General features: G+C 69.9%; 55 protein-coding genes and 1 tRNA gene (2 of these 56 cut by a window edge). 25 read left to right on the top strand and 31 right to left on the bottom strand.

The annotated features are described in order from the left end of the window. The 7 genes from ACXVUM_RS13805 to ACXVUM_RS13775 all read left to right on the top strand — a co-directional run. Positions 1–38 carry the end of a TetR family transcriptional regulator gene (locus tag ACXVUM_RS13805; RefSeq protein WP_458522347.1) on the top strand. 553 nt of this gene lie to the left of the window's left edge, so only the last 38 of its 591 coding nucleotides appear in the window; its start codon lies beyond the left edge, outside the window; the stop codon is at positions 36–38. Positions 39–68: 30 nt separating this feature from the next. Further along, on the top strand, positions 69–1682 hold the full coding sequence (locus ACXVUM_RS13800) for a carboxylesterase/lipase family protein (protein ID WP_458522346.1): 1614 nt from the start codon (positions 69–71) through the stop codon (positions 1680–1682). A 194-nt stretch (positions 1683–1876) separates the two neighbouring features. Further along, on the top strand, positions 1877–2647 hold the full coding sequence (gene heR / locus ACXVUM_RS13795; protein ID WP_458522345.1) for a heliorhodopsin HeR: 771 nt from the start codon (positions 1877–1879) through the stop codon (positions 2645–2647). 91 nt (positions 2648–2738) lie between these two features. Next, positions 2739–4136 carry an ABC transporter permease gene (locus tag ACXVUM_RS13790; RefSeq protein WP_458522344.1) on the top strand — a complete coding sequence of 466 codons (1398 nt, stop codon included), beginning with the start codon at positions 2739–2741 and terminating at the stop codon, positions 4134–4136. Positions 4137–4177: 41 nt separating this feature from the next. Then, on the top strand, positions 4178–4690 hold the full coding sequence (locus ACXVUM_RS13785) for a DinB family protein (RefSeq protein ID WP_458522343.1): 513 nt from the start codon (positions 4178–4180) through the stop codon (positions 4688–4690). A 244-nt stretch (positions 4691–4934) separates the two neighbouring features. After that, entirely contained in the window at positions 4935–5462 is a 528-nt protein-coding gene (locus tag ACXVUM_RS13780; protein WP_458522342.1) for a WxL domain-containing protein, read from the top strand. Then, positions 5459–6481: a hypothetical protein gene (locus ACXVUM_RS13775; RefSeq protein WP_458522341.1), complete on the top strand. Its 1023-nt coding sequence runs from the start codon at positions 5459–5461 to the stop codon at positions 6479–6481. The genes ACXVUM_RS13780 and ACXVUM_RS13775 overlap by 4 nt, the downstream gene beginning before the upstream one ends. On the opposite strand, the gene ACXVUM_RS13770 is transcribed toward ACXVUM_RS13775, so the two are convergent. Further along, positions 6417–6986: a hypothetical protein gene (locus ACXVUM_RS13770; protein WP_458522340.1), complete on the bottom strand. Its 570-nt coding sequence runs from the start codon at positions 6984–6986 to the stop codon at positions 6417–6419. The genes ACXVUM_RS13775 and ACXVUM_RS13770 overlap by 65 nt on opposite strands. A 10-nt stretch (positions 6987–6996) precedes the next feature. Here ACXVUM_RS13770 and ACXVUM_RS13765 point away from each other — a divergent pair, with 10 nt between their 5' ends. Further along, the gene (locus ACXVUM_RS13765; protein WP_458522339.1) at positions 6997–7419 is read left to right on the top strand and encodes a hypothetical protein; all 423 of its coding nucleotides are present in this window, start codon (positions 6997–6999) and stop codon (positions 7417–7419) included. Between the two features lie 28 nt (positions 7420–7447). Further along, a complete protein-coding gene (locus tag ACXVUM_RS13760; RefSeq protein ID WP_458522338.1) occupies positions 7448–8053 on the top strand; it encodes a class I SAM-dependent methyltransferase in 606 nt (201 codons plus the stop codon). Positions 8054–8122: 69 nt separating this feature from the next. Here ACXVUM_RS13760 and ACXVUM_RS13755 read toward each other — a convergent pair whose 3' ends face one another. The 3 genes from ACXVUM_RS13755 to sucC form a co-directional block, all read right to left on the bottom strand. After that, entirely contained in the window at positions 8123–9133 is a 1011-nt protein-coding gene (locus ACXVUM_RS13755; RefSeq protein ID WP_458522337.1) for a zinc-binding alcohol dehydrogenase family protein, read from the bottom strand. A 96-nt stretch (positions 9134–9229) separates the two neighbouring features. Further along, a complete protein-coding gene (gene sucD / locus ACXVUM_RS13750; protein ID WP_458522336.1) occupies positions 9230–10132 on the bottom strand; it encodes a succinate--CoA ligase subunit alpha in 903 nt (300 codons plus the stop codon). Between the two features lie 13 nt (positions 10133–10145). Continuing rightward, complete coding sequence (sucC, locus tag ACXVUM_RS13745) at positions 10146–11309, bottom strand: ADP-forming succinate--CoA ligase subunit beta (protein ID WP_458522335.1); 1164 nt, start codon at positions 11307–11309, stop codon at positions 10146–10148. Between the two features lie 440 nt (positions 11310–11749). On the opposite strand from sucC, the gene ACXVUM_RS13740 reads away from it, so the two are divergent. Further along, on the top strand, positions 11750–12784 hold the full coding sequence (locus ACXVUM_RS13740; protein ID WP_458522334.1) for a M23 family metallopeptidase: 1035 nt from the start codon (positions 11750–11752) through the stop codon (positions 12782–12784). Between the two features lie 53 nt (positions 12785–12837). On the opposite strand, the gene ACXVUM_RS13735 is transcribed toward ACXVUM_RS13740, so the two are convergent. The 5 genes from ACXVUM_RS13735 to ACXVUM_RS13715 form a co-directional block, all read right to left on the bottom strand. Next, positions 12838–13470, bottom strand: a complete 633-nt coding sequence (locus tag ACXVUM_RS13735) for a TetR/AcrR family transcriptional regulator (protein ID WP_458522333.1) — start codon at positions 13468–13470, stop codon at positions 12838–12840. Between the two features lie 76 nt (positions 13471–13546). Beyond that, positions 13547–14431 carry an SMP-30/gluconolactonase/LRE family protein gene (locus ACXVUM_RS13730; protein WP_458522332.1) on the bottom strand — a complete coding sequence of 295 codons (885 nt, stop codon included), beginning with the start codon at positions 14429–14431 and terminating at the stop codon, positions 13547–13549. Positions 14432–14478: 47 nt separating this feature from the next. Next, entirely contained in the window at positions 14479–15468 is a 990-nt protein-coding gene (locus ACXVUM_RS13725) for an LLM class flavin-dependent oxidoreductase (RefSeq protein WP_458522331.1), read from the bottom strand. A 289-nt stretch (positions 15469–15757) separates the two neighbouring features. Continuing rightward, complete coding sequence (pcrA, locus tag ACXVUM_RS13720) at positions 15758–18241, bottom strand: DNA helicase PcrA (RefSeq protein ID WP_458522330.1); 2484 nt, start codon at positions 18239–18241, stop codon at positions 15758–15760. A 59-nt stretch (positions 18242–18300) separates the two neighbouring features. Beyond that, positions 18301–20133, bottom strand: a complete 1833-nt coding sequence (locus ACXVUM_RS13715; protein WP_458522329.1) for a hypothetical protein — start codon at positions 20131–20133, stop codon at positions 18301–18303. Positions 20134–20168: 35 nt separating this feature from the next. Here ACXVUM_RS13715 and ACXVUM_RS13710 point away from each other — a divergent pair, with 35 nt between their 5' ends. After that, on the top strand, positions 20169–20489 hold the full coding sequence (locus tag ACXVUM_RS13710; protein ID WP_458522328.1) for a chorismate mutase: 321 nt from the start codon (positions 20169–20171) through the stop codon (positions 20487–20489). A 46-nt stretch (positions 20490–20535) separates the two neighbouring features. On the opposite strand, the gene ACXVUM_RS13705 is transcribed toward ACXVUM_RS13710, so the two are convergent. Genes ACXVUM_RS13705 through ACXVUM_RS13695 form a run of 3 tightly spaced genes read right to left on the bottom strand, consistent with a single transcriptional unit; the run spans position 20536 to position 23930 of the window. Further along, complete coding sequence (locus ACXVUM_RS13705; RefSeq protein WP_458522327.1) at positions 20536–21531, bottom strand: LLM class flavin-dependent oxidoreductase; 996 nt, start codon at positions 21529–21531, stop codon at positions 20536–20538. A 25-nt stretch (positions 21532–21556) separates the two neighbouring features. Continuing rightward, complete coding sequence (locus ACXVUM_RS13700) at positions 21557–23089, bottom strand: acyl-CoA synthetase (protein WP_458522326.1); 1533 nt, start codon at positions 23087–23089, stop codon at positions 21557–21559. A 37-nt stretch (positions 23090–23126) separates the two neighbouring features. Further along, a complete protein-coding gene (locus ACXVUM_RS13695; RefSeq protein WP_458522325.1) occupies positions 23127–23930 on the bottom strand; it encodes an SDR family NAD(P)-dependent oxidoreductase in 804 nt (267 codons plus the stop codon). Positions 23931–24122: 192 nt separating this feature from the next. On the opposite strand from ACXVUM_RS13695, the gene ACXVUM_RS13690 reads away from it, so the two are divergent. Further along, a complete protein-coding gene (locus ACXVUM_RS13690) occupies positions 24123–24743 on the top strand; it encodes a TetR/AcrR family transcriptional regulator (protein WP_458522324.1) in 621 nt (206 codons plus the stop codon). A 4-nt stretch (positions 24744–24747) separates the two neighbouring features. Here the strand turns inward: ACXVUM_RS13690 and ACXVUM_RS13685 are convergent, their stop codons facing one another. Further along, complete coding sequence (locus ACXVUM_RS13685) at positions 24748–25611, bottom strand: Stf0 family sulfotransferase (RefSeq protein ID WP_458522323.1); 864 nt, start codon at positions 25609–25611, stop codon at positions 24748–24750. 125 nt (positions 25612–25736) lie between these two features. On the opposite strand from ACXVUM_RS13685, the gene pgi reads away from it, so the two are divergent. Genes pgi through ACXVUM_RS13665 form a run of 4 tightly spaced genes read left to right on the top strand, consistent with a single transcriptional unit; the run spans position 25737 to position 30539 of the window. After that, entirely contained in the window at positions 25737–27485 is a 1749-nt protein-coding gene (gene pgi / locus ACXVUM_RS13680) for a glucose-6-phosphate isomerase (protein ID WP_458522322.1), read from the top strand. 7 nt (positions 27486–27492) lie between these two features. Beyond that, entirely contained in the window at positions 27493–28797 is a 1305-nt protein-coding gene (locus ACXVUM_RS13675) for a hypothetical protein (RefSeq protein ID WP_458522321.1), read from the top strand. Between the two features lie 41 nt (positions 28798–28838). Then, entirely contained in the window at positions 28839–29753 is a 915-nt protein-coding gene (locus ACXVUM_RS13670; protein ID WP_458522320.1) for a mechanosensitive ion channel family protein, read from the top strand. Positions 29754–29813: 60 nt separating this feature from the next. Continuing rightward, positions 29814–30539 (top strand): hypothetical protein, encoded by a 726-nt coding sequence (locus ACXVUM_RS13665; protein ID WP_458522319.1) that lies wholly within the window; start codon positions 29814–29816, stop codon positions 30537–30539. Positions 30540–30543: 4 nt separating this feature from the next. On the opposite strand, the gene ACXVUM_RS13660 is transcribed toward ACXVUM_RS13665, so the two are convergent. The 3 genes from ACXVUM_RS13660 to ACXVUM_RS13650 form a co-directional block, all read right to left on the bottom strand. Then, a complete protein-coding gene (locus ACXVUM_RS13660) occupies positions 30544–31665 on the bottom strand; it encodes a diguanylate cyclase (protein ID WP_458522318.1) in 1122 nt (373 codons plus the stop codon). A gap of 115 nt (positions 31666–31780) precedes the next feature. Continuing rightward, positions 31781–32521, bottom strand: a complete 741-nt coding sequence (locus ACXVUM_RS13655) for an SDR family oxidoreductase (RefSeq protein ID WP_458522317.1) — start codon at positions 32519–32521, stop codon at positions 31781–31783. 10 nt (positions 32522–32531) lie between these two features. Beyond that, complete coding sequence (locus tag ACXVUM_RS13650; RefSeq protein WP_458522316.1) at positions 32532–33419, bottom strand: DNA-formamidopyrimidine glycosylase family protein; 888 nt, start codon at positions 33417–33419, stop codon at positions 32532–32534. An 18-nt stretch (positions 33420–33437) separates the two neighbouring features. Between ACXVUM_RS13650 and ACXVUM_RS13645 the strand changes: the two genes are divergently transcribed. Further along, positions 33438–34229, top strand: a complete 792-nt coding sequence (locus ACXVUM_RS13645; RefSeq protein ID WP_458522315.1) for an inositol monophosphatase family protein — start codon at positions 33438–33440, stop codon at positions 34227–34229. Positions 34230–34323: 94 nt separating this feature from the next. Here the strand turns inward: ACXVUM_RS13645 and cobF are convergent, their stop codons facing one another. Both cobF and ACXVUM_RS13635 read right to left on the bottom strand, forming a co-directional pair. Beyond that, entirely contained in the window at positions 34324–35082 is a 759-nt protein-coding gene (gene cobF / locus ACXVUM_RS13640; RefSeq protein WP_458522314.1) for a precorrin-6A synthase (deacetylating), read from the bottom strand. 7 nt (positions 35083–35089) lie between these two features. Then, positions 35090–35923, bottom strand: a complete 834-nt coding sequence (locus tag ACXVUM_RS13635; RefSeq protein ID WP_458522313.1) for an SDR family oxidoreductase — start codon at positions 35921–35923, stop codon at positions 35090–35092. 183 nt (positions 35924–36106) lie between these two features. On the opposite strand from ACXVUM_RS13635, the gene ACXVUM_RS13630 reads away from it, so the two are divergent. From ACXVUM_RS13630 to ACXVUM_RS13620, 3 genes are read left to right on the top strand one after another with little or no spacing between them, the layout of a single operon-like run. Further along, positions 36107–37054, top strand: coding sequence for a hypothetical protein (locus ACXVUM_RS13630; protein WP_458522312.1), 948 nt, complete (start codon positions 36107–36109; stop codon positions 37052–37054). A 1-nt stretch (position 37055) separates the two neighbouring features. Further along, complete coding sequence (locus ACXVUM_RS13625) at positions 37056–37532, top strand: glutathione peroxidase (RefSeq protein ID WP_458522311.1); 477 nt, start codon at positions 37056–37058, stop codon at positions 37530–37532. A 52-nt stretch (positions 37533–37584) separates the two neighbouring features. Further along, positions 37585–37893, top strand: a complete 309-nt coding sequence (locus ACXVUM_RS13620; RefSeq protein ID WP_458522310.1) for a hypothetical protein — start codon at positions 37585–37587, stop codon at positions 37891–37893. An 11-nt stretch (positions 37894–37904) separates the two neighbouring features. On the opposite strand, the gene ACXVUM_RS13615 is transcribed toward ACXVUM_RS13620, so the two are convergent. Then, on the bottom strand, positions 37905–39563 hold the full coding sequence (locus ACXVUM_RS13615; RefSeq protein WP_458522309.1) for a cellulase family glycosylhydrolase: 1659 nt from the start codon (positions 39561–39563) through the stop codon (positions 37905–37907). A 179-nt stretch (positions 39564–39742) separates the two neighbouring features. On the opposite strand from ACXVUM_RS13615, the gene ACXVUM_RS13610 reads away from it, so the two are divergent. Then, positions 39743–40189, top strand: coding sequence for a helix-turn-helix domain-containing protein (locus ACXVUM_RS13610; protein ID WP_458522308.1), 447 nt, complete (start codon positions 39743–39745; stop codon positions 40187–40189). A 21-nt stretch (positions 40190–40210) separates the two neighbouring features. Here ACXVUM_RS13610 and ACXVUM_RS13605 read toward each other — a convergent pair. Together ACXVUM_RS13605 and ACXVUM_RS13600 are read right to left on the bottom strand one after the other, a co-directional pair. Beyond that, positions 40211–40283: transfer RNA gene (locus ACXVUM_RS13605), tRNA-Arg, on the bottom strand. Further along, entirely contained in the window at positions 40239–41351 is a 1113-nt protein-coding gene (locus ACXVUM_RS13600) for a YbfB/YjiJ family MFS transporter (protein ID WP_458522878.1), read from the bottom strand. Before ACXVUM_RS13600 ends, ACXVUM_RS13605 begins: the two co-directional genes overlap by 45 nt. A 165-nt stretch (positions 41352–41516) precedes the next feature. Here ACXVUM_RS13600 and ACXVUM_RS13595 point away from each other — a divergent pair, with 165 nt between their 5' ends. Both ACXVUM_RS13595 and ACXVUM_RS13590 read left to right on the top strand, forming a co-directional pair. Beyond that, entirely contained in the window at positions 41517–42386 is an 870-nt protein-coding gene (locus ACXVUM_RS13595; RefSeq protein WP_458522307.1) for a LysR family transcriptional regulator, read from the top strand. 159 nt (positions 42387–42545) lie between these two features. Next, entirely contained in the window at positions 42546–44720 is a 2175-nt protein-coding gene (locus tag ACXVUM_RS13590) for a glutamine synthetase III family protein (protein WP_458522306.1), read from the top strand. A gap of 47 nt (positions 44721–44767) precedes the next feature. Here the strand turns inward: ACXVUM_RS13590 and ACXVUM_RS13585 are convergent, their stop codons facing one another. The 7 genes from ACXVUM_RS13585 to ACXVUM_RS13555 all read right to left on the bottom strand — a co-directional run bounded on the left by ACXVUM_RS13585 (position 44768) and on the right by ACXVUM_RS13555 (position 52114). Beyond that, positions 44768–46471 carry an AMP-binding protein gene (locus ACXVUM_RS13585; protein ID WP_458522305.1) on the bottom strand — a complete coding sequence of 568 codons (1704 nt, stop codon included), beginning with the start codon at positions 46469–46471 and terminating at the stop codon, positions 44768–44770. A gap of 140 nt (positions 46472–46611) precedes the next feature. Beyond that, positions 46612–48276, bottom strand: a complete 1665-nt coding sequence (locus ACXVUM_RS13580) for a substrate-binding and VWA domain-containing protein (RefSeq protein WP_458522304.1) — start codon at positions 48274–48276, stop codon at positions 46612–46614. Positions 48277–48341: 65 nt separating this feature from the next. Beyond that, complete coding sequence (locus ACXVUM_RS13575) at positions 48342–48782, bottom strand: type II toxin-antitoxin system Rv0910 family toxin (RefSeq protein ID WP_458522303.1); 441 nt, start codon at positions 48780–48782, stop codon at positions 48342–48344. 38 nt (positions 48783–48820) lie between these two features. Next, the gene (locus ACXVUM_RS13570; protein WP_458522302.1) at positions 48821–50077 is read right to left on the bottom strand and encodes a lipase family protein; all 1257 of its coding nucleotides are present in this window, start codon (positions 50075–50077) and stop codon (positions 48821–48823) included. Further along, complete coding sequence (locus ACXVUM_RS13565) at positions 50077–50241, bottom strand: antitoxin (protein WP_458522301.1); 165 nt, start codon at positions 50239–50241, stop codon at positions 50077–50079. The genes ACXVUM_RS13570 and ACXVUM_RS13565 overlap by 1 nt, the downstream gene beginning before the upstream one ends. Positions 50242–50321: 80 nt before the next feature. Further along, positions 50322–51461, bottom strand: a complete 1140-nt coding sequence (locus ACXVUM_RS13560) for an MBL fold metallo-hydrolase (RefSeq protein WP_458522300.1) — start codon at positions 51459–51461, stop codon at positions 50322–50324. Further along, complete coding sequence (locus tag ACXVUM_RS13555) at positions 51458–52114, bottom strand: SDR family oxidoreductase (protein ID WP_458522299.1); 657 nt, start codon at positions 52112–52114, stop codon at positions 51458–51460. The genes ACXVUM_RS13560 and ACXVUM_RS13555 overlap by 4 nt, the downstream gene beginning before the upstream one ends. A gap of 191 nt (positions 52115–52305) precedes the next feature. On the opposite strand from ACXVUM_RS13555, the gene ACXVUM_RS13550 reads away from it, so the two are divergent. Continuing rightward, entirely contained in the window at positions 52306–53562 is a 1257-nt protein-coding gene (locus ACXVUM_RS13550; protein ID WP_458522298.1) for a cytochrome P450, read from the top strand. Between the two features lie 149 nt (positions 53563–53711). Continuing rightward, positions 53712–54632: an SGNH/GDSL hydrolase family protein gene (locus ACXVUM_RS13545; RefSeq protein WP_458522297.1), complete on the top strand. Its 921-nt coding sequence runs from the start codon at positions 53712–53714 to the stop codon at positions 54630–54632. 226 nt (positions 54633–54858) lie between these two features. Here ACXVUM_RS13545 and ACXVUM_RS13540 read toward each other — a convergent pair whose 3' ends face one another. The 3 genes from ACXVUM_RS13540 to ACXVUM_RS13530 form a co-directional block, all read right to left on the bottom strand. Then, positions 54859–55215: a hypothetical protein gene (locus tag ACXVUM_RS13540; protein WP_458522296.1), complete on the bottom strand. Its 357-nt coding sequence runs from the start codon at positions 55213–55215 to the stop codon at positions 54859–54861. A 66-nt stretch (positions 55216–55281) separates the two neighbouring features. Further along, the gene (locus ACXVUM_RS13535; protein ID WP_458522295.1) at positions 55282–57543 is read right to left on the bottom strand and encodes an FUSC family protein; all 2262 of its coding nucleotides are present in this window, start codon (positions 57541–57543) and stop codon (positions 55282–55284) included. A 75-nt stretch (positions 57544–57618) separates the two neighbouring features. Beyond that, positions 57619–57671: the end of a twin-arginine translocation signal domain-containing protein gene (locus tag ACXVUM_RS13530; protein WP_458522877.1), read on the bottom strand. It continues 1669 nt past the right edge of the window; only the last 53 of its 1722 coding nucleotides appear in the window; its start codon lies beyond the right edge, outside the window — the gene reads right to left on this strand; its stop codon occupies positions 57619–57621.

The raw sequence follows: 57671 nt of genomic DNA, 5'->3' as shown, positions 1-57671 counted from the left end.
CGGCGATGCGCGCACTCCTGTGCGCCGACCCCGCCTGACCGACGACACGAACCCAACAGGGAGGCGCCATGTCCCACCCGTCGCGAGCCGCGACGGCCATCGTCGCGGCAGCACTCCTGTTGACCGCCGCGTGCGGTTCGACCGCACCGTCGACCCGGCCGTCATCACCGACGCCCGCCCCCACCGTGGTCACGACGAGCAGCGGGGTGCTCACCGGCGCCGGCATCGGGGACACCCGCCAGTTCCTCGGGGTGCGGTACGCACAACCGCCCACCGGCGAACGTCGCTGGACGTTGCCGCGGCCCGTCGACAACCGTGACGCGCGGGTGGACGCCACTCGCCCGGGTGCTCCGTGCGAGCAGTCCGCCCCCGTCCCAGGCCGACCCGCACCGAGCGAGGACTGCCTCTTCCTGAACGTCACCACCCCACGGACCGCGGTGCCCGGGACACGACTCCCGGTGATGGTGTGGTGGCACGGCGGCGGATACACGAGTGGATCGGGCGCCACCTACGACGCGCGACGTCTGGCCGACACGGGAGACGTCATGGTGGTGACGGTGAACTACCGGCTGGGCATCTTCGGGTACCTCGGCATGCAGGATCTGCAGGGCGGCGGCGACTTCGGCTTCGCCGATCAGCTCGAGTCCCTGCGGTGGGTGCAGCGCAACGCGGCCGCGTTCGGGGGTGACCCGGACAACGTCACCGTGTTCGGCGAGTCCGCGGGTGGCATGTCGACGTGCGCGGCGCTGACCTCGCCGTCGGCGCGCGGCCTGATCGACAAGGCGATCGTGTCGTCGGGCTCGTGCGCACTCGTGTTCCCCACGGGAGCGCTCTATCCCGGCGTCCCGCTGCAGCGGCCGTACGTGTCCGCCGCCGACGCGGTCGCGACCGGGACCGACGTCGCGGGCACACTCGGCTGTCGGGGTGCCGGCACGCTCGAGTGCCTGCGACGGCTACCCGCGTCGACGCTTCTCACACAGAACGAGAACTTCTCCGACGCTCTGGCGTTCGGCACCCCGCTGCTCCCCCGCGATCCGCGCGACGCCGTCGCGGACGGCGACACCCTGCGGGTACCGCTCATGTCCGGAGGCAACCGCGACGAGAACGACGCGTTCACCGCGGGAGCCCTCGCCGCGAACCCGACCGCCTACACGACGCCGTCCTATCCGTCCGATCTCCGCGCCGCGTACGGTGACCGGTCATCGCAGGTGGCGCAGCGATATCCGTTGTCGCGGTTCACATCCGCCCCGGCAGCGCTCGCACGGACCTTCACCGACTCGGGCTGGGCCTGTCCCACGGTCCGCGCGAATCGGCAGTACGCGCGGCATGCCCCTGTCTACAGCTACGAGTTCTCCGACGAGACGGGGCCGAACGTCAGCGGAGGTGCGTCGTCACAGATCCCGAAGGCCGCCTTCCACGCCAACGATCTGCCCTACATCTTCGACCTGGGCGGACGGGACCTCGTCCCCCGCGACCCGCAGGCGGCGTTGTCGCGCAGGATGATCGAGTACTGGTCCTCGTTCGCACGCACAGGCACCCCGACCGCCGCAGGCGCACCTGCGTGGCCGCGGACGACATCGGGATCTGCACCCGTCCTCGGCTTCACCTCATCCGGTGTCCGCATCGTCGATCACTCCGCCGATCACCAGTGCGGCTTCTGGTCGGGTGTCGCCCTGCACTGACTCCACCGTCGGAACAACCGTCCACAACCCACACCGATGAGCACCGGCGTGTACACAGTGCACGCGGTTCACCTCATCGGTGTGGGTTGTGGACGCGACCGTGCGTGACCGGTCCGCGACCCGAGGTCTCGATCGTGCGGTGATGCGAGCAAGGCCCCTGCCCCGGCGACACGGACCGGTCTAGCGTCCACCTCATGACTGCGATCGCGAGTGGGGTCACCGACGAGCGCCTGGCGGGCCTGTGGCGGTGGAACATCGGGCTGACGGTCCTGCACGCCGCGCAGGCGATCGCCGTGCTGCTGCTGTCGAACGGCTTCTCCATCACCGTCACGTCGACGTTCCCGACAGGCCCGCCCGGGACGGCACCGCCCGCTCCGGAGAAGTTGTTCGACGTGTCGATCGGTGTCGCGATCGCGGTCTTCCTCGCCCTCGCCGCGATCGACCACCTCGTGACTGCGACGGTGGGGCGGCGTCTCTACGAGGCCGACCTGCGACGCGGGATCAACCGCTTCCGCTGGATCGAGTACTCGGTCAGCGCGTCGATCATGATCGTGCTCATCGCCTTCTACTTCGGCGTGACGAACATCGACGCCGTGATCGCGGTGTTCGGCGCGAACGTGGCGATGATCTTCTTCGGCTGGCTGCAGGAGCGGGAGAACCCGCCGGGCCGTGAGCACACGACGATGCTGCCGTTCTGGTTCGGGACCGTCGCCGGCGTCGTGCCGTGGATCGTCATCGTCGTGAACTTCGTCGGCGCCGGGAGCGGTGTCCCCGGGTTCGTCGTCGGCATCTTCGTCTCGCTGCTGGTCTTCTTCTCGACCTTCGCGGTCAACCAGTGGCTGCAGTACCGCCAGATCGGTCCGTGGCGCAGCTACGCGTTCGGCGAGAAGACGTATCTCGTCCTCAGCCTGGTCGCGAAGTCGCTGCTGGCGTGGCAGATCTTCGGTGGGTCACTCGCGAGCTGAGGCCCCCGTCCGACTCGGGAATTAGTTGGGTACTACACATAGTTGTAGACACCATTCATACTTGACCCGACCTCGGCGAAAGGGACCCACGATGCTCTCCTCGGTGACCACACGGTGGCGCGCGCAGTACGGGAAACTGCCCCCGGCCCTGCAGATGATCGGCCTGCAGATGTGGCTGCCGGTCTTCTTCCTCATCATGTTCAGCTTCTGCTACCTGGCGGCGTTCCACTCGCCGAAGATCCACGACGCGCCGGTCGCCGTCGTGAACTCCCCCGCCGCGTCACAGTTCACCCAGCAGTTCAGCAAGGCCTCGCCGGGCATGTTCGACTTCCGCTTCTACCAGGACTCCACCGAGGCGACCGACGCCGTGCGCGACGGCAGCGCCGCAGCGGCGGTCTCGTTCCCCTCGACCCGAGGAGCCGCGCCGGAGGTGACCATCGCCAGCGCCCACCAGTTCCAGGCGGCGCAATTGATGAAGGCGACCTTCACGACCGCCTTCACCCGGGCAGGCACCGCGCCGACGATCACCGACATCGCCCCCCTGCCGTCCGGCGACTCCTACGGACTCGGGGCGATGTACCTCATGCTCTCGTGGTGCATCGGCGGGTACATGGTCGCGATGTTCATCGGCATGATGGGCAACCCGCTCAGCCACCGCACCCGCGTCGGCATCCTCGCCGGCGGCGCGCTGGTCGCCTCGGTGCTCACCAACGTCCTCGCCTCGACGGTGATCGGCGTCTACGACACGTCCCACATCTGGCAGATGATGGGCATCTCGTTCCTGTGGATCCTCGCGATCGGCCTCGCCGTGAACGGTCTGGCCTACTTCTTCGGGCGGTTCGTCACCGCCGTCGCCCTGTTGATGTTCGTCTTCCTGTCGATCCCGTCGTCGGGTGCCGCCTACCCGACGTGGATGGTGCCGCGGATCTTCGCCGACCTGAACCCGCTCGTCGTCGGACACGGCATCACCGAGATGATCAAGCGCATCCTCTACGGCGTCGGCGAGCCGTACTGGCAGCCGTTCCTGCTGATGGCCGGTTACGCGGTGCTCGGCATCGTGACGATGGCAGTCGGCAAGCGGTGGCGCGAGAGCAAGGAGTTCGACCGCATCCTCGCCGGCAAGTCGACGATGATGGCGGCCGCCCAGGGCGCGATGATGCAGAAGGGCATGGCCGACCGCGAACGCATCCTCGCCGCGCACGGGCTCGACAGCGACGCCCGACCGATCGAGCACGAGGACAGCGACGACACCCACCCCGGCGCGGACAGCGAGACCCGGGACCGTGACGAGACAGCTCGGACATCGCACTACACCGTCGCCGACATCGAGTCCGACTTCGGTGGCGACCCCATGTTGGGTGGGAACGGACTGGGCCGCAGCGGGACCGGCGGTGCACTCGCGACGGACGAGCTCGAACACCAGGTCCGCGAGATGATCAACCGCCCCCGGGTCGCCGACGCGTCGACGAACGGACACGCGCGGCACTAGGGACACTCGCCGAGCGCGGCCGGGTCGGTTCTACTGGTGGCATGGACGACCTGGCCGTGCGACCCGGCGACCCCGGACATCCCGTCCGCCGACGGATCGACGATCTCATCGACGAGCACCGTGATCTCCTCGCCCACCACCTCGACGACCTGACCGAGGAGGAGGCCCGACGGTCACTGGTGCCGTCGGCGACGACGCTGCTCGGCCTGCTGAAGCACGTGACCTTCGTCCACCGCGTCTGGTACGACCAGGACATCACCGGCCGGACCCGAGCCGACATGGGTCTCCCCGAGGCCGCCGAGGACTCCTGGATGCTCGACGACGGCGACACCATCGAGTCCGTGCTGTCGGGGTACCTGACCGCGTGCGCGGAGGCCCGGCTCGCGATCGCCTCGACGAGCCTGGACACCATCGTGACCGGCCGCCGACCGCACCCGCTCTGGGACTCTCACCTGCACGTGCTGCGCGAGCTCGCCCACCACTGCGGCCACGCCGACATCCTCCGTGAGCAGATCCTCGCCGCACGCGATCAGGACCGCCCGTCCGGCCGATGACCCGCGAAGTGTGATTGATTCATCCGAACAATCCAAGATTCTACGATCCGGCGACGACATCGACCGATCGTTCACATTGTCCAGAAAGCAAAGTCCGCCCTCACCTGCGATTTCGTGAGCGGAATTCACCATCGAGAAATGACAGGAAATGCGGCGTATTTCCGATGCGCGGCATTCGGAGGCGGGTTATCTTCACGACATTATCCACAGTGGCAAAGTCCACATTCACCGCCAGGAGCGCGTCATGCGCAGGTCACTCCGTCTCACCATCCCCGTCGCCGCGGCCACGGCAGCGCTCGTCGCGCCGGCCCTGTTCGCGCCGGCAGTCGCGTCCGCCGTCGACACCACCATCACGTTCGCTGTGACCGGTGGCGCGCTGAGCATCACCGCCCCGGCATCGACGACGTTCACCAGCGTCACCGCGAGCGCCGCCACCGGCAGCATCACCGACGTGACCGTCACCGACGCTCGTCTCGGCCTCGTCGGCTGGGTGGCGAGCGCGACGAGCACCTCGTTCGCGAACACCGCCACCACGCCCACGACGATCGCCAACAGCAATGTCAACTATCTGCCCGGCCTGGCGACCCCCACCGGTGTCGTCGTCATCGTCCCCGGACTCGGGGGCCCGATGGGCTCGTCGGTGACCGCACAGAGCGCCACCGGGGTGATCGGGGGCAACAGCGCGAAGTGGTCGCCCACGATCACGGTGAACCTGCCCAGCAACGCGACCGCCGGCACGTACACCGGCACGATCACCCACTCGGTGGCGTGAGCCCCGCGCTGTCCCGGCGCACCCTCCGCACCTGCCTGGCACTTCTCGTCGGCGGCCTCGTCGCCGTCACGGGTGCGCCCGGCGCGCCGGCCGTCGCCGAGCCGTCGTCCTCCCCGGGCGCCCCGGGCACGGGACTGGGGATCCGGCTGCTCGAGGCGCCGGTGTCGCTGGAGAAGGATCCGCGCGCACAGACCTACATCGTCGACAATCTCCCGCCGGGCACCACCATCGAGCGCACGTTCGAGGTCAGCAACGCCACCGGTTCCCCACAGCAGGTGTCCCTGTACCCCGGCGCCGCGACCATCCCGTCCGGCGAAGGGTTCACGGTCCAGGACGGACGGGCGACCAACGAGTTGACGTCGTGGATGTCGGTCACACCGGCGACGATCACCGTGCCCGACCGGGCCGCGCGGACGGCGACCGTCCGCATCGCGGTCCCCCGCGACGCGACGGAGACCGAACGTTATGCGGTCGTGTGGGCGGAGATCCGCGGTGCGGCCCCGTCGGGCGGTGGCATCGTCGGTGTCTCCCGCGTCGGCATCCGGGTCTACCTCTCGGTGGGACCGGGCAACGGTCCACCGGCGGACTTCCGGCTCGCCGCGGTCACCCCCGGACGCGCGGCCGACGGCTCACCCCAGGTGACGGTCGGGATCGAGAACGTCGGCCGGCGAGCGCTGGATCCGCGGGGCACGGTCACGCTGAGCGACGGGCCCGGCGGTGTCAGCGCAGCACCGGTCTCGGGTTCCGGTGGATCCATCGCGCCGGGCGACCGAGGGACGGTGACGTTCCCGTTCGATCGTGCACTCGCGGCCGGGCCGTGGAAGGCATCGGTGTCCGTGAGCAGCGGCGTCGTCACACGTGACACCTCGACCACCATCACCTTCCCCGGTGCCGCCGAATCGTCGGACAGCGACGGTGGCACCGCCTGGTGGGTGTGGGTCGTGGCGGGGGTCGTCATCGTTGCGGCCGTCGTCGTCGCCTCGGTGCTGCTGATCCGCCGCCGACGCAGCGGAACGTGACCGTGTCACCGAGCTCGGGACCGCCTCGCCGACTCGTCTGGGTCGGCGGGGTGGTGACAGCACTCCTGACGGTGGGGACCACGGTCGCCCACGCGGATCCCCCCGACGGGTGTGTGGTGACCACCGCGACCACCACCACCGTCGCCCCTGCCGACGTCACCGTCACCGCGACCCCCGTGCCCTGCACCCAGCCCTCCGCGCCGAGTGTCTCGGTGACCCCTCTCGAGACCACGCCGGGCAACGACGCGACGACGAGCGCCGCGCCGGACGTGGTGGTGGTGCCGTCCGCGGTACCGACCTCCGCCGCACCGTCAGTCGCGACGTCCTCGGACACCACGCCGACGACCTCGACGGTCCCCACCACCACAACTGCGACCGCCCCGTCCCCGCTGTCCACGGCCCCCACGTCGGCATCGCCACCGTCGACGTCCACATCGACGTCGGTTGCATCCTCGACACAGTCGTCGTCGACTCCGCCGCCGCGGGTGCGCTCGTCGTCGACCACACCCCCGGCAGTGGCAGCGGCGAGCGGATCGTTGTTGTCACTCGCCGTCGGCGGCGGTCTCGTCGCACCCACCACGACCGTTGAGCCCGGCACCACCTGGACCGGCAAGGGGTCCATCCTGGTGACCGACATCCGGTTGCTCCCGGCGCCCGGGTGGGTCGCGACGGTGTCGCTGTCACCGCTGGTGGGGCAGCGATCAGGCCAGGTGCTCCAGCCGTCGTCAGCGACCTACACCGCGTCGGAGAGTCGCTGCGCGGTGACCGGATCCGTCCAGCCGGCGACCACCGTCGCCCTGGCGAAGGCTGACGCGGCGGTGAAGCGCGCGTCGGGACTGTGCGCGTCGTCGTGGGCGATGTCGGTCGCCATCACCGTGCCCTCGACGGGAGTCGTCGCCGACAGCTACACCGGCACGCTCACACAGTCGATCTTCTGATCGAGTCGACGCCCTTAGCCTTGAGATCGTGGGCTTCTACGACGACCGCGTGCTTCCTCGCGTCATCGACCTGACACTGGGCCGCCATGTGGCCGACCTGCGAGCGCGGGCGTGTGCCGGACTACGCGGCGAGGTGCTCGAGCTCGGATTCGGATCCGGGCCGAACATCCCGTACTACCCGGCGGCGGTGACTCGGGTACTCGGCGTCGAACCATCGGTCGGCGCTCGCCGACTGGCCGCACCGAGGATCGCGGCGTCGCCGACGCCGGTGGACCTGATCGGCCTCGACGGTGCCCGCATCGACCTGCCCGACGCCTCCGTCGACTGCGTGCTGAGCACCTGGACGCTGTGCACGATCCCAGATGTCGATGCGGCGATCGCCGAGATGCACCGTGTGCTCCGCCCCGGTGGCGCAGTCCATTTCGTCGAACACGGGGTGTCGCCACGTCCGTCGATCGCACGATGGCAGAGACGGATCGAACCCGTGTGGGGGGCCGTCGCCGGCGGGTGCCATCTCACGCGAGACACGCCGGCCCTCCTGCGGGAACACGGCCTCGAACTCGACGACCTCGACGTCGTCCACAAGGGGCCGGATCTCGTCGCGCGGATGTCGATCGGGACGGCCCACCGCTGACCGTGTGCACGCTCTCGGTGGCAGAGTTTCGGCACGCTCGGCGTTGAGTTTCGGCACGCTCGGCGACGGTCAGCCGGCGGTGATGACGACCTTGCCGACCGTCTCCGAGGACTCGAGGAGTCGATGCGCCTCGCGCAGGGTGTCGACTCCCAGCGGTGACAGCGTCCGGTTCATCGTCGTCACGACCCGCCCCTCGTCCACGAGGTCGGCGACACGGTCGAGCAGCCGTGCCTGCGCATCGCTCTCGGGCTCGTGCAACGGACGCGCGAACATGAACTCCCACCGCCAGCTCTGGCTCTTCGATTTCAACGCCATGGTGTCGAGCCCGTCCGGGTCGTCGATCGCGACGACCGCTCCGCGTACCCGCAGCAGCTCGGCATAGGCCTCGACGTTGCCCTCCGAGAACGCCGAGAAGACGTGGTCGACGCCGTCCGGGGCGACCTCTCGCACCGCGGCGACGAGGTCGTCACGGCCGACGACATGGTTGGCGCCCATCCGCTGCGACCACTCCCGTGACTCGTCGCGTGATGCGGTCGCGACGACAGTGAGGTCGGTGAGCGCGCGGGCGAGCTGGGTGACCATCGACCCCGTGCCGCCCGCGCCGCCGGTCACGAGGATCGTTCCGTCGGCCCCCTCCGGGATCTCCAGGACGTCGAAGAGCGCCTCCCACGCGGTGATCGTGGTGAGGGGCAGCGCCGCGGCCTGCGCGAAGTCCAGCGACGAGGGCTTGCGGCCGACGACCCGCTCGTCGACGAGGTGCAGGTTCGTGTTGGTGCCCGGGCGGGCGATCGAGCCGGCGTAGTAGACCTCGTCCCCGACCGCCCGCGTGGTCACCTCCGGCCCGACGGCCACGATGACACCGGCCGCGTCGAAACCGAGGACCCTCGGAGCGGTGTCGGCGTCGAAGCTGCTGCGCACCTTCGCGTCGACCGGGTTCACCGACACCGCACGGACCTCGACGAGCAGGTCGTGTCCGGTGGGTGTGGGGGCGTCGGATTCCACGACGACGAACGACGACTCGGCGTCGACGGGTCCCGGCGCGGTGGCGGCGATCGATGTGGTGGTGGTCGGTGCGGTCATGTCCTCGACGGTAGGTGCGCGGCGGCCGGCACGCCACGACCCCACAGACGACGACGGCCCCGCCCGGTCGGGGCAGGGCCGTCGTGAGACGTGCTGTCAGAGAGCGTTGTACAGCTCTCGGGCGAGCTCGGCGGTCTCGGTCGGAGTCTTGCCGACCTTCACACCGGCGGCCTCGAGCGCGTCCTTCTTGGCCTGCGCGGTGCCGGAGCTGCCCGAGACGATGGCACCGGCGTGGCCCATCGTCTTGCCCTCGGGAGCGGTGAACCCGGCGACATAGCCGACGACGGGCTTGGACACGTTGGCCTTGATGTAGTCGGCCGCGCGCTCCTCGGCGTCGCCGCCGATCTCACCGATCATGACGATGACCTTGGTCTCCGGATCGGCCTCGAACGCCTCGATGGCGTCGATGTGCGTGGTGCCGATGACGGGGTCGCCGCCGATGCCGATCGCGGTGGACATACCGATGTCCCGCAGCTCGTACATCATCTGGTAGGTCAGCGTCCCCGACTTCGACACGAGGCCGATGCCACCCTTGCCGGCGATGTTCGCCGGGGTGATCCCGACGAGCGACTCACCGGGGGTGATGATGCCGGGGCAGTTCGGGCCGATGATGCGGGTCTTCTCGCCCTTGGACTTGTTGTAGGCCCAGGCGTAGGCGGAGTCCTGCACGGGGATGCCCTCGGTGATGACGACGAGAAGGGGGATCTCGGCGTCGATCGCCTCGATGATGGCGTCCTTGGCGAACTTCGGCGGCACGAAGGCGATCGAGACGTCGGCACCGGTGGACTCCATGGCCTCGGAGACCGACCCGAAGACGGGCAGTTCGACGTCGGAGCCGTCCTTGGCCTGGTGGGTGACCGTGGTGCCGGCCTTGCGGGCGTTGACGCCGCCGACGACCTGGGTGCCGGCCTTGAGCATCAGCTTGGTGTGCTTGGTGCCCTCGCCGCCGGTGATGCCCTGGACGATGACCTTGGAGTCCTTGGTGAGGAAAATCGACATGTCTTCTCGTCCTTTACTTGCTCGCCAGTTCGGCGGCCTTGTCGGCGCCGGCGTCCATGGTGTCGGCCAGGGTGACCAGCGGGTGGTTCGCCTCGTCGAGGATGCGGCGGCCCTCCTCGACGTTGTTGCCGTCGAGCCGGACCACGAGGGGCTTGTTCGCGTCGTCGCCGAGGATCTTCAGCGCGGAGACGATGCCGTTCGCGACCGCGTCACAGGCGGTGATGCCGCCGAAGACGTTGACGAAGACGCTCTTGACCTGTGAGTCGCCGAGGATGACGTCGAGGCCGGCGGCCATGATCTCCGCCGACGCGCCACCACCGATGTCGAGGAAGTTGGCGGGCTTCACACCGCCGTGCTTCTCTCCGGCGTAGGCGACGACGTCGAGCGTCGACATGACCAGACCCGCGCCGTTGCCGATGATGCCGACCTGTCCGTCGAGCTTGACGTAGTTGAGGTCGTTCTCCTTCGCCTTCTGCTCGAGGGGGTCGGTCGCGTCCTTGTCCTCGAACTCCGCGTGACCCTCCTGACGGAAGTCGGCGTTGGCGTCGAGGGTGACCTTGCCGTCGAGGGCGAGGATCTCGTCGTCGGGGGTGCGGACCAGCGGGTTGACCTCGACGAGGGTCGCGTCCTCGCCGACGAAGACCTCCCACAGCTTCTGGATGGTGACGGCCGCGGCGTCGAGCACCTCGGCGGGCAGGTGGCCCTGCTCGGCGATGCTGCGCGCGAACTCGACGTCGACACCCTTCACGGCGTCGACGGGGACCCGGGCGAGGCGGTCGGGCTTGGTGGCGGCGACCTCCTCGATCTCGACACCGCCCTCGACCGAGCACATCGCCAGGTAGGTGCGGTTGGTCCGGTCGAGCAGGAAGGAGATGTAGTACTCCTCCGCGATGTCCTTGGCCTCGGCGACCAGGAGCTTCTTGACGACGTGGCCCTTGATGTCGAGGCCGAGGATCGCCTCGGCGTTCGCCTGCGCCTCGTCGGCGTCGGCGGAGTACTTGACGCCGCCCGCCTTGCCGCGGCCGCCGACCTTGACCTGCGCCTTGATCATGACCGGCTTGCCGATTTCCTCGGCGATCTGCCGTGCACCCTCGACCGTGTCGGTGACGCGGCCGGCGGATGTCGGAACCTCGTGCTTGGCGAAGAGTTCCTTCGCCTGGTATTCGAAGAGATCCATTCAGCTCACCATCTCCAGATTCGCCCGCGCTTCGTCTGTGGCCGCGAGCACCACGAGGAAGGTTATCGCCGGGTCGAAACACGCCCGGACCGGCATCCGATCCATGTGCGCCAGGTCACTCCCGGACCGGCGTCGAGCTCCGTCCGAGCGCTCGTTCGGGCCGATTTCGGCCCGATTCGGGCGCTGTGGGCAGAAATTCCGCCCGATCGGACCGGTCGACAATTTGTGAGGCAGCTCACATCGCTGAAGAACCGTTCGCCCACGGTTGCACTCACTGCAATCATTTCGTTACCGTCGCCTCGGCACCGCGACGAGACCGCGATCACGACGGACTCCGACCGAGGTGTCGAACCGTGGCGGACCAGCCGAGAGGCACAACACACGCGATGCGACATGCATCACGCGCAGGCACACGTGTGTCGGATTCGGAAGGTGCAGTCTTGGCAGTACGTGGGAACACGGGCGTCGACCGGAGCAGTGCGACCCTGACGGACGATGTCCGACCCGAGGAGATCACCTCGATCATCCCGATCGACTGGGATTCCGCCGACGCCCCCGCATGGGATTCGCCCCGCCCGCGTACGCCTCACCGGCCGCTGCCCGCCGACGTCACCCAGGACATCCTCATCGCCGAGTGCGAGTTCGAGGACACCGCCGACGCCCACCCCTTCGCCCTCGACGAGACCGGTTACCGCGCCCCGGTCCGCCGCCCCGCACCCCAGGCCCGCCCGACACGCTCGGGTGGTCGTCACCGCCTCGCCGCGCCGCCGTCGGCCCTCAAGGGTCGCGCCGCGCTGATCGCCGTCGCGGCCGGCGCAGCCGTCGTCGCCGCGACCGGCCACTTCGACGGCGCGACGCAGACCGACACCGAGAACGCCGACGCCTCCAACGCCGCCGTGAACCCGGCCGCCGCGGTCGCCCCCGTCGACCCGACGGTCGACGGCGACTCGGGCGTCACGCCGGGCACCGCACCGGCGGACATGAAGAACTTCACCGACCAGCTCACCGAGGGCGACAAGTTCGCGAAGGACGCTGCAGCGGCCGACGCCGCGTCCCGTCGTCCGCTGTTCGCGTCACCGGTTGCGTTCGGCGCGTACCAGTTCACCTCCGGCTTCGCCTACCGCTGGGGCGCGTTCCACGGTGGTGTGGACTTCGCCGCCCCGCTCGGCACGCCCATCCACGCCGCGACCGACGGCATCGTCCGCGAGGCCGGTCCCGCGGAGGGCTTCGGCAACTGGATCCAGATCGAGGCACCGGACGGCACCATCACGATGTACGGCCACATGTACGACTCCGGCGTGAAGGTCCGCAAGGGCGAGCACGTGATGGCCGGCGACATCATCGGCGCGGTCGGGAGCAACGGGTTCTCCACCGGACCGCACTGCCACTTCGAGGTGTGGCAGCACGGCATGAAGATCGACCCGACACCCTGGCTCGCCGAGCACGGCATCCGCCAGCCCGCCTACACCGGCTGAGCCTCCGCATCACACGGCCGCGCCGTCACCGCATCCGGCGACGGCGAGTCCGCTCAGGGTCGCCGAGTCCTGACCCCACCCGCGACGATCGCCGCGATCCGTGCAGCGAGATCGCGGAGTTCCTCCTCGGTCTGACCGTCGCGGTGACGGAACCAGTTGTCGATCGCGTTGATGCTGCTCAGGACCGTCCGGGTGAGCAGACCGGGGTCCTCGGCGACGATCGACCCGTCGAGTGTCCCCTCGACGATCACCCGGCGGTAGACCGACTCGAACTCCTCGCGGGAGCCGTTGTGGCGCGTGAGCGCCTGTCGCTGTCCCGGTTTCAGCGCCGAGCTCTGCTGGTAGCGCACACCCTGATGGATCGTGTTGTGGTATCCGATGCTCCGGGTCAGATGGAAGATGTGGCTCTCGGCCATCGCTGTGAGTCGGTCGGCGCCGCTGCCCGGGGCGGTCGCCAGCGGCTCGACCTCGGCACGGATGATCGCCATGCCGCGCTCGTACACGCTGAGGAAGATGTCGAACTTCGAGCGGAAGTGGTAATAGATCAACCCCTTCGTGGCTCCGACCCGCTCCGCGATGTCGTCGATCGTCGTGGCGGCGAACCCCTGCTCGTGGAACGCCGACGCGGCCGCGTCGAGGATGCGGATCCTCGTCTCCTCGGTGCCCCCCGCGAGCTCGGCTGTCACTGATGCCTCCGTCGTGCATGGATGTCCCCGCACCCGAGGACGAACCGATCGTAAGCGCGCGCGACGTTCGAGATGATCAGCGAGCGGTGCCCCCGAGACGAACGGCGACGATCGCAGCCTCTCGGACCGGTCGGCGGTTCGCCTCCAGGAAGTCCGGTGCCGTCGACAGGAACAGGGTCCGCGAGTCCGCACCACCGACGGCGCAGGCGAAGACGCCGGTCCCCGGGGCGATCTCGTCGACGATCGATCCGCCCTCGGCGACCTTCACCGCCCGCCCGCCGATCGCGTCCGCGATCCAGAGGCCCCCGTCACCGTCGAGGGCGCACCCGTCCGGCGCGACCACCAGGCGGCCCATCGCTGCTTCCAGGGCGTCCTCCACCGGCTCGGTTCCGAACGACGCCCATGTCGACCTGTTCGTCAGCGCACCGTCGTCGGCGATGTCGAATGCGGTGACCCTGTTGCCGAACGTCTCCCCGACGAGGAGCCGACCGTCGGGGGTGATCGCCATGCCGTTCGGGAACCACAGCTCGTCGGCGACCTGTGTGACCGTGCCGTCGACGTCGACGCGGTGGAGGGTCGTCGGTGTGACAGCGTCTCCCCCCATCAGGTCGAACCCGAAGTTGCCCACGTACGCACGGCCACCGGCGTCGACGCTCATGTCGTTGAGGTGCGCGCTCACGTGGCCGCTGAGGTCGGCATGCGGGGCCAGCGTGCCGTCGGCCTCACGCCGCAGGACCATCCGGTCGTGCTGCGAGGCCACCAGGAGCCGACCGTCCGGCAACCACCCGAGGCCGGAGGGCTGACCGGCCACCTCCGCTTCCACGCGCAGGTCGTCGCCGTTCTCCCGGACCGACAGGACCTCATGGGTGTAGAAGTCGGAGAACCAGAGTCGTCCGTCACGCCATCGCGGCGCCTCGGTGAACGAGCGGTCGGCGACGACGGTGGTGAACTGCGATGTCACTGCGGTGTCCTTGCTCTCGGGGGAAGACGATCGGTGGTGGGAGTCGGTCAGGCCGACGCGGCATCGACGAATCGCTCGAGCTCTCGCCGGATGTCGGAGCCGCACGGTTGGAGGACGATCTCGGTCACACCCTGTGCCTCGAGATCGGTGAGGCGAGCACGGATCTCGTCGGCGGTGCCCGTGAGCGTCGTGGGGGCGACGAGGGCATGACCCCCTGCCGCCCACGCGGCCTCGTCCGCGGCGTTGAGGGCGACGGCGTGGCCCCGGTGCACCACGAGATGACGGTTGTCCTCGGGCTCCTTGTCGAGCGTGGCCAACCACTCTGCGCCACCGGGCAACCCGGCCACCGCATCGCGCCCCGCGAACTCGTAGGTCGCGTGGTAGTTCAGCGCCCACCCCGGACCGACCGCGTCCTTCACATGATCGGAGTCGGTCGTCTCCCCCTCGTCGAGAACGGTTCCCCAGGTGAGGAAGGCGACCTGATCGTGGTCGGCGGCGAACTGAGGCACGGCTTGGGTGACGAAGAGACCGTCTCCGAGCCTGCTCGCGACGGCGTTGCCCTTGGGCCCGATCGCCCCGACGTACACCTCGACGTCGATGGGGCGGTCCGGTGCGTGTCCGCGCGGATGCAGCATCTGCATCTGCACGTCCTCCCACGTCACCACCTCCCCACGCAGCAGCCCCCGATATGCCTCGATGTAGCGCTCCATGTAGGCCCACGTGATGGCGCTATACCCCATCGCGCGCCGCGCGGTGAACCCCGTGCCGAATGCGACCGCCACCCGACCCGGCGCGAGGGCCGCGAGATTCGCTGTCGCGGAGGCGTTCACCACCGGGTGTCGGAGGCTCGGCACCAGCACGCCCGGGCCCAGACCGATGCGGTCGGTCTTCGCCGCCGCGGCGGCGAGGGTCACCCAGACGTCGGCGCTCTGCTGCGGCGTGTCGTACAGCCATGCGCGGTGGTAGCCGAGGTCCTCGGCGATCGCGACATGCTCGGGTGAGTCCAGATCGGTGGTGAATGCGCACGAGACGAGCACGGGCGGTCCTTTCGTGGCGGCGGGCGACGGGCACCCGCGTCGTGATACCGAGTAGCATGTGATGCAGACCACAGAACGTCAACCCCCGAGGGCCTGCGGTCGACGCCGACCCGTCTGTTGGGCGGCCGGAACCGTCTGTTGGGCGGCCGGAACCGTCGAGTGGGCGGCTACTGCAGTCGGACCGGATTCGCGACGCTCCGACTGCCCAACCAGTGGCTCCTACTGCCCAACAGACGGTTCCTGCTGCCCAACAGACGGGTGGTCGGGCAGCGGAGAACGTGGAACCGCGCTAGAGCTTCTCGACGGGGAGCCCGCCGAGCGACATGAGCGTGATGCGCCCGCCACTGCCGAAGTCGAAGGTGACGCGTTCGGTCGCCCCGGAGCCCTCCTTGGCGACGACCTTGCCCATCCCGTACTTCGCATGGGTGACCCGGTCACCGACCGAGACCGACACCTGCGCGTTGCGGCCGCGTGTCGGATCCGGCGAGTACGACGACCGGCCGCGCATCCCGCGCCCGGACTCCTCCCCCGCTCCCGACCGGTACGACCCCGCGCCGAAGAACCCGCCCGAGCTGCCGAACAACCTCTCCCGGCGCCGCGGTTCCGTCCGCTGCCAATCGATGAGGTGCTGCGGGATCTCCTGCAGGAACCGCGATTCCGGGTTGGACACGGGCTGACCCCAGGCCGACCGGACCATCGCGCGCGTCACGTAGAGACGCTTGCGGGCACGGGTGATGCCGACGTAGGCGAGCCGACGTTCCTCACTCAGCTCCGCGGGGTCACCGAGAGCGCGCATGTGCGGGAACTGTCCGTCCTCCCAGCCGGTCACGAAGACGACGGGGAACTCGAGACCCTTCGCCGTGTGCAGCGTCATGAGGGTGACGAGGCCGGACTCGCTGTCGGGCACCTGATCCGCGTCGGCGACGAGTGACACGCGCTCGAGGAAGGCGGCCAGCGACCCCGGTTCGGGCTCGCCGTCGGCGGGGTCCGGACGATCCTCCGGCGCCAGCGAGGCGGCGTCGATGCTGAACTCGCGAGCGACTGACACCAACTCCTCGAGGTTGTCCAGCCGCGCACCGTCCTGCGGATCCGACGACCCCTCCAACTCGTCGCGGTACCCCGACCGCGACACGATCGCCTCGACCAGGTCACCGATGTCGGCGTTGTCGCGCCCGGCGTCGATCGACACGGAGTCCGCGTCGTCGGACTCGCCGGAGGCGAAGACCGCCAGGAAGTCGTTGCGGAGGCTCTCGATGAGGTCGACGAAACCGGAGATCTGCTTGACCGCACGGGAGTTCAGCATCGCGACGTTGCCGGCGGCGGCGTCGATGAGTGCCTGGTAATAGCTGATGCCGGCGTTCTCGGAGTGCACGGCGACGCACGCCTGGGCGCGGTCGCCGATCGCCCGCTTGGGGACGTTGACGATCCGCCGGAGGCTCACGGTGTCCTCCGGGTTGGCCACGACACGCAGGTAGGCGACGATGTCGCGGACCTCGCGGCGCTCGTAGAAGCGCACACCGCCGACGACCTTGTAGGCGATGCCGAGGCGGATGAACACCTCCTCCAGCGCGCGCGACCCGCTGTTGGTGCGGTAGAACACCGCCACGTCGGAGTAGGCGAACTCTCCTGTGTCGGTGAGCCGGTCGATCTCGCCGGCGATGAACGACGCCTCGTCGCGCTCGGTGTCGGCGACGTATCCGACGATGAGTTCGCCCTCGCCGGAGTCGGTCCAGAGCTTCTTCTCACGCCGGTTGGGGTTGCGGGCGATGACGGCGTTCGCCGCCGACAGGATCGTCTGGGTGGAGCGGTAGTTCTGCTCCAGCAGGATGGTCTCGGTGTCGGGGAAGTCGCGCTCGAACTCCTCGATGTTGCGGATCGTCGCGCCGCGGAACGCGTAGATCGACTGGTCGGCGTCACCGACGACGCACAGCTCCGACGGGGTCACGGCCCCCGCGCCGGTCCCGACGAGCTCGCGCACCAGTACGTATTGCGCGTGGTTGGTGTCCTGGTACTCGTCGACGAGGACGTGCCGGAACCGACGACGGTAGTACTCGGCGACCTCGGGATGGGTCTGCAGCAGCGTGACCGTCTCACCGATGAGGTCGTCGAAGTCGAAGGCGTTCGCCGCCGCCAGGCGTCGTTGGTACTGCGTGTAGATGTCGGCGAGGGTGATCAGCGTGTCGTCGTCGGACTCCGACGCCTGCGCACTCGCGGTCGCGGGGTCGATCAGCTCGTTCTTGAGGTTCGAGATGTGGATCCCGGATCCGCGGGGCGAGAACTTCTTCGGGTCCAGGTCGAGGTCGCGGACGATCATCGCGAGCAGGCGCTTGGAGTCGTCGGCGTCGTAGATGGAGAAGTTCGAGTTCCGGCTGGCGATGAGCGCGGCCTGCGCGCGCAGGATGCGCACACACGTGGAGTGGAACGTCGAGACCCACATGCGGTTGGCGCGCGGACCGACGAGCGACACGACGCGCTCCCGCATCTCCGCGGCGGCCTTGTTGGTGAAGGTGATGGCGAGGACCTCGCCCGGCGAGACGTCCCGCTGCGCCAGCAGATACGCGATCCGACGGGTCAGCACAGCGGTCTTGCCGGACCCGGCGCCGGCCACGATCAGCAGCGGCGACCCCGCGTGCATGACCGCCGCCCGCTGCTGCGGGTTGAGCCCCTCGAGCAGTTCGCGGGCACGGTCGGAGAGGTCGTCGCCGGCGATCCCGGAGACGACGGGATCGCCCCTGGTGAGGCCGGGAAGCGACGGCTGTGGTGCGGATTTCATCAGGGATCGAGCGTACCCGCGACGTCGGACAGGCGACGCGCGCCATGCGCACAGGTGTTCTATCGGAGCAGTGCGGGGTCGTACACCTCGCCGACCTGGCCGGCCGAGAGGTGCAGACCCACGCCCGCGGTCAGCGGCCGGATGGAGACGGTGTCGCCGGAGCCCATGGCCTGCACGTACAGCGGGTGCAGACCCGACGAGACCGGGACGGTGACCGGCGCGCTGTCACCGATGCGGACCTCGACCCGACCGTCGCCGGTGGCGCAGTACCCGACGGCGACGGTCCACCGCCAGCGGATGATCGGACCGTCGAGCGGGATCGTCGTCGGGCCGGTCACCTCGGGGCGCGCGCAGGTGCCCGCACCCTCGCGGAAGGTCCGGGCTCGGGTGACGGCGCCGTCGGCGCGGCGGCCCTGCGGGTCGAGGACCTGCAGCCGGTCGGTCCAGTCGCCGAACCGCGGCCGGTCGCGCAGGCCTGCGAACACCCGGGAGATCTGGTTGTCGGGGTAGGCGACGGGCAGCAGCACCTCCAGCGGGAGCGCCTGGTCGAACATCGGGGTGTCGGCCATCTCGGCGAGTGAGGTCGTCGCGGTCCGCAGGTAGTCACCGGTCGGGTTGTCGGCCCAGCTGTCGGTGAACGCGACGGTCGAGATGATCGACGAGACGCACACGGCGGCGGTGGCGGCCACCCCCACGGTCCCGGCCCGGCGGGGCAGGAACTCCCGCCGTGCCGGGGACGAGAGGACGAGCACCGCGGCCACCGCGATCACCAGCGCGCTGTCCGGCAGGTACCGCAGTGTCTGCGCCAGTTCCAGAGCCGTGCCCGAGCTGCTGCGGTTCCACCCGACGAGCGCCTGCGCCACGACCACATATCCCGCCGCGGCCGCCAGCACGAGCCCGGCCCCCCGTCGCAGGGCAACCCCCAGTGCGACGACGACGGCGACCACGACGGCCGTCGCGAGCACCGCGCCGACACCGATCGCACCGAACGGCGGGCTCGGGTTCCACCGCGCCCACGACCACGGTCCGCCGAGCAGCGCGGGCAGCACACCCCGGGTCAGTCCCCGCCACGTGAGCGCCCACGTCTGGGACAGGGAGTGGTCCCCGGCCGCGGGATGGGCGAGGAAGGCGAAACAGACCGCCCAGACGACGGTGACGCCCCCGATCGCGATCCACACCGCCCGCGACCGGGCGAGCGCCGCGCGCACGGTGTCCTCACCACCGGCGAGCCGGTCACGTCGGACGCACAGCACGGCCACCATCAGCGCGATCGGACCGATCAGTGCGGCCTTCTCGAAGAACAGCATCCCGATCGCCGCGACGACGGCCGAGCGCACCGCGAGAGTTCGCACGGCAACCGGCGGCCGTGCCCGGCAGGCGAGCACGGCGTCGCCGGCGACCCAGGCGGCCGCGGCCAGGAACGGCAGACTGTTCAGTCCCGCCGCCCACCACACCGCCGCCGGCACCGTCATCGGGCTGAACAGGAACAGGACGAACACCGCGATCGTCGCAGGACGGATGCCCCCGACGATCACGAGCAGCCGGCCCACCACCACCGACACGATCGCCTGGCCGACGACGAGGGTCGCGGCGGCCACCGGCCAGCTCAGCGGGGCCAGCGCGGTGAGCAGGCCGGCCACCGCGAACGCCCCGGGCATCACGTGACCGTCGTGGTTGTCCAGGAGATACCCCAGACCGTCCGACGAGCCGGCACGGGCGACGAGGATCAGATCATCCCAGTAGAAGTCCCCGCGGGCGAGCGTCCAGCACCGCAGTCCGAGCTGGGCCACCACGGCCGCGGCCGCGACCAGCAGCAGGATGCGCGCCGGAGGACGCCGCAGGGTCGCGGGCACCCGGGCGGCGGATACCGCCGTCGGCGTCGAGAGGGCCACGGACCGTGTGTACCAGCCGTGGCAAGATCAGCGGGATGGACACCCCCGACACGTCAGGCGGCAGCGGGATCGACCTGTCCGCCTACGACCTCGGATCCGACGTCGAGGACATCGGCGACGACATCGACTCGCTGCGCCTGGAGATCGATCGACTCGACGCGATCATCCTTGCGGCGGTCACGCGTCGCAGCAACGTGTCGAAGAAGGTCGGTCGAACACGGATGGCCGCGGGCGGACCCCGCCTGGTCTACAGCCGTGAGGTGCAGGTGCTCGAGCGGTTCTCCTCCCTCGGCAGCGAGGGTCACACGCTGGCCATGCTGCTCCTGCGTCTCGGCCGGGGTCCGCTGGGCCGGTGAGCGCGGGCGCCGAGAACGTCCGGCGAGGCGACCGGCGCCGCTCGCCTCACATCGCCTCGATCTTCGGCAGGATGTCGTTCTTGAGGCGCTTCATGTCGTCCATCGTCTTGGCGGTGGGCACGTCGGCGAACGGCGGCCACAGCAACAGCTTCGTCAGGCCCGCGTCGCGATAGCGCTTGAGGATGTCGGTCACCTGACGCTCGGACCCGACCAGCAGGTTCGTCGCCTTGCCCGCGGGTGTCTGGTCCATGTCGTCGTCGGTGATCACGGTCCAGATCATGCTGGCGATGTCGAGGTCCTCGATCGTCCGTGAGGTGTCGAGTTCCTCGAGCTCGGCGGAGATCCTGGCGCGCCAGCTCGAGATCTCCTCCGGCGAGTCCTGGATGCCGATCCACCCGTCGAGCCCGTACCTCGCCACCCGCTTGGCGGCGCGCTTCGCATCCTTGAGGCCGCTGAAGTACATCGGCGGGCGCGGGGTCTGCAGGGGTTTCGCGCCGAAGCCGCTGGGCCCGAAATCGGCGAACTCACCGTGGTATTCGAACACGTCGTTCGCCCAGATCCCCTGCATGATCTCGATCGTCTCCCGCAGGTGCTGGTGCCGCCGTGGGAAGATGTGTCCGGCGCTGGCGGCGGCGAACTCCTCCGGCATCCACCCCGACCCGACGGCGACGTTGAGTCGACCGTTGCTGAGGTGGTCGATGGTCGCGAGCTCGGCCGCGAGGACACCCGGCGCGCGGTACGGGGTGTCGATGATGCTCATGCCGATCCGCACCCGGCTGGTCTTGGCCGCGAGCCACGGGATCAGCGGAAAACCTTGCAGGAACTCACCTCTCGACGACACCGGCAGCTGCTTGGGCAACTCGTGCATCATGCCGAAGGCGTATTCCATCTCGGCACGGTCCGACGCCTCCGGGACGATGATCCGGTCGAGGGTCCAGACGGACTCGAACTCGAGCTCCTCGGCGAGCGCGGTGAGGTCCTCGAGTTCGGCGACGGTGACCGTCTCGCGGAAGTTGGGCAGGTACAGGGCGAGTTCGAGCATGGGGTCCTCCTCGTGGAGCGGGTGGTCAGTGGGCGGTCAGTGTGGAGCGGATGTCGGTCTTGAGGATCTTGCCGACGGTCGACCGCGGTAGGTCGGTCCAGACCTCGATCTGCTTGGGGGCCTTCACCGAACCGATGCGGGCCTTGACGAACGCGGTCAGCTCCTGCGGGGTGGGCGGGTCTCCGTCGTTCAGCAGGACGACGGCGGTGACCCGTTCACCCCACTTCTCGTCGGGGAGGCCGACGACGGCGCAGTCGCGGACGGCGTCGTGGGCCATCAGTGCCTGCTCCACCTCGGCCGAGTACACGTTGAACCCACCGGTGATGATCATGTCCTTGGCCCGGTCGACGACGTGGAGCAGACCGTCGTCGTCGAGGAACCCGATGTCGCCGGTGTGATGCCAGCCGTGGGTCGACGCGGCTGCGGTCGCCTCCGGGTTGCGGTAGTAGCCCGCCATGACGAGCGGGCCGCGGACGCACACCTCGCCCCGGGTACCGGCGGGGAGCACACGGCCGTCCTCGTCGAGCACGGCCACGGTCACCAGTGGTGACGGGAACCCGGCCGAGGAGAGACGTTCGTGGTGGATGGTGCCGTCCGGCAGGCGGTGTTCGGCCGGCGACAGCGTGGAGATCATCATCGGCGCCTCCGACTGACCGAACAGCTGTGCCATCGGCCCGATCCGGTCGAGGGCCTCGGCGAGCCGGCTCGTCGAGATCGGTGCGGCGCCGTACCAGAAGCACTGCAGCGACGAGAGATCGGTCGCGTCGAGGGCGTCGTGGGCGAGCACCATGTAGATCACCGTCGGCGGCAGGAAGGTGTGCGTGATCCGGTGTCGCGCGACGAGTTCGAGGAACTCCCCCACGTCCGGGTGATCCATCACGACGATCTCGCCACCGAGGGCCATGATCGGGAAGCACAGCACCCCCGCCGCATGGGTGAGCGGCGCCAGCGCGAGGTAGCGCGGTCGGCCCTCGAAGGGGTATCGCATGAGCACGACCGACGTCATCGTCTGCAGGTTCCGGTCGGTGAGCATCACCCCTTTCGGCCGACCGGTCGTCCCGCCTGTCCCGACCAGGGCGACGACGTCGTCGACCGGGTGCTCGTCGACGGGGTCGTCGTCGGCGGCCTCCGCGAGCCAGTCCTCGAGACCCGGTGCCGCGCTGTCGGTCTCTCCCAGACGGACGAGGGTGACCAGCGAGGGCAGCTGCGGTGCGATCTCGGCGACCAGGTCGTCGAATGCGGGCTGGAACAGGAGCGTCGTGCAGTCGATTAGGTCGAGCAGGTCGGCGTTCTCGCGAGCTGCGTTGCGCGGGTTTATGGGACACCACACGGCACCGGCCCGGGCGATGCCGAAGACGCAGGCGAACGAGGTGGGGTGATTGGCGGACAGGATCCCGACCTTGTCCCCGGCGCCGACGCCGGACCGACGCAGAGCGCGGGCGACGGAGTGCGAGAGGGTGACCACCTCCCCGTAGGTCATCGACTCCGCGCCGAGAGTGAGGCACGGCGCGTCCGCACCGAGAGATGCGCCCTTGTCGAGGTAGAAGGCCAGCGTCACAACAGGTCCCGACCGTGCTCGGCGTCCGCCGTCGCCCTCACATCCCCATCCCACCGTCGACCGGCAGGCCGGCCCCGGTGATGAACTTGGCGGCGTCGGAGGACAGGAACACCACGGCGTCGGCCATGTCGTCGACCTGGCCGAGTCGCCCGAGCGGGGTGAGTTCGGCGACAGCACCCGCTGCGGCCTCCGGGGAGTCGAACAGTCCGAGACCGGCCGTCTCCACCGCGAGCTTGTTGCCCATGGCCGTCGGGGTCAGACCCGGGTAGATGCAGTTGATCCGCACCCCGTAGCCGAGCTTGCCGGACTCGGCCGCGGCGACGCGGGTGAGGCGGTCGATGGCCGACTTCGACGCGGAGTAGAGCGCGATCCCCGGGAAGGCGATGGTCGCGGCGACCGACGCGATGTTCACCACCGCGCCACCGGCACCGGCTGCACCGCCGGGTCGCATCGCCCGGAATCCGTGCTTGATCCCGAGCGCCGTGCCGAGGACGTTGACCGACAGGAGAGTCGAGGCGGCCTCGGCGTCGAAGTCGATCAGCAGGTCGGTGACCTCGACACCCGCGTTGTTCACGACGATGTCGATCCCGCCGAGGGCGGCGACCGCCGTCGACATCGCCGACTCCCACTCCGCGTCGTGGCGGACGTCGAGGTGCACGAACTCCGCTTTCGCCCCGGCCGAGCGCAGGCCGTCGACCGTCTCGTGTCCCAGCTCGTCGTTGATGTCGGCGACGGCGACGGCCGCCCCTGCCTGCGCCAACGCCGACGCCATCCCGGCGCCGAGCCCCTGCGCCGCGCCGGTGACCAGCGCCTTCCGGCCGGTGAGGTCGTAACTCGTCATGTGTGTGCCCTTCCCTGGACGGACTCGGCCCGGAGCGTCGGACGCCGGGCGCAACCGAGGATTGATGCGATCGAGATCACACTATGAAGAATTCTTGACACTCGTCAAGGTTTTCCTGGGCAGTCGTCAAGAAATCGGGGTCGGCCGGGTCGCGGTGCACGTCAGAGGCGTGTCGGGCCGTACACTCGGCCGATGACCACCGCCACGCGCGCCGACGCGCGGTCGGGGCTGCGAGGTCCCGACAAGTTCGCCGCCCGCCGCAGCGAGCTCGCGACCGCGACCCTGGTGACACTCGCCGAGTTGGGGTACGCGCGCACCAGCCTGCGAGAGATCGCGCAGAACTCGCCGTACTCGCACGGTGTCCTGCACTACTACTTCCGCGACAAACTCGACCTCCTCGCAGAGGCCGTCCGCATCTACGAGGACACCTGCGTCACGCGGTACGACGAGGCAGTCGCGGCCGCGACCACCGCCGACGAGCTGCGGAGCGGGTTCTCGACGATGTTCGTCGGCACCCTCGCGGCGGATTCGTCGCTGCACCGCCTCTGGTACGACCTGCGCAACCAGACCCGTTTCGAGTCGTCCCTGCGTGACGAGGTCGGAGAGATCGAGGCACGCCGCGCGGACATGATCTGGAACGTCGTGAGTCGCTACTGCGAGCTGCGAGGCGAACCCGCCCGCTTGTCGAAGCAGTTGGCGTACACCACCTTCGACGGGATCTTCCAACACGGGCTCGACGACCTGCTCAACGGCACCGACACCGAACTGACGCACGCCCGAACGCTTCTCGACGAGGCTTTCGACGCTCTCTGAGAACTCATGTCCCGGACGCCGGCCGGGATCCGCCCACCGGCTGCGCCGCGGCGACGGGATGACCGTGGGCCGCCGCGTCCTCTCGATACCGAGCCGTCCACTCCCGCGACCGCGCATCACGCCCTCGTGTCAGCGGTGGCGGTGGCGCCAGGCGCGGATCGAGCCCGAGAGCGTCGAGGACACGACCGGTGGTGGTGGTCGGGTCGGCGACGAGTTCGTCGAACTCGACTCGCAGCGGCTCGATCCCCTCCCGGGCGAACCAGCCCTCCCACGCCTGCTGCTGGGCGACGACGTACTCGGCGAGATGCGCGATGGCGGCGCGGTGATACTCCGCGTGCTCGTCGCGGTCGGATCCGGCGGCGATCGACCACGACTGCGTCTGCACGGCGCGCCACAGGGCGACCGCCTGGCCGGCGACGTCGGCACGGTGGACGTAGACCCACGTCGGGTCGACGTCGAGGACGGCGCGCACGGCCTCGCGCAACAGCGGCTCGCGCCCACCGAGCAGGTCCCGGGCGCGCCGGCACAACACCGAGGTCTGGTTCCACATCAGCTTGCCGCCCCACACCCCGTTCGCACCGACGCCCTGCGCTCGGACGTCGGCGCGCCACTGCTGCGCGTCACGGGTGTCGGGTCGGCCCGGACGGACCGGGGCGAGCAGGGCGTCGATCGTCGGGTCGTGCACGCCCACGAACCAGTCCGGCGACTGCGGCGGCAGCGAGGTGTCGGGGAGGTGCTCGAAGAACTCCGCGGGACGGCCGGCCACCCCGGTCACGCCGAGCGACTCCAGGAGCAGGGTGCTCCCACTGCGCTGACTGGCGCACACGACGTAGGCGCGGTCGATGTCTGGACGGGCGGGTCCACTCACCCGGCCCACACTAGAAGGCGTGTGGCCGGGCGCGCTCGTCGGAGAGACCCACCGCCCACGGTGATCACGACGTCGCGACACTAGGCTGGACGGCACGGGGGACCGCGAGTCGAAGGGTCGGACGGATGGCGAGCGAGCGCACGAGCAGGAACCAGGCCGAGTACCAGGGGCCCGGGGAGCACCAGGAGGGTCACGACCACGACGTGACCGGCAGCCACGCGTGGCAGGAACTGTCGGCGCATCAGCCGCACGTCTATGCGATGCATCTGCGTGAGGTGTTCGCCGTCGACCCCGACCGCGGGCGCGACCTCACCATCGACGTCGGCGACCTCCACATCGACTACTCGAAGCATCGCGTGCTCCGCGAGACCCTCGAGTTGCTCTTCTCGCTGGCCCGCGAGACACACCTCGAGGACAAACGCGACGCGATGTTCTGGGGCGAGCACATCAACACCTCCGAGGACCGCGCGGTCCTGCACACCGCCCTGCGCCTGCCGCGGGAGGCGACGTTGAAGGTGGACGGGCAGGACGTCGTCGCCGACGTCCACGAGGTGCTCGACCGCATGGGCGCGTTCACCGATCGGCTCCGCAACGGCGAGTGGACCGGGCACACCGGTGAGCGGATCCGCACCGTGGTCAACATCGGGATCGGCGGCTCCGACCTGGGCCCGGCGATGGTCTACCAGGCGCTTCGGCACTACGCCGACGCCGGGATCTCCTGCCGGTTCGTCTCCAACGTCGACCCGGCCGACCTCGTGTCCGCCCTCGCCGACCTCGATCCGGCCACCACTCTCTTCGTCATCGCCTCGAAGACGTTCTCCACTCTCGAGACCCTCACCAACGCCGCGGCCGCTCGCGCGTGGCTGTTGCGGGGGCTCGGACTCGACGAGACGGACACGCGGAACGCGGCCGTCGCCAAACACTTCGTCGCGGTGAGCACCGCGGCGGAGAAGGTCGCCGACTTCGGGATCGACACCGAGCAGATGTTCGGGTTCTGGGACTGGGTCGGTGGGCGGTACTCCGTCGACTCCGCGATCGGCCTGTCGGTGATGGCGGCGATCGGCAAGGAGGCGTTCGCGGACTTCCTGCACGGGTTCAACCTCGTCGACCGGCACTTCCGTTCGGCACCCCTGCATCAGAACGCTCCGGTCATCCTCGGTCTGATCGGATTGTGGTACAACAACTTCTGGGGCGCCCAGTCGCGTGTGGTGCTCCCCTACTCCAACGACATGGCACGCTTCGCCGCCTACCTGCAGCAGCTGACGATGGAGTCCAACGGCAAGTCCGTCGACTCCCACGGCCACCACGTCACCACCGACACCGGCGAGATCTTCTGGGGCGAGCCGGGCACCAACGGTCAGCACGCCTTCTACCAACTGCTGCACCAGGGGACCCGACTGGTCCCCGCCGACTTCATCGGATTCGCCACGCCCACCGACGATCTCCCCGTCGCATCGTCCGACGGCGGCGACCCCGGTTCGATGCACGACCTGCTGATGAGCAACTACTTCGCGCAGACCAAGGTCCTCGCCTTCGGCAAGACCGCCGACGAGATCGCCGCCGAGGGTGTCGACGCACAGGTGGTGGCGCACAAGGTGATGCCGGGCAACCGGCCGTCGACGTCGATCATCGCGCCGGAGCTGACACCGTCCGTCCTCGGCCAGCTGATCGCCCTCTACGAGCACCAGGTGTTCGTCGAGGGCGCCATCTGGGGGATCAACTCCTTCGACCAGTGGGGCGTCGAGCTCGGCAAGACGCAGGCGAAGGAACTGCTCACGGTCCTGGAGCAGCCCGACGCCCCTGAGCAGCAGGATGATTCGTCGACCGATGCCCTCATCCGGTGGTATCGCGAGCACCGCGGACGGACCGTCTGACGCGACGGTGACGGACCCGACGGTCGCCCGCTTCTCCGTGGTGGACGACATGTTCTACCGCGGTCACCACGGGCGCGGTCCGTCGTCGGTGATGCAGGGCGTGTGGCGGTTCCCCGACCGCATCACGCCCGACGACCTCGCCGCGATGCATGCAGCCCTGTGCGCCGGTGCGCTCACCCGCAGAGTCCACAGCCCCCGCGTCCCGTTCGCGCGGCGCGCACTCGTCGGCGGCGCGCGGGTGACACCGCTCGTCGTCGACGAGATCCCCATCCGACCCGGGGAGGTCGTCGACTGGGCCGACACCCGCGCCCGCACCCCACTCGACGTCGACCGGGGACCCGTCTGGGAACTGGCACTCGGCCACGTCGCGGATGCGGGGTCGGTGGTCACGCTGACCTGCTCACACCTGGTCACCGGAGGCGTCGGCATGGTGGCGATCGCGGAGGCGTCGCTGGCCACCGGCGACGCCGCCCCCGATCCTCCTCCCCCACCGGCACCGCCCCGCCTCCGTGACGACCTCCGGGACGCGCTCGTGCTGTGGATCCGTGTGATCGTCGGTGTCGCACGGTCGGTGGCACGCGCCTGCACCGACCCGATCGTGCGCAGCGAACTGCTGGGCGCCGCACGGGGTTCCGCCGCCGCGACCCCCGCTGACGCGGAGGCGACGCACCGCACCACCGTCGTCGACGTCGACGCCGACGGGTTCGCAGCGCTCGCCGATCGCGAGAACGCCTCCACCACCGCGGTGTTCGTCGCGATCGTCGCCGACTGTGCGCGGCGCGTCCACCGGCGTGACCCGGTGCGGGTCGCCGTCCCGGTCGCGATGCCCGACGGGTCGGTGGGCAGCTCGGTGGTCACCGTCTCCGCAGCCGACACCCTCGCCGAGCTGTCCGCGCGGATCACCCGGGTGGCGACGCGTGTCCGTGAGCGCACGGTCACGTCGACTGCCCACCCGGCCGACCCGTCGGCGTCGGTCATCGGCTCGCCCGGCGGGATGCCCGACGAGTTGATGCAGATCGTCGGCGACCGGCTGGCCGCCCGCGTCACCGGCGACCCCGGGTTGGACGACGGACTCGCCTCGAGCCTCGGCGTCCTGCCCGACGCGTTCCTCGGTGTCGGCGGTCACATCTCGGACGGTCTCGCCGTGCGCGCGGTCACCACCAACCGGTCGTCGACGAAAGTCGGTGTGGGCGCGTGGATGGCCCGGTCGTCGGCACGCGTCACCCTCGCGTTCGACCTCACCGGCATCAGGGGGGACGAGGTCGTCGGGACGACCCTCGACGACTGGGGTCTGCGTCACCGGTCGTGGTGACGGGTTTCGGACTGCGGGCGGGATACGTAGGCTCGCCGACGATGACCACGGACCTCCTCGCTTTCTCCTGGACCGACACGAACCGACTCTGGCTCATCGAGAACCCCATCCGGATCACCGTCTACGTGGTGGTCGCGCTGATCGCCCGCTGGGTGCTGCACCGGATGATCGATCGAGCCACCCGCTCCCGCGGCCGGACCCTGACACCCGCACTCGTGCGACATCTGCGCGACCGCGCCCCCGCAGGGCTGCGGGACGCCGCGGCGATCGAACGCCGCCAGCAGCGAGCCGAGACCATCGGTTCGGTACTGAAGTCGACGGTGTCGGTGATCCTCCTGGTGTGGGTGGTGCTGTCGCTGTTCACGGTGGTCGGGGTGAACATCGCGCCGTTCCTCGCCTCGGCCGGCATCATCGGTCTCGCCATCGGTTTCGGCGCCCAGAACCTGGTGAAGGACTTCGTCTCGGGTGTGTTCATGCTGCTCGAGGACCAGTACGGGGTGGGCGACATCATCGACGTCGGTGAGGCGTCGGGCACCGTGGAGACCGTGGGTCTCCGGGTGACCACCGTCCGCGACATCGACGGCACCCTCTGGTATGTCCGCAACGGCGAGATCGTCCGTGTCGGGAACATGAGTCAGGACCACGCCGTGGCGCGGATCGAGATCCCCGTCGCCCACGACGCCGACGTCGCCCGTGCGCAGACCGTGGCGCTGGCGGCGGCCACCGAGGCGGTCGCCGATCCCGCCCTCGGCCCCGACGTCCTCGGTCCGCCGCAGATGCTGGGTGTGCAGGACATCACCGCGGGGATGGTGACGCTCCGGATGACCGTGACGACCTCGCCGAACGCCCAGTGGGCGATCGCACGTCGCATCCGTGAGGCGGTGCTCCTCGCGTTCGACGGTGAGGGCATCCCCCGGCCGACGCTCGCCGCGGCGTTGACCTCGTCCGACGACTGACACGCGGCCTCGTCGGCGCGGAGTGAACGGCTGACCGGTACAGACCCTTACGATCTGTCCATGACCGCCTCGTCATCGGCCGCGACCCTCACCGCGCCCCCTCGTCCCGGCCGGAAGATCCCGACGCGGTGGCCCGCGACGGCGGTGACTGTGGCCGCGAGCGCCGCCCTGCTCGCCGGGTGCACGTCGGGCTCCACCGGCGACGAGGCCGCGACGCCCTCACGACCGAGCGTCTCGGTGCCCGTGTCGGCGGACGTCACCGCCCCGGCCGGACCGGTGGCACAGACCGCGCCGGGCGCGGCGTTGCAGTTCGGCCAGAGCGCCTACCTGCCCGCCGCCGCCTTCCGGCCCGCCGGTCAACTCGCGATGGTGACCGTGACCGGGATCGAACCCGGTGTAGCCGGTGACCTGCCGGAGTCGGTGACCGACGGTGGTGTCCCGTTCTACGTGCACGTCACCTTCACCACGCTGGTGGATCGCGTCCTCGACGTCCCGTCGGTGATCGGACTGGCCGGCAGCCCCGACGGGAAGACCGCCACCCGATCCGTGGACCCGCCGGACGGATTCCGTCAGTGTGTGAAGACCGACCCGCCGCGCGCACCGCAGCGCGGGACGTCGTGGGCGACGTGCTTCATCGCCGTCGCCGACCGCGGCGTCGACCTGAACCGGGTCATCTACTGGGCACAGACCTCGAACGACCCGGGCGACGACTACAAGTCGGCGCCGGTGGTGTGGTCCGCGCCGGGCGCGGGCGGCCCGGCGGCGTCGGTGGCCCCGACCTCGTGAGCACTCACCAGGCCTGACCGCCCTGGTGATGGTGGACGCGGGTCCGCACCGTGTTCCCACCCGAGCGCTTGGCCTCGTACATCGCCGCGTCGGCGAGCTCGGTGTACAGCGAGGTCGTCATCAGCCGGCCGGCGCCGGTGATGTCGCCCGTCATGTGTACGACGCCGACGCTGGCGGTGACCACGGGCTCGCTGACCGTCGCGATGGTGTGGAGAACGTGGTTGGCCAGTCGGTGCGGGTCCGTCCACCGCAGGCTGTCGGCGATGACGAACTCGTCGCCGCCGATGCGGGCGACGACACCGCTGGTGCCGACGGCCTCCCGCAGCCGCGTGGCGATCAGCGCCAGGACACCGTCGCCGTGGCGGTGGCCGTACCGGTCGTTGATCTCCTTGAAGTTGTCGAGGTCGGCCACGATGATCGCCACCCCACGGTCGTTCATCGCCGTCATCCGCTCCAGCGCACGGTCGAGGCCGCGACGGTTGAGGACCCCGGTGAGGGTGTCCACCTCCGACGCCGCCGCCTCCGACGACAGGGTCTCCAGGAGGAACTGTGTGGTCACCGGAACGATGATCGCGACCACCAGCACCTGGACGACGGCGATGGTCGCCAGGGCGATCCCCGACTGATCCGAGTCGACCATGCGGACGGCCAGCACCACCGTGACGACGACGGACAACAGCAGATGCGCGGCCAACAGGCGCGCTCCGTGGAAGATCGCGATGTAGCCGGCGATCAGGACGAACACGGCGCAGCCGTAGAGTCCGCCGAGGGAGGTCTGCTGGACGAGGACCCCCACGGCGGTGGCGACGTCGCAGGCGAGCACCCACCACCGGGAACGTGTCGCCGACGGCCACGGCAGGACCAGCCACATCGCGGCGGCACCGACGGCGACGACGGCGCTCAGGACGCCGAGCACCGTCCAGGCCCCGGAGGTGTCGCCGCTGCTGACGACGGCGATCGGGACGAGTGCGATGAAGCCCGAGCTGACGGCCATGATGAGGCGCGAGGGTTCGATGAGCTGGCGATCTGCGAGGTACGCGCTGAGGAATCCGAACTGATCGGCCCGGCGCCACCAGTGGCCGAGGACCCATCCCAGTTGCTCGAGCGCCACGGGCAGCCGGATCACGACGCCCCGTCCATCTGCGTGCCCCCCGACGACTGTCGCGCTGGATGTCGCACCCCACGCGAACATGTGACCTGGCACCACGTGTGCCGTGCGGTGATGCTAGCTCACAGTGCCGTCACACCATGCGTCGTGTGATGGCACCAGGGAGGTGACTCAACGCCGCGTCGACGACGGCCCACGGCCACCGGGGCACGGCCTCCCGCAGCGGCTCACGTTCGACGGCGGCGACCAGCGCCGCGACACCCTTGTCCCGCTCGACCATCATCGCGCTCTTGACACCCGCGTTGATGTCGGTGGAGATGTACCCCGGCAGCAGGATGCTCACCCGGATCGGCGACGAGCGCAGCTCGGCCTGCAGTCCCTCCCCGATGGCGGTGAGCCCGGCCTTCGACGCCGAGTACGCGGTCTGCGCCTTCGGCAGTCCGCGGACGGCGCTCATCGAGCTGATGAGAACGAGGTGGCCGTGGTTCTGGGCGCGGAAGATCGACATCGCCGCCTCCACCTGCGCCAGGGCCCCGACGAGGTTGGTCTGCACGGTCTCGATGTTCGCGTCGGGCCGGCCGGTGCCGATCGGTGCGCCCTTGCCGAGTCCCGCGTTGACGATGATCCGGTCGAGTCCACCGAGACGCTGCGCGAGGTCGTCGAACACGACGGGCACGCGCGCGGTGTCGGTGACGTCGAGCTCGGCGACCTCGACCGCTCGCGCCGACCCGGACAGCTCCTCGGCGAGGGCCTCGAGCCGGTCGAGTCGCCGGGCGGCCAGCGCGAGGGACCGTCCACGCTCGGCGAACGCCCGGGCCATGCCCTCGCCGAGTCCGGAACTCGCGCCGGTGATGAGGATCGACTGTCTGCTCACCCGGGCGACGCTACTTGAGCAGCCTCGACATCCGACGGTCGGCGAGCACCTTGCCACCGGTCTGACAGGTCGGGCAGTACTGGAACGACCGGTCGGCGAAGGACACCTCACGCACCGTGTCGCCGCAGACGGGACAGGGCATCCCGGTGCGGGCGTGCACCCGGAGACCGGATCGCTTCTCCGACTTCATCGTCGCGACCTCCTGACCCTCGAGCCGGACGGTCGCGTCGGACAGCACCGCGTGCATCGACACCCACAGCCGCTCCACCGCCTCCCCGTCGAGGGTTCGCGCCGACGCGAACGGCGACAGCTGCGCCGTGTGCAGGATCTCGTCGCTGTAGGCGTTGCCGATCCCGCTGAGCACCCGCTGGTCGGTGAGGACGGTCTTCAGCCGCGACCCGGTGCCCGCGAGCAGCCCGGCGAACTCCTCACGGGTGAGTGCGAGGGCGTCGGGTCCCAGCGTCGCGATGCGGTCGACGTCCTCGACGGCCCGCACGATCCACACCGCGAGACGTTTCTGGGTGCCGGCCTCGGTGACGTCGAATCCCTCACCGGGCAACCCGCAGTGCACCCGCAGCGCGATCGGCCCCTTGCCGCCCGGCCGCGGCGGCGTCTGCGACAACGAGTTCGACCACCGCAGCCACCCCGCCCGCGACAGGTGGACGACGAGGTGGATCACGTCGGGATCGGGGCCCGGTTCCGCGGGTTCGGTGCTGATGACGAGGTACTTGCCGATCCGTCCGACGCGCGCGATCACCCGTCCGACGAGGGCGGTGTAGGGCGGGTCGGCGGTCTTCAACACGGCGAGGGAGGCGACGTCGACGCGTCGGATGGGCAGTCCGGCCGCGCGACCGTCGACGTAGTCGGCGATGGCCTGTACCTCGGGCAACTCCGGCATGGCATCTAGTCTGCACTGATGAGCAGGACTCCGGGGGTGAACGTCGGGGGGACGGATCCCCGGGGTACCGATGGCGGGGAGGGTCTCGACGACGCGGCGCTGGCCGCGTCGATAGCGCAGGGTGCGGGTGAGCTGCTGGTCGCCGCCCGTCACGACTCGCTGCTCACGGGTCGCCTGCTCGGTGACATGGGTGACGCCCTCGCGCAGGCGTGGATCGCCGCGGTGCTGCGTCGGCACCGACCGGGCGATGCGGTGCTCTCGGAGGAGGCCCGGGACACCGGCGAGCGGTTGGGGGCGCGGCGTGTCTGGATCATCGACCCGCTCGACGGCACGCGCGAGTACGCCGCCGGCCGCGACGACTGGGCGGTGCATGTCGCCCTCACCGTCGACGGGACGCCGACCGACTGCGCGGTGTCGTTGCCGGCGGTCGGCGAACTGTTCTCCACCGCGGACGTGGCGTTCCCTGCGGAGGCGTCGGGTCGGATGGTGGTGTCGCGGCGGGGACTGACCTACGAGACCGGCTGGGTTGCCGACCGGCTCGCGTTGCGGCCGTATGCGCTCGGCTCCGCCGGGGCGAAGGCGATGGCGGTCGTCCGCGGTGACGCCGACGCCTATGTCCACGGGATGGGCCAGTACGAGTGGGACAACTGCGCACCGGTGGGCGTGGCGGCCGCGGCGGGGATGCACTGCAGCACGTTCGACGGGACGCCGCTGCGCTACAACCACTCCCGGCCCTACGTCCGCGACTTCGTGATCTGCCGGCCGGAGATCGCCGACCGGGTGCTCGCCGCCCTCGACGAGATCTTCTGACCCGACCGCTCCCCCGCCGACCGTGCCGACACCGCGCGCCGAGCGGGCAGAAACTACACGCCGACCGGGCAGAAACCCGGCGCCGAGCGGGCGGTCAGGGCGTGCGCAGCAGGTAGATGTCCATGATCCAGCCGTGGCGTTCGCGTGCCTGGGCGCGGGTCTCCCGGATGGTCTCGCCGACGTCACCGACGGTCCCCGACAGCACGATCTCGTCGGGGGTGCCGAGGTAGGCACCCCACCAGATCCGGTCGTCGGGATCGGCCGTCCGCAGGAAGGCGCAGTCGGCGTCGAGCATGACGATCTGGTTGGTGTCCGCCCCGGACGGCGTCGACGGGAGGCGACGTCCGGTCGTGATGTGGATCGGTTCGCCGATGCGGTTGGCCAGGATCCGGTGCGCGGCGGTCAGCGCGGACGCGCTGGTCACGCCCGCGATCACCTCGACGGCGAGGTCGACGCGGCCGCGCGCGAGGATCGCGTCGGTGACGCGCAGGGTGGAGTCGTACAGGCTGGGGTCGCCCCAGACGAGGATCGCTCCGACCCCGCCGTCGGGCAGTTCGGCCAGCAGTGCGTCCTCGATCGCCTCCGATCGCGCGTCGTGCCATCGCCGCACTTCGGCGTCGTAGTCGACGGGGTCCCGGTCGCGGGGCGGGTCGGCGATCTCGACGAACCGGTACCGGCCTGGACCGATGTGCTCGTCGCACATCCGACGACGGATGTCCCGGAGCGGCGACGACGCGGCGCCCTTGTCGAGGACGAAGAACGCGTCGACACCCTGCATGGCGTCGACGGCCTCGAGGGTGACCTGTCGGACCCCACCGGGTCCGATGCCGATCACCCGCAGCGTGCGGGTCACGCCGCGCTCACGGCCGGGCGCGACGCAGACCGTGGAAGCGCGCCATGACGTCGAGCATCGCCTGCGTCGGCAGGATCCGCTTGAGCGCGAACACCACCGAGGCGTTGTTGCCCAACGCGTACAACGGCTTCGGGTTCGACGCCAGAGCGGCCTCGACGATGAGCTTCGCCATCGGTTCGACGGCGAGACCCTTCTCCTCGTTACGACGGGTGGCGGCGGCGACGGTGTCGTAGTCGGCGCGGTAGGCCGAGTCGTCGGCGATGTCGTAGATGCGGCGGTCACCGATGCCGGTGGCGATGGTGCCGGGTTCGACGGTGGTGATGGCGATCCCGAACGGCGCGAGCTCCCGCCGGGTCGCGTCGGCGAACGCCTTGATGGCGCTCTTGGTGGCGCCGTAGACCGATCGGAACGGGAGCGGGAAGCTACCCAGCATGGAGCCGACCATGACGATGGTCCCCGAGCGCCGTGCCCTCATCCCGGGCAGGACCGCCTTGGTCAGAGCGATCGGCCCGAAGACGTTCGTCGCGAAGACGTTCTCCACGGATTTCATGGGGACGTCCTCGAGCGGACCCATGTGACTGACGCCCGCGTTGTTGATCAGCACGTCGATCTCGCCCGCCTCCGCGACGCACGCGGTGATACTCGCTGGTTCGGTCTGGTCGAGCAGGACGTAGCGCACGCCCGGGACGCGGGCGTCGGCACCGATCGCGTCGGGGCGACGACTGGTGCCGATCACCTCGTGTCCCTGCTCGACGAGAAGACGCGCGACCTCGGCGCCGATCCCGCTGGAGACGCCGGTGACGAGGACGCGGCGCGACGACCGCTGCGTTGGTGAGGACACGCCGACAACCTTAGAGCCCCACGTGGGCGCCGAAAACCGGTGGCGCGTTCCGGGATTATCAGGAGATTCTCAGGCGTTGACCCGGGTCGGAGCAGCTCGCCGTACGCCATCGACGTCGTAGGCCCGAGCGCACCGGGACCGCGTGTCCCGCATCACATTCGTCCTGGGGAGAGGGGTGCCGCCGTGCTGGTCGGGATCGGGTTGGCCGTGCTCGCGGCGATCGGCTACGGCCTGTCGTCGGTGATGCAGGCGCTCGGCGCCCGGCAGTCCGCCGCCTCCTCCGACGGCGTCGGCATGTCGACCGCGTCCGGCAGTCCGACGCTGCGGTCGACCCTGGCCGCGGCGATGACCGGCGTGTTCGTCCTCGGCGCGATCATGGACGTGCTGGGGTTCGCCGCCGGTGCAGGCGCCGCCCGGATGCTGCCGCTGTTCCTCTCGCAGACCATCGTCGCGGGCAACCTGATCATCACCGCCGTCCTGGGAGCCACGTTCCTCGGCATCCGTCTGCACGCGCGGGACTGGGCCGCGATGATCCTGGTGATCGTCGCCCTGTGCATGCTGGGCACCGCCTCGCATGCCCACGGCGCGACGCACGCCGACCTGCCCTTCAAGCTCGGCCTGTTGGTCGCGACCGTCGCGATCATCACCATCTCGCTGCTGGTGGTCCGCCGTCTGGGTCACACGGGGTCGGTCGTGGCCGGCATGTCCGCCGGCCTGCTGTTCGGGGCAATCGCCATCGCGGTCCGTGTGCTCGACGGTGTCTCACCGTTCTCGATCACGACGATCCTGAGCGACCCCGCGGCATGGACCATCGCCGTGGCCGGCGCATTCGGCTTCTACCTGCACACCGTCGCCCTGCAGCTCGGCGCCGTGAACGGTTCCACCGCCGCGATGGTGGTGGGCGAGACCGCCGTGCCCGGCATCGTCGGTGTCTGGCTTCTCGGCGACTCGACGGTGCCGGGCCTCGGCTGGCTCGGCGCCCTGGGCTTCCTGCTCGCCGTCGTCGGAGCCGTGCTCGTCGCACTGTTCGGGTCGTCGGAGGCCGAGAGGTCGACCGAGGCGAACGAGATGCACGTCCCGCTCCCCACGGGAGGCTCGCAATCCACCTGCTCGCCTGCTACGAACGGATGACATGACCACTGCCTACGACTTCGCCGCGACCACCATCGACGGCGAGGAGATCAGCCTCGAGCAGTACCGGGGCAAGCCGCTGCTCATCGTCAACACCGCCTCGCAGTGCGGGTTCACCCCGCAGTACGAGGGGCTGGAGAAACTGAACAAGGAGTACGGCGACCGCGGGCTGGTGGTGCTCGGCTTCCCGTGCAACCAGTTCGGACACCAGGAGCCGGGTGACGCGGACGAGATCAAGAACTTCTGCAACCTCCGCTATGACGTCACCTTCCCGATGATGGAGAAGATCGACGTCAACGGAAAGGGTGCGCACCCGCTCTACGACTGGCTCAAGTCGGAGAAGGGGTCAGTCCTCGGCAGCCGTATCAAGTGGAACTTCACCAAGTTCCTCGTCGGCAAGGACGGCCAGGTGGTCGACCGCTTCTCCCCCACCACCAAGCCGGAGAACATGCGCAGCGCGATCGAGAAGGTCCTCTGACGGCGACGCTCCCTGCGCGGGTCTGTCATACGGGCGACATAGCCTGACGCGCATGCGCGATCGCTTCCCCGACGACTGCCCGACGCTCGCCCGCGGTGGGCAGACCATCGGGTTCTGTCCGTCGCCCGACGGGATGGCGTTGTTCGCCTGGTGGCGCGACACCACCGACAGTCACACCGACAGCGAGATCATCGGCGCCTACGGCAGCTATCGCGACGCGGTGGAGGCGACGCTGCGCGCGTTCGCCGCATCCGACATCGAGACAGCAGGCCTCGACCCGGACCCCGACGAGGTCACGGTCGAGGCCACCGATCTGGAACGACGGTTCACCGCGATCGACTGGATGGGCCTCGGGTTCTGACACCCCGACCATCAGTCGGCGGCGCCGACCGTCGTCGTCTTCTCGGCGGTCGTCCCCGACGTCGCCGACGGGGCGGACGTCGACGCCGGGGTCGATGAGCTCGATGTCGACTCCGTGGTGGACGGTGTCGACGTCGTGGTTGTCGAGGTGGTCGTCGGGACTGTCGTCGCGGACGCGGTCGCCGGCTCCGAGTGCGTCGTCGCATGACCGGTCACCGGGGACGCCGAGGTGGTCCTGGGCGCGGTGCTCGTCGTGGGGGCGGCCGCGTCGGTGGTGACCGACTCCGGCTGCGAGCGCGTGGTCGTCGGCGGCGCCGCATCGGACACCTGCTGTCCCCGCGCCTGCTCGCGCACGGCATCCCCTGTGACCGAGGGTGTCTCGACGGAAGCGACCGCGGCGGCCCGTGTGGTCGGAGCCGCGACCTGCGGGACGAACACCGCGGTGATCGCTGCGACGATGGCCCGGACCGTGTTCTGCACCGCGGCGGTCACCGAGGCGGCGATCTGGCTGAAGAACCGCTGCACGGCCTGCGTGACGATCGTGACCAGGTTCGGCCCCGGCGTGTACTGCGGGTGGGCGGCGATGAAATCGGCGATCACCTGCGCGGCGGGCTTCGGGGTGCCGTCGGCGCGGTACAGCCCGAACGAGTCCTCCAACGAGCTCGTGTATTCCGGCTTGTCCTGCAGCGTGTAGATGAACATCGGCCCGGCGAACGACTGTGCGCTCCACGCGGCGACGAAGTCCTTGATGTAGGCCGCCTGGTGTTCCTCGGTGACCGCCTGGTCGGCGGGCTTGATCGGGGCGATGGTCGCCAAGCCGTATTCGGTCGCCCAGATCAGCTTGCCTCCATCACCTTTCGCGACCATGAGCGCACGCATCGCGTTGACCTCGTTGAGCGGCGACCCGGTGAGGTCGAGACCCTGCGAGTACGGCGTCGTGAACTGGTACGGGTGGAACGCGATGGCGTCGAAGTAGCCGTGCGCGCCGGCGTCGTACATCTGCTGGAGGAACGTGGGTGAGTCGATTGACTCGCCGGGGCGGGTCGGGACCGCCCCGAGGATGCCGCCGATGACCGTCGCCGACGGGTCGGCTTCCTTGATCTTCGCGTAGGCGTCCTTGAGCAGCACGGTGTAGCGCTCGGCGTCCGGGGTCGGGGTGAACGCGATCGCACCGTTGGGCTCGTTCCACACCTCGTAGGCCGAGATCCGTCCGGCGAACCGCTGCGCGACGAGACCGGCGAAGTCACCGAACACGGCCGGGTCGGCAGGTGGGCTGGTCACCGGGGTGTCCCCGGGCCGCACCGCCCAGTAGGGCGAATGGGTGATGGTCGCCAGCACGCCCATGTCGCGCGCTTCCGCCGCCGCCACCACGCGATCGATGTTGTCCCACTTGTAGACCCCCTCGTCGGGCTCGACGTCGTACCAGGGGATCAGGACGCGCACGTTGCGCACGCCGAGAGACTTCATCCGGTCGAGAGAGGCGTCGATCTCGGCCTGGGTCTTGAAGTAGAGGTCGCTGTCGGCGATGCCGAGGGTGTCGGCCTGCTCGATGATGTCGGCCACCGGGATGACGGTCATCGATGTGACGGGGCGGGCGGCGGGACGTCCGCCGGGGAGCAGCGCCTGTCCGGCGGCGGCGCCGAGCAGTACGAGCACGGCCAGAGCGACCACGCTGCGGGCAATCGGGTGAGATCCCTGGACAGGGCGAGACATCGAGCACTCCGGGAGGTCTGTCGCGGGCATCCAACGCCGCGGATCAGACAATTAGTACACCAGTCCTCGGACAGGTGTTCGCCTGAGCCCATGAAGTGGGTTTACATTTTGCTTGTCTCATGCGTAATCTTCTGATCGTGGCGACCAACCTGAAGCACGGCATCCCCGAACCCTGGGCTTCGGCCCTCACCGACGCCGGGTTCATCTCCCCGTGGAACACCCCGAGCATGAACCGTCTCTCCGAGGCCACCGGCGTACACGTGTCGACGATCTCCCGGATCATCAAGGGGCAGAACCCGAAAGGTCCCACCAAGGACGTCATCACGACGCTCGCCGCGGCACTGGGCCTCGAGACACGGGTCGTCGGGGGGTGGGTCGACGCCGCCTGGGCGAACCTCGAGCCCTACACGCCACCCACTGTCGCCGACTTCATGAACGCCGAACAGCGCTCATGTGTCGACCAGGTGATCCGCGCCTTCGCGGCCGCCAATCGCGCCGCCGAGAACGAACGACGACTCGCCGACGAGCTCGCTGCGAAGATGGACACAGCGAGGCCGGCGCGGAGGGCACAGTCGAAGAGGTGACACCGGACGCGACGGCGAATGTGCCCTCGGCAGGATTCGAACCTGCGACCTACCCTTTAGGAGAGGGTTGCTCTATCCCCTGAGCTACGAAGGCGGGCGCCGTGGAGTCTACGGCAGTCGGTGTCTCGTCGACCGGGGACGGCATGGTCCGCGCGACTCCGGCGGCGGCGATCGCGGCCGCCACCAGCACCCCGGCCGCCAGCAGGAACGCCGTCGAGTACGACGACCCGATGACCGGCGCCACCACCAGCGGACCCAGCATCTGACCCACCCCGTACACGGCGGTCAGGATCGCCGCCGTGCGTGCGACCGGCAGCGCCGACCCGACCGCCATCGTCACCGCGACGACGCCCAGGAACGTCATGCCGAACAGGATCGCCGCGGGCACAGCGACGATCGCCGTCGACGACATCGCGGGCAGCACCGCGCCCACCACCTGCACCAGGAGAGTCACCACCAGCACACGATGCGGCCCGAATCGGCGGGCCAGTCGGGTCCACAGGGCAACCGACGGTGCCGCGGCCACGCCGACCACCACCCACACCAGCGGTCCGACGGTCCCGCTCGACGAGCCGGCACTGACCGCCGCGACCAGGAAGGTCCCGATGACGATGTACCCGACACCCTCGAAGAAGTAGGACACCAGCAGCAGACGCCACGCGGTGCGGTGACCCAGGTCGGCCGGTCGGGCTCCCGGCGCCACGACGGACGACTCCGGTTCGACCGTCGTCACGAACATGGGGACCAGGAACACCGCCGTCACGACCGCCGACATGAGCCACAGCTGCTGCCAGTCCACCAGCGTCCCGACGGCCGCGATCAGGCCCCCGCTCACCGCGATCCCGATCCCGACGCCCGCGAACGTCACCGCCATGGACGCGCCATGGCGGCGTGCGGCGCCGACAGTGCTGATACATCCGACGAAGACGACCGCACTCGCCACCCCGGCGACGAACCGCAGCAGGGCGAACGCCCCGACACCCGGCAGCACCGCCATCGCGGCCTCGGACGCGATCAGCAGCAGAGCCCAGACACTCAGGTGCGCAGACGTGTTGACGTGCGGACGGACCGCGAGCGCGGCGGCGCCCACCAGGTATCCCGCGTAGTTCGCCGTCGCCACCAGAGCACCGCCGGACGACGTCAGCGCGTGGTCGGACTCCATCATCGGCAGCAGCGGCGTGAACGCGAAGCGACCGACACCCATCGCGGCCACCAGACCCGCCGAGCCCGCCCATGCAATCGCCGTCGAATTCCTCACCGAGATGACGGTAGCGATGCCCGAGTGGCGACGGAAATGCCTCCTGAACATGAGGTATAACCTGAGCGCATGGAGCCGGATGTGCGACATCTGCGGGCGATCGTCGCGCTCGCCGACGAGGGCACCTTCACCGCCGCCGCGGCATCGCTGGCCGTCAGCCAACCCGCGCTGACCCGCACGGTGCAGCACCTCGAGCGGGTCGTCGGGCGCGATTTGGTCGTCCGCACCTCCCGCTCGACGACCTTCACCGACGCCGGGACGGATTTCGTCGCGGCGGCGCGGCGCATCCTCGCCGACCTCGACACCCTGATCGCGCGGATGCGGGCCGGGTCGACCGTCCGCCTCGGGTTCGCCTGGTTGCTGCCGGACTGGTTCACCGACGCCGCCCGCCGGTTCGAGGCCGCGGGCGGCACCGTGGACGTCCGCCGCCTCGACGATCCGCTCGCCGCGGTACTCGACGCCGAGGTCGACGTCGCCGTCGGGCGCGTCGCCCCGGACCCGTCCTCGGGCCTCGCGTCCCGCCTGCTGGCGACCGAGCAGCGGGTGGCCGCACTGTGTGCGACGTCGGATCTCGTCGACCGACCCGGTCTGCACTGGGACGATCTCGCCGACGAGCCGGTCATCGTCAACACCGCGTCCGGCACCACCCGACCCGACTCATGGGAACGGCCCGATCCCGACCGGGTCGTCGTGGAGTGCAACAACTTCGACGAATGGATCGAGCTCACCGCCGCCGGACGCGGGGTCAGCGCCGTGCCCGAGCTCATCTGCACCCGGGTCTCGCACCCGGGCGTGGTGTTCCGACGGATCCCCGGCGTCCCGCCGTCGCCGGTGCTCGCCGCATGGCGTGCCACCGGTGGGGCGCGCAGCGCTGTCGAGGCGTTGGTCGACGTGCTGGTGGCCGTCGCAGCGGATGACACCGACCCGGGCCTGCCGTAGTCTCCGTAGCACTCCTAATGGATATGGCCGTCATCGGCCACGTTTCGTGGGCGTCACATCACGGAAACGCCGCGGCGACACATCGCCCCTACCGTCGCGTGAGGTTTCGACACCAGCATCGGCGCCCATCGGCGCGGATCGGACATCAGGGGTGAGCAGATGAGTGGCAGCATTTCCCGCCGCGAGGCGATCAAGGCGGTAACCGCCCACAGCACGCCGGAGTGCGCCACGGCGCAGGCGCCTCTCGCCGAACTCTTCGGGGTCAACGTCTTCGACAAGGCGGCGATGAAGGACCGACTCCCCAAGAGCGTCTTCAAGAAGGTCTCCGCCACGATCGACGAGGGCGTCCCGTTCGACCCGACGATCGCCGACGTCGTCGCCAACGCGATGAAGGACTGGGCGATCGAGAAGGGCGCATCGCACTACGCGCACGTCTTCTACCCGCTCACCGGTTTCACCGCCGAGAAGCACGACTCGTTCCTCGAGCCCGACTCCTCCGGCGCGTCGCTCGCCGAGTTCCAGGGCAAGACACTCCTGCAGGGTGAGCCCGACGCGTCGAGCTTCCCCAACGGCGGCCTGCGCGGGACGTTCGAGGCCCGTGGCTACACCGGCTGGGACGTCACCAGCCCCGCCTACATCCTCGAGAACCCCGCCGGGAACACCCTGTGCATCCCGACGGTGTTCATCTCGTGGACCGGCGAGGCCCTCGACAAGAAGACCCCCCTCCTGCGCAGCCAGCAGGCGATGAGCAAGCAGGCGATGCGGCTGCTGAAGCTGTTCGGGCACGGTGACGTCGACACCGTGGTCTCCTACGCCGGTGCCGAGCAGGAGTACTTCCTGATCGACGAGCACTTCTACTACGCGCGTCCCGACATCATGACCACGTCGCGAACACTGTTCGGGGCGAAGCCATCCAAGGGCCAGGAGTTCGACGACCACTACTTCGGCGCCATCCCGGATCGCGTGCTGGGCTTCATGATCGACCTCGACCGTGAGCTGTTCAAGCACGGCATCCCGTCGAAGACCCGCCACAACGAGGTCGCTCCCGGCCAGTTCGAGCTCGCGCCGGTCTTCGAGCGCTCCGTGCTCGCCCACGACCACCAGCAGCTGATGATGACGATCATGAAGAAGGTCGCCGAGCGCCACGGCATGACCTGTCTCCTGCACGAGAAGCCGTTCGCGGGCGTCAACGGGTCGGGCAAGCACGTCAACTTCTCCCTGGGCAACAGCAACCAGGGCAACCTGCTCAACCCCGGCGACACACCGCACGAGAACATGCAGTTCCTGACGTTCTGCGGCGCCATCATCCGCGGCGTCCACAAGTACGGCGGTCTGCTCCGGGCCGCAGTGGCGTCGGCGTCGAACGATCACCGCCTCGGTGCGAACGAGGCTCCGCCGGCGATCATCTCGATCTTCCTCGGCGAACAGCTCATGGATGTGTTCGACCAGATCGCCAAGGGTGGCGCCACCGGCTCGAAGCAGGCAGGCGTCATCGAGTTGGGTGTCGACACCCTCCCCCCGATGAAGGCCGATCCCGGCGATCGCAACCGCACCAGCCCGTTCGCGTTCACCGGCAACCGATTCGAGTACCGCGCGCCGGGCTCGAACCAGTCGATCTCCGACCCGATGGTCGCGATCAACACCATCCTCGCCGACTCCATCGACTACATCGCCACGGAGATGGAGAAGAGCTTCGCCGACGGTCTCGAGTTGGCCGACGCAGTGCAGAAGGTGTTGCAGCAGATCATCACCGACCACGGCGCGGTCATCTTCAACGGTGACGGCTACGCCGACGCCTGGCAGGAGGAGGCCGCGGCCCGCGGTCTCAAGAACCTCCGCACCACCGTCGAGGCCGTACCGTTCATGGCCGAGAAGGAGAACGAGGAGCTGTTCGAACGCTACGGCGTGCTGAGCGCCCGCGAGCTCGAGGCGCGCAAGGACGTCATCCTCGAGCAGTACTCGTTGACGATCCTCGTCGAGGCGAAGGAGAGCATCGAGATCGCGAAGACGATGATCCTCCCCGCTGCCCTGCGCTACCAGGGCGAGTTGGCCGCGGTCGCGGCGAACCTGACCACGGCCGGCCTCGACGCGACCAACCCGCTGCTCTCGGATCTCAGCGAGCAGATCGGTGCGCTGTCGGCGGCGCTGGCCACCCTGGACAAGGGTGTCGAGGGCTTCCACGGCGAGTCCGAGAGCGACGAGGCGAGCTACGCGCTGGAGACGCTGATCCCGGCGATGGCATCGGTGCGCGAAGCCGTCGACGCGCTGGAGGGCATCGTGGCCGACGACCTGTGGCCGCTGCCCACCTACAACGAGATGCTGACGATCCTCTAGTCAGCAGACCGAGGCACATCGCCCGGTCCGAGGCGCGAGCCCCCCGCTCAGCGGGTGGGGTTCCCGCTCCGGGCCGGGCGGTTCTCGTCGGCGACCACGCCACCCTTCTGCGTCCCGTCGGCATCGAACACACCCACGGCGGCCACGACGCGGCGCAGGACGTCGCCGTCGGCGACCACGCCACCCCGCGCGGAGATCGATCCCACACGAACCATCCGCTCGCCGGGACGAAAAGGGTTGGCGACGAAGTGATCCGCGGTCGTGGCGGTGTCGCGTGGGCGACCCAGCGCCACCTGCACACCGCCCACGTAGAGGTCGCCGGGTGCTCCCGGGGGGACGAGTCGGAGATGCTCGTCGAGGACGTACGCCTCGACGTTCCAGCCGGGGCGGTCGGCCTCGCCGACACGGAATGCGGCACCACCGGCCTCCACGACGGTGCCGGTCCCGGCCGTGGGGCGGTCGATCCCCTGGCCGACCGTCGTGTGCGCCGTCGCGCCGAGGATCACCGGCCACAGCACGTCGCACACGTCGCGGAGACGATGCGCGTCCGCAGGTACGAGCACCTGATGCCGGCCGGTGCCGCGATCGGACTCCCAGTCGGCAAGGGTCCACGCCAGCCGGTTCACCAGTGCCTCATGGCTGTACGCCAACGCCACCAGTTCGTCACCCGCGGAGTGCACACCGACCTCGGCGACCGCCTGCAGGTGGCCGCGGCCGACGCCGTCGTCGGCGCTGATCGGCTCGTCGGGGTGGTGATCCAGTTCGTCGTCGAGGGCGACGATCTCGACCCACGGGGGGACGACCGTCGAGACCGGGCAGTCGGTGACGACCCGCGTCGCACGCGCCTCCGCGATCCGCACGATGGTCTCGGGGGCACGGTGCCGGGTCGACAGCATGAGCACCGCTCCGCCGGCGCGCAGGACGGCCACCGTGGCGACGATCGCCGCGGCTGTCGCATCGCACAACACGCCGACGACGGCACCGGGGGTGACGCCGGAGGCGAGCAGGGCCCGCGCCAGTCGGTTGGCGGAGCGATCCACGTCGCCGTGCGTGAGGACGCCGTCGGGGGTGACCACGGCCGCGCGATCCGGGTCGCGGGCCATGCCCATCTCGACGAGGTCGACGAGGGTCGCCGGCGCGACGATCTCGGCGGTGTCGTTCCAGTCGTCGAGGATGAGCGATCGTTCCGCCCGGGACACGATCTGCAGGCTGCCGACCGGCGTCCGTCCGGCGGCGGCGAATCGCCCGAGGAACTCGGCGAACCGACGCAGATGGGTCTGCAGCGACGTCGGGGCGGATGTCGTCGCGGTGATCTGGAGGGTCAGCGCTGCGCCCTGGGCACGGCACCAGACGACGACGGGGACGCTCGACACTGCCGCTGTGGCGTCCGCAGGGGCGCCTTCGGCGACGACGACGTCGCGGGGTGTCAGGCACGGGTCGGGGTCGACGGGGCTGTCGACGCACGCCCCCACCCGGACGACGAGCCCGGAGGCGCTGTGCCGCGCACCGACCGGCAGATCCACCGGAGCGATGCGCGACCCACCGGACACGGCGACGCCGACGCGGGGGGCCGTGGACTCCGGGCCGGGGCCACGGTAGGCGACGAGGGCAGCGGCGACGACGGTGATCGGCTCGATGCGGTGGTCGACGGCGACGGCATGCACGGCGGCGGAGACGTCGGCGGACAGGCTCAGGATCGGCGAGCCGGCGGTGCGCTCGGCGGCGGGCGGAACATCGTCCGGGATCGGCACGTCGTGTCTCCTCGTCGGCTCTGCGAGTTGCCCCGTCAGTCGTGCGACGACCCCCTCCCGTTACACGCAACGGGCATCGCACCCTCGGTTCGCTGCCGAGCGCGGCGCGGATGGGTGGCTGGGGAGAAAAGCGACGCGAATCAGCGCCCGGCGGCGGTGACCCGCGCCGCCACGGCGTTGACCAGCACGTTCGAGATGTCGCCGGGCTCTTTCGCGACGTAGCTGGTGCCGCCGGGTGACAGTGCGGAGATCTGCCGGAGCGCTGCGGTGTCGACGTCGTCGGAGATCCCGATGGTGACGATCTCCACAGGACGGGCCGGATCGGCCAGGGCACGGATACGCCGGGTCAGCTCGGCGAGCGAGATGGTGTTCGGATCGTCGTTGCGGCCGTCGGTGAGGACGATGATGCTGTTCGAGTAGTTCGGGTCGTAGCTGTCGAGCACGGTCCGGTAGGCCGCGAGGATCGTGTCGTAGAGGCCGGTCCCGCCGCCGATGTACGCGGGGTAGCGCTCGGCCTGGGCGTTGAGGAACTCCCGCTGTGTACGCCCGTCGGGGCGGACCGTGTCCTCCCGCTCGATCGGGGAGATCTCCGTCCAGTCCTGGCCGGGTCCGCCCTTGTCGGTCGAGAAGAACCACAGCCCGATCTCGGTGTTGTTGGGGAACAGCTTGTTGCCCGCCAGCGCCGCCTGCACCAGCAGGTCGGCGCGCGTGGTGGACCCGACTCGCTGGTTCATCGAGCCGGACGCGTCGAGTGCGACGAGGGTGCGGATCGGCTCGGCGACGACCGCCCACTGACGCAGCGTCTTCTCCTGTGCGGCCGTGTCCCGCACGGTGACCGCCGCGACCTGTCCGACTCCCGCATCGGGCAACGGTTCCCGGGAGGCGGGCCGATAGCCGGCGTCGCGGAGCGCGGTGGCACCGTCGCCGGTCGCCATCGCGGCCAGGAACCGTCGCCCCGCCTCGCGCGCGACATCCCGCTTGCTCGCCCCCGCGGTGACGAGCATCGGGTAGTCGAGGAACGTCGTCCCGTCGGCGGGGACCGTCGCGGCGAGTGCCGAGGTGGGGTGTTCCCGCTTGTAGTCGACGAACTGCTGCTCACTGGTGACGGTCGGCGACCCGGACCCGTCCGCGAGGGCGAGACGACTCTCATCGCTGTCGTCGTCGGCGCGGATGTTGCCCTGCTGGATCGCCAGGACTGTCATCGCGTCGGTGAGCTGCTTGCTCGTCAGGGAGCCCTTCTCCACCGCCGCGACCGCACCGGCGATCGGCGCGTTGCCGGTGCTGGTGGTGATCGGGCTGCCGATGCGCAGTCCGGGCAGCGTCATCACGTCGACCCAGTTCTCGAGCGTGGGCAGCCGCGTCCCGACGACGACGGCGGGCGACGAGGCCACCGAGCCCACGGAGTCGACCGGGATGCGGACCTGCCCGACGACGTCGGCGGCACGGCGCGAGGAGTCGGCGACCCAGAGGTCGGGTGCGGTGGACGCCTGGCTCAGCTCGCCGGCGATTCCCGCCCCCGACACCGCCTCGACGGTGTAGTCGACGCACGAGTCGGCCGAGACCCCCGGCGCGACGGCCTTCAATGCCGGCGTCATGGCCGGTTCGGCGGCGACGGTGATGGGTGTCCGCGACGAGCAGTCGGGTCCATCCCCGCGAGTGGCAGCCCAGGCGACCCCGCCGGCGACGGCGACCGCGACGACGAGACCGAGGACGACCCACCGACCCCGGCGACCTCGACGCGGCGGGTCTCCGACGGCCCCCCGGCCGACCGGTTGTGGCGTCGCGCCGACAGCGTGGCGTCCCATGCCTCCCCCGTCCTCGAACGAACCCGTCGAATCGGACGGATGCTATCGGACGGGGCCGGGGTGGACTACTCCGTGAAGGTGGCCTTGAAGTTGCTGAGCGATTCCCGCAGGTCCGACTGGACGAGTTTCGCCGCCGCCTTGCCCGCGGGACCCATCATCGGCAGCCCACCGAGGTCGAGATCGATGACGACGGTGGAGCCGTCCCCGTCGGGCGCCACCGACAGGGCCAGCTTCACCTTCACCCCTCCCTTGCCGTTGCCCTTCAACCCGACCTTCTTCGGCGGGTCGAACGTGTCGACGGTCCACTCGAAGCGCACGCGCGTGCCCTTCACGGCGACCACGCTGGACACCTTTGTGCCCTTGCTCAACTGGTCGGGCGACGGGAGATCACTGCGCCATCCGTCGTGGATGGTGAGCCACTCGTCGAAGCGGGACAGGTCCTGCACGTGACCCCAGGCGACGTCGGGACTCAGTGGGACCGAGACGGTTTCCTTCACGGATGCCATGGCGATCAGGATAGGGGTCGCCCCTCATGCGCCGGGCGTCAACAGGACGACGGGGCCGATCGGCCCGCGAAACGGTCGCCGATCCATGTGACCGCGTCCGGTCCGGACTGCAGGTCGGTGTGACCGCGTCCCGCCTCCACGGTGACGTCGACGGTGTCCCCGGCCGCGCACGCCCGACGGATCGCGCCCGCCGTCCAGGCCGGGGTGACCAGCTGGTCGCGATCGCCGTAGGCGACGAACAGCGGACCCGCCGCACGCCGCTGCGGCAGCGACGACCGCGCGAGCATGTCGTGCAGCGACCGCAACGCCGCCGGGGACGAGACGGTCGCGTCGCCCGGGCGCACCTGGGTGAGCGCCGAGTACTTCCGGAACTCGCTGCCCTGTCCGCACGACGCCAACGCTGCAGCGCCTGCGGCCAGACCTCCCCGGATGTACTGCGACTCGTCGAGTCCGGGATCGACGGTGCGCAGCCCGTCGAGCACGAGCGGGATCAACCCGAGTTGCAGGGTGGTGAACGTCGGCGCACGGAACGGCGTCGCGTCGTACCCGTCGGCGATCGGAGCGACGTCGGCCGCCGGGGCGAGGGTCGCGGCCCCGACGAATCGCAGACCCTGCCCGTACGGCGTGCCCGCCCACTCCGCCGCGGCCCAGGCCGCCTGTCCCCCTTGCGAAGTACCCAGTGCCGCCCAGCGGTCGGAGGTGTCGGGGACGACCTGACGTGCCGCGCGGACCGCGTCGATCATGGAGTACGCAGCGCTCCGCGCGATGAGATACGGGTGCGGTGTGCCCGGTTCGCCGAGGCCGACGTAGTCCGTGGCCGTCACGACGTTCCCGGCGCGGACCAGCCGGGCGATCTGCGTCGCGTATCCCAGCAGATCCGGGTGCAGGGACGGCGCGCACTGCTCGTCGGTGCCGGTGGTGCCGTGTCCTAGTGCGACCACCGGCCATCCACCCGCAGGCGGGGTGCCCCGGGGTGTCACGACCACGCCGGACACGCGGACACCGAAGTCGCCGTCGGGATCATCCGGGGCGTACCCCGAGTTCGACCGGTACACGACGCGGGTGACGTCGTAGTCGGCCAGCGGTCCGTCCGCGTCGACCGTCATGGGCGACTGCGAGAGGACCCTGCCGCGGTCGGCCGCCGCGACGGGCGCCGGCAGCGACGACGACGACGCGGGGCTCGACGATCGCGGGCCGTCGGCGGTGTCGGGTGGTGTTCCCGGAGAGCACGCGGCCGCGACCACCATGAGGGTGATCGCGGCCGCGGCCACGCGGGAGGCCCGCGTCAGGTGCACTACTTCTGCTGACCGAACTTCTTGGCGGCGTCGCGGCCCTTGTCGACCTGCTCGGAGTACTTGCCCTTGGTGGCCTTGTTCACCGCGTCGGCACCTTTGTCGATGTACTGCGGGTTCTTCTCCACGATGGACTTGGCCTTGTCGGCGAGTTGCTTGAAGTTCACGATGGTGTCTCCTCGTCGGTCGGCTGATCGGGATGTCGTCGGTGCAACGGCGGGCGCTGCTCGGGAGTTCCCGAATCGCCTCAACCGGCCACCGAACGCCACCAGGAGGCGGAGTCGACACCGGGACCGGTGCGGTCGCTCACGTCGATCCGTGCCCCCGGCGCCGGCGTCGCGGTGACCACGCCGTGCTCGGCGGCCGCGGCGAGCATCCGCGCCACCGGTTCGGCCCACGGGTGCAGCGCGAGGTTGAAGGTCGCCCAGTGGATCGGGACCATCAGCGAATCCGCACGGGAGTCGCCCGCGAGCATCGTGTGCACCGCGACGGCCTCCTCGGGGTCGACGTGGGCATCGGGCCAGGACCTGTCGTAGGCGCCGATCGGGACCAGCGTCAGCTCGTACGGGCCGGTGTCCCGACCGACGTCGGCGTAGCTCTCGGTGAATCCGGTGTCGCCGGTGAAGAACGCCGATCGCGTCGGGCCGTGGATCCCCCAGCTGACCCACTGCGTCAGGTTGCGGACCACCCCACGACCCGAGAAGTGCCGTGCGGGAACGCAGTCGAACGACAGGTCACCGACCGTGATCCGCTCGCCCCAGTCACCCTCGTCGATCCGGTCCGCGGCGATGCCCCAGAACTCCAGGTGCGCACCGACACCCACCGGCGCGACGAACCGTGCGGCCGGCTGGGTCCGGGCGATCTCGACGACGGTGGCCATGTCGAGGTGGTCGTAGTGGTCGTGGCTGATGAGGACCACGTCCAGCGGGGGCAGGCCCGCGACGGTCACCGGCGCGTCGTGCATCCGGGCCGGGCCGACGAACTGCGACGGCGAACACCGCCGGGAGAACACCGGATCGGTGAGCACGCGTCGGCCGTCGATCTCCACCAGCGCGCTCGCGTGACCCAGCCAGGTGACGGCGAGTGAGGCGGCCTCGGCGGTCAGATCCGGGGTGACGACGCGAATCGGGCGCGGCGGCTCACCGCGCCGGCGTAGGCGGATCATCTCGACCGCCGTGCCCCGGTCGGGGGTCACGAGTGACGCCGGCTCACGGTTGGCGAAGAAGCCGTCGGTCTGGTGCGGCGACCGCGCGACGTGCGGCGCGATCTGCTCCGGTGAGGCACCGAACGCCCGCCCGGTGGCCGAACCCGCGGACGCCAGTCCGGAGGTGACCGCCTCGATGGTGCCGACGCCCGCCGTGGTGACCAGTCTGCGCAGCGGCGTCATCCGGCCGCCACGGCGTCGGTGATCGGGGTGTCCCCCGCGGTGAACTCGATCATGCGGCCGACGCTACCGGTGGTCTCGAGGACCGCCGTGATGACGGCCGCGACGTCTGCGCGCGGCACCGACGTACCGCGCTCGGCACCCTGTTCCTTCGTGGTGATGGCGCCGGTGGCGTCGTCGTCGGAGAGCGAGCTGGGCGCGACGATGGTCCAGTCGAGATCGCTGGCCCGCAGGTACTGGTCGGCCTCACCCTTGGCCTCCGCGTAGGCGTAGAACGAGTCGTCCGGGTCGACCCCGTGGTCGACGGAGGCGCCGAAGTACGACACCAGCACGAACCGCCGGATGGAGGCGGCCGAGGCCGCGTCGATCGACCGCATAGCGGCGTCGCGGTCGACCGCGTAGGTGCGGTCGGGGTTGCCGCCGCCCGCACCGGCGGAGAACACGATCGCGTCGTGGCCGTCGAGCGCCTCGACGATGTCCTGGGTCGACGCCTTCTCGATGTCGAGGACGATCGGCGTGGCACCCGTGGTGGTGATCTCCTCGGACTGGTCGGGATCGCGGATGACCGAGGAGACCTGGTGGCCGTCGCCGGTCAGCAGCGTCGCCGCCTGCATCGCGATCTTCCCGTGGCCTCCGATGATGGCGATACGTGACATGTGGTCCTCCTCGTGTCGCCACTCTCGGCGACGTCGTGTGATCGCAGACGCGATCGGTGTGGCCGGTTCCAGCCCGTCGGCTGTGCCAACGCCCCGTCGCTGTCATGCATTTCTCTTGCGTTCGCGATCACAGCGACCTACGTTTGTTTCGTGGTGCTAAGCAAGCTATTGCCCACCGAAAGGAAGCCGCTGTGACCGTCACCCGCGAGTCCGATCTCGAGCAGGTGCTCGAGTACCCCTTCAACCGCCCCGACTCGCTCGGGCTCGCCGAGGAGTACTCGGCGATCCGCGCCTCGACCGGCCTCGCGCGGGTGTCGCTGCCCTTCGGTGAGGTCGGCTGGCTCGCGACGCGCTACGACGACGTCCGGACGGTTCTCGCCGACCCGCGGTTCAGCCGGGCGGTCGCCGTCGACCACGACGAGCCGCGGATGCGCGCCGGTCGGCAGAACTCCGGCATCCTCTCGATGGACCCGCCCGACCACTCCCGACTGCGGACCCTGGTGTCGCGGGCGTTCACGCCGCGGCGGATCGAGGCCCTACGCCCGAAGGCCGCATCCATCTGCGCCGAACTCGTCGAGCGGATGCGCGCCGAGCGCGCCCGCACCGGGGCGCCGATCGACCTCGTCGACGGATTCGCCCTGCCCCTGCCCGTGCAGGTGATCTGCGAGCTGCTCGGTGTGCCGACGGCCGATCGGGACAAGTTCCGGGTGTGGAGCGACAACGCGATGTCCACCACCACGCTCACGGCAGAGGAGTTCGACGCCAGCCGGGAGGAGTTCCGTGACTACATGCGGGATCTGCTCGCGGAGAAGCGCGCCCGCCGGGCTGCCGGCGAGTCGCCCGACGACCTGATGTGCGCCCTCCTCGACGCCCGCGACGGTGACGACCGCCTGAGCGAGCTCGAGTTGATCGACCTGTGCAACGGCATCCTCGTCGCCGGCCACGAGACCACCGCGTCGCAGATCCCGAACTTCCTGCTGTTCCTGATGGGCCGCCCCGACGAGTTCGGGTCGCTGCCCGTCCCCGACGACGCCTGGCGGTCACTGCACGAGGACCCGTCGATGGTCCCCGGGGTCGTCGAGGAACTGATGCGCCTCGTCCCGCTCGGCGTGGGCGGCGGGCAGGCCCGCTACGCCACCGAGGACGTCGAACTGTCGGGCGTCGTCGTGCGAGCAGGGGAACCGGTGGTGGTGAGCATCGCCGCGGCCAACCGTGATCCGGAGTTCTTCGACCGGCCCGACGAGTTCGACCCGACCCGCGGCCGATCGGGACACATCGGCTTCGGACACGGCGCGCACCACTGCCTCGGCGCCGCGCTGGCGCGGGTGGAGTTGCAGGAGGCGCTGACCGCGCTCAGCGGGGCCTTCCCCGACCTCACCGTCACCGATGTCGACTGGAAGTCGAAGATGGTCGTCCGCGGACCGCGTCACCTCGGCGTCTCCTGGTGAGGTGACCCCCGCGTCCGGTCTGAGACCGCGACGATCGTGACCGGTCACAACCCGGACGCCGCTTCGGCGGTCGTCCTGTACTGAACCGCCGCGATGGTGCATGATCCCCCAGTCGGCGTAGGGGACGCCGACAATCCTGGGGGGAACCAGTGTTGTCACGATTGTCGTGGTCGACGCGTGCCGCGATCGCGGCGGTGGTCGGGGTCATCGTCGTACCGCTCATGGCTGTCGCAGCTCCGGCCGGTGCGGAGCCGGTCGGTGCGGAGCCGGTCGGGTCGGGTCTGCTCGCGTCGGGTCCGATCCGCTACGTCGCGCTCGGCGATTCCCGTGCGGCGGCACCGACGTTGACGTCGGTGTTCGAGCCGAGTGGATGTGGGCGATCGCACCAGGGCTACCCGTACCGGGTGCGGAGCGTGCTGCGGCCCGTGTCGTTCACCGACGCGACCTGCGTCGCGGCGACCACCCGCGACATCGTCGACCGTGGCCAACGAACCCTTCTCCCGATCCCGAGGACGCAGCGTCCGCAGGTGGACGCGCTCCGTCCGGACACCACCCTCGTCACCCTGTCCGTCGGCGGCAACGACATCGCGTGGGCGTCGTTGCTGCAGTCCTGCTTCGGTCTCTCCAGCCGGGTCGACAGCGGATGCCGACGCGACACCGGGCTGCGTGCACGACAGGACGTCGCACTCGAGGGGCTGCTGCCGGAGCTGCAGCGTGTGCTCGATGCGATCCACCGACGGTCACCGCGGGCACGCGTGGTCGTCGTCGGGCACGGCGGGTACTACGGCGCCTCGGGCTGTGCCCCGACGGCCACCGTCGGACGGGCGGACATGGAGTTCATCGCCGACTTCTTCCGACGCTTCGACGGGACCCTGGCGCGGGCTGCCGCCTCCCGGGACGCCACCTACGTCGACGTAGCAGGACCCGCAGTCGGCCACGATTCGTGCGCACCGGTCGGGACCCGCTGGTTCAGCGGCCAGTTCCCGTCCGGCCTGACCCCGCCGAACCATCCCACCCCGCTCGGCAGCGAGGCGATGGGCGACCTGGTGCTGGCGGCCCTGCGTTCCTGACCGCCCTCGGGGACCGTCTCGCCCGCCCACGACCGATTCGCCCGCACCATCGCGCGGGCGAACCCACACCACGGTGGCAAAACCACCACATCGCAGGCGAACCCCCGACTCGCACGACCACATGCCGTTCGCATGACCCCTGCACCATGCGAACACGACGCCGACGTGCGAACCCACACCCGCCATGGGAATCCCGCCCGCGACATCCCGCGGGCGACGTGCCGAGCTAGATCAGCACACCGAAGTTGTTGAGATAGTTCGCGTCTCCGTTGTTCGTGGTGACGAGGAAGGCGTTCGGGTAGGGCGATCCCGGCGGGCAGTCGAAGACGCGGTACGTCGCGGACGATCCCGGTGCGATCGTCGTCGGGAACTGTGTGATCCGGCCGGCCGGGGATGCCTCATACAACGCGACGCCTGTAGCCGGGGCGAGCCCGTTGTTGGTGACGGTGACGGTGCACGTCAGGCGTGCGATCGACAACGACAGGTCCGGTGCTCCGATGGCGGCGGACGCGGTGGGCGCTCCGATCGCCGTGGCGGCACCGATCGCGGCCACACCTGCAGCGGTGGCGAGCATTCTGCGCATCAGGGATCCTCTCTCGACGGGTCCCGACCCAGCTCTGTTCTATCACCAATCGTTCGCCCGTACGGGTCATATGCGCACCCGGGTCAGTGCCGCGGCGTGGTCGAGACGGTCGAGCGCCCGGACGGCGATGCGGGTCGCGGTGGGCAGTTCCTCGGGGTCGCGTTCGACGAGTGCGGTGACCGGGGTCTGCACGATGCCGTCCCCGAGCGCCGCGGCCGACGGCTCCTCGTCGCGGCCACCGGACTCGCGGACCACCGACCGCAGGGCCGCGACCGACTCGCGGACGTCGTCGGTGCCGGCGGCGAGCGCCGCGCTGATGTCGGGTGACGGTGTCGTCTCGGGATCCGCACCTGCGGCGACGATCCCGGCGCGCGTCAGGGCGTGGGCCGCACGATCGCACGCCTCGAGGACACGGACCAGACGTGCGGTCGACCGCCGTGCGCGACTGGCCGGCGCCACCCGCAACGATCGGCGGTCCGAGGCACCGACCTGCAGCGGCCGGGCCGCGGTCTGCAGGGCCTGCAGCGCGAGGTCGAGACGACGGGCCGCGGGGACGAGATCGACGCCGCGGCCCGGGTGGAGGACGGAGTCGACGGCCTCGACGATGAGGTCGTCGAGTGCCTCGAGGTAGTCGTCGACCTTGCCCCGCACCGTCTCCCGGGTGCGCGTCGGCAGGATGAAGTACGCGGCCGCGATGCCGACACTCGCGCCGACGCAGGTCTCGACGATGCGCAGTTCGAGGACCGCGATGCTGAACGTCCCCAACAGTCCGTAGAGCATGGCCAGCAGCACGGTGATGAAGAAGACGAGCAGGCCGTTGGCGACCGCGACGAGATAGAACGCGAAGAACACGCAGACGGCGATCATCGCGAGCTGCACCGGGGGGTTGTGCCCGACGACGGCGGCCAGCAACACACCCGCGAGCACCCCGACGACGGTCCCGACGATGCGATGGCCTGCGCGGGTGAGGATCTCGCCACGGGTGGTGGTACCGGTGAAGACGACGAACGCCGAGAGCACCGCCCAGTACCAGCGCGCCGGGGAGACCAGCTCGCCGAGGACCGTGGCGATGGACGTGGCGACGGCGACCTGGATCGCGGTGCGCGTGGTGGGCTCGAGACGGGCGAACCATCCTGTCGTCTGCGCCGACGCGAACCACCCCTCCCGTGTGGCAGGCACCTCGTCGACGGGCGGGGTGGCGGCGGCCGGCGGCGGTGCGCTCGTCCGCTCCCCCGCCGCCTCCCGTTCGATCGCATGCGCTGCCACGCGGTGGACGGCGGTGTGCGCCCGAACGGCGCGCGCCACCGACCGCACCACGACGGACTCCTGGTCACTGCCCGTCGCGTGCGCCTCGGCCTTGGTCACGATCCGCCGCGCCGACCGGAGTTCGTCGTCGGTGGGTGTGTTGTGCAGGGTGACCCGCAGGGCCGCCAAGACCCGGTGCACCGTCGTGGGCAGGTGCGCCGAGTCGATCCCGCGCATCGCGAACGCGACCTGTTCGGTGGCCTGCTGGGCGTCGAAGATGCGTCGCGACAGGTCGCTCCCCGTCACCGAGATGTGGTCGCCGGCGACATTGCGGTCGAGCCAGTCCTCGATCATCAGCGCCGTGTTCGCCAACCGTTCCAGCCGATCGGCGACAACCCTCCGCGCACCGGCCTCGTGCCGACCCGGGATCGTCGGCGAGTACCCCTCCGCGCCCACCGGGTCGATCGCGTCCACGACGTCGAGCGCCGACGCACGCAGAGCACGGGTCAGGCGGGTGAGTTCGGCTCCGTCCCATTCCCGTTGGAACAGGTAGCGGACCGTGAGTGCCGCCCCCACACCGATGGCGACGGCCATCAGCAGATACGGCAGCTGGGACGTGGTGGCGCGCAGGAAGAGGACGAAGAAGTAGGAGATGAACCCACCCATGCCGAGGGCGAACCCACGGGGACCGAACCGCCGGACGTAGACCGCGGTGAACAGCACGACGATGAAACCGACGTCGGCGGCGATGCGGAACTGACCGAGCAGCGTCGACGCGGTCACCGCCGCGGCCGCGGGGACCACGATCAGACCGGTCGTCAGCAGGCGACCCTTCGCCGTGCGATCCCGGACGACGAACGCCGAGAACATCGCGACGATCGATCCGAGCATCGCGACCGTGATCGGCTGGCCCAGAGCCCGGGTGGTGACGACGAGGCAGACCAGCGCGACGATCAACGTCGACGTCGTCTGGCTGGCACTGCGCAGTCGGAGCTGTCCGGGATCGGAGACGACGAGGAAGCGCACGAACCGCGCGATCGCATCGTCGACGCGGAGTGGCGACTGTCCCCGCGATCGGCCCATGGCGCTCAGCCTACGGCGCACCGACCGTCCGGCACGTCGGCGTCACGGGCACCGAGTCGTGCCCGACGGCGCGGGTCAGGACCCGAAGCCGACACCCAGCGGCACGCGACGGGTGAAGGTCAACCGGT

This window comes from Williamsia sp. SKLECPSW1 (genome assembly GCF_054332755.1).
Note: the sequence above shows the minus strand (reverse complement) of the source record. Positions and strands in the feature narration are given on the sequence as shown.

What these genes read in the sequence shown, in the direction of transcription:
- ACXVUM_RS13800 (WP_458522346.1), top strand. Translation starts at nt 69, where the DNA reads ATGTCCCACCCGTCGCGAGCCGCGACGGCCATCGTCGCGGCAGCACTC.
- heR (WP_458522345.1), top strand. Translation starts at nt 1,877, where the DNA reads ATGACTGCGATCGCGAGTGGGGTCACCGACGAGCGCCTGGCGGGCCTG.
- ACXVUM_RS13790 (WP_458522344.1), top strand. Translation starts at nt 2,739, where the DNA reads ATGCTCTCCTCGGTGACCACACGGTGGCGCGCGCAGTACGGGAAACTG.
- ACXVUM_RS13785 (WP_458522343.1), top strand. Translation starts at nt 4,178, where the DNA reads ATGGACGACCTGGCCGTGCGACCCGGCGACCCCGGACATCCCGTCCGC.
- ACXVUM_RS13780 (WP_458522342.1), top strand. Translation starts at nt 4,935, where the DNA reads ATGCGCAGGTCACTCCGTCTCACCATCCCCGTCGCCGCGGCCACGGCA.
- ACXVUM_RS13755 (WP_458522337.1), bottom strand. Translation starts at nt 9,133, where the DNA reads ATGACCGCACCGACCACCACCACATCGATCGCCGCCACCGCGCCGGGA.
- sucD (WP_458522336.1), bottom strand. Translation starts at nt 10,132, where the DNA reads ATGTCGATTTTCCTCACCAAGGACTCCAAGGTCATCGTCCAGGGCATC.
- sucC (WP_458522335.1), bottom strand. Translation starts at nt 11,309, where the DNA reads ATGGATCTCTTCGAATACCAGGCGAAGGAACTCTTCGCCAAGCACGAG.
- pcrA (WP_458522330.1), bottom strand. Translation starts at nt 18,241, where the DNA reads ATGAAATCCGCACCACAGCCGTCGCTTCCCGGCCTCACCAGGGGCGAT.
- ACXVUM_RS13710 (WP_458522328.1), top strand. Translation starts at nt 20,169, where the DNA reads ATGGACACCCCCGACACGTCAGGCGGCAGCGGGATCGACCTGTCCGCC.
- ACXVUM_RS13705 (WP_458522327.1), bottom strand. Translation starts at nt 21,531, where the DNA reads ATGCTCGAACTCGCCCTGTACCTGCCCAACTTCCGCGAGACGGTCACC.
- ACXVUM_RS13695 (WP_458522325.1), bottom strand. Translation starts at nt 23,930, where the DNA reads ATGACGAGTTACGACCTCACCGGCCGGAAGGCGCTGGTCACCGGCGCG.
- ACXVUM_RS13690 (WP_458522324.1), top strand. Translation starts at nt 24,123, where the DNA reads ATGACCACCGCCACGCGCGCCGACGCGCGGTCGGGGCTGCGAGGTCCC.
- pgi (WP_458522322.1), top strand. Translation starts at nt 25,737, where the DNA reads ATGGCGAGCGAGCGCACGAGCAGGAACCAGGCCGAGTACCAGGGGCCC.
- ACXVUM_RS13670 (WP_458522320.1), top strand. Translation starts at nt 28,839, where the DNA reads ATGACCACGGACCTCCTCGCTTTCTCCTGGACCGACACGAACCGACTC.
- ACXVUM_RS13665 (WP_458522319.1), top strand. Translation starts at nt 29,814, where the DNA reads ATGACCGCCTCGTCATCGGCCGCGACCCTCACCGCGCCCCCTCGTCCC.
- ACXVUM_RS13650 (WP_458522316.1), bottom strand. Translation starts at nt 33,419, where the DNA reads ATGCCGGAGTTGCCCGAGGTACAGGCCATCGCCGACTACGTCGACGGT.
- ACXVUM_RS13645 (WP_458522315.1), top strand. Translation starts at nt 33,438, where the DNA reads ATGAGCAGGACTCCGGGGGTGAACGTCGGGGGGACGGATCCCCGGGGT.
- ACXVUM_RS13625 (WP_458522311.1), top strand. Translation starts at nt 37,056, where the DNA reads ATGACCACTGCCTACGACTTCGCCGCGACCACCATCGACGGCGAGGAG.
- ACXVUM_RS13620 (WP_458522310.1), top strand. Translation starts at nt 37,585, where the DNA reads ATGCGCGATCGCTTCCCCGACGACTGCCCGACGCTCGCCCGCGGTGGG.
- ACXVUM_RS13600 (WP_458522878.1), bottom strand. Translation starts at nt 41,351, where the DNA reads ATGGAGTCCGACCACGCGCTGACGTCGTCCGGCGGTGCTCTGGTGGCG.
- ACXVUM_RS13595 (WP_458522307.1), top strand. Translation starts at nt 41,517, where the DNA reads ATGGAGCCGGATGTGCGACATCTGCGGGCGATCGTCGCGCTCGCCGAC.
- ACXVUM_RS13590 (WP_458522306.1), top strand. Translation starts at nt 42,546, where the DNA reads ATGAGTGGCAGCATTTCCCGCCGCGAGGCGATCAAGGCGGTAACCGCC.
- ACXVUM_RS13580 (WP_458522304.1), bottom strand. Translation starts at nt 48,276, where the DNA reads ATGGGACGCCACGCTGTCGGCGCGACGCCACAACCGGTCGGCCGGGGG.
- ACXVUM_RS13575 (WP_458522303.1), bottom strand. Translation starts at nt 48,782, where the DNA reads ATGGCATCCGTGAAGGAAACCGTCTCGGTCCCACTGAGTCCCGACGTC.
- ACXVUM_RS13560 (WP_458522300.1), bottom strand. Translation starts at nt 51,461, where the DNA reads ATGACGCCGCTGCGCAGACTGGTCACCACGGCGGGCGTCGGCACCATC.
- ACXVUM_RS13555 (WP_458522299.1), bottom strand. Translation starts at nt 52,114, where the DNA reads ATGTCACGTATCGCCATCATCGGAGGCCACGGGAAGATCGCGATGCAG.
- ACXVUM_RS13540 (WP_458522296.1), bottom strand. Translation starts at nt 55,215, where the DNA reads ATGCGCAGAATGCTCGCCACCGCTGCAGGTGTGGCCGCGATCGGTGCC.
- ACXVUM_RS13535 (WP_458522295.1), bottom strand. Translation starts at nt 57,543, where the DNA reads ATGGGCCGATCGCGGGGACAGTCGCCACTCCGCGTCGACGATGCGATC.